The organism is Sinosporangium album (genome assembly GCF_900100605.1).
Lineage (GTDB): Bacteria > Actinomycetota > Actinomycetes > Streptosporangiales > Streptosporangiaceae > Sinosporangium > Sinosporangium album.
In genome coordinates this window covers 141,819-199,489 of the sequence record NZ_FNCN01000006.1, presented here as the reverse complement: position 1 = coordinate 199,489, position 57,671 = coordinate 141,819, and the positions used below count along the sequence as shown (strand labels likewise).

Annotated in this window: 42 protein-coding genes (2 of these 42 cut by a window edge); 24 read left to right on the top strand and 18 right to left on the bottom strand. The window is 69.4% G+C overall.

The window, feature by feature from the left end:
- On the bottom strand, nt 1-747 hold the 5' end (the start) of the coding sequence (locus tag BLQ73_RS34525; protein ID WP_218125672.1) for a helix-turn-helix domain-containing protein. It extends 747 nt beyond the left edge of the window; 747 of the gene's 1,494 nt are visible here — the first part of the coding sequence; it begins with the start codon at nt 745-747; its stop codon lies beyond the left edge, outside the window.
- Between the two features lie 458 nt (nt 748-1,205).
- On the bottom strand, nt 1,206-2,828 hold the full coding sequence (locus BLQ73_RS08565; RefSeq protein ID WP_093169831.1) for an LCP family protein: 1,623 nt from the start codon (nt 2,826-2,828) through the stop codon (nt 1,206-1,208).
- A 104-nt stretch (nt 2,829-2,932) separates the two neighbouring features.
- On the opposite strand from BLQ73_RS08565, the gene BLQ73_RS08560 reads away from it, so the two are divergent.
- The gene (locus BLQ73_RS08560; RefSeq protein ID WP_093169830.1) at nt 2,933-3,952 is read left to right on the top strand and encodes a glycosyltransferase family 2 protein; all 1,020 of its coding nucleotides are present in this window, start codon (nt 2,933-2,935) and stop codon (nt 3,950-3,952) included.
- Between the two features lie 25 nt (nt 3,953-3,977).
- Here the strand turns inward: BLQ73_RS08560 and BLQ73_RS08555 are convergent, their stop codons facing one another.
- A complete protein-coding gene (locus BLQ73_RS08555) occupies nt 3,978-5,429 on the bottom strand; it encodes a bifunctional cytidylyltransferase/SDR family oxidoreductase (protein ID WP_218125682.1) in 1,452 nt (483 codons plus the stop codon).
- A 199-nt stretch (nt 5,430-5,628) separates the two neighbouring features.
- On the opposite strand from BLQ73_RS08555, the gene BLQ73_RS34520 reads away from it, so the two are divergent.
- The 7 genes from BLQ73_RS34520 (at nt 5,629) to BLQ73_RS08520 (ending at nt 12,654) form a co-directional block, all read left to right on the top strand.
- A complete protein-coding gene (locus BLQ73_RS34520; RefSeq protein WP_093169828.1) occupies nt 5,629-7,095 on the top strand; it encodes a CDP-alcohol phosphatidyltransferase family protein in 1,467 nt (488 codons plus the stop codon).
- Nucleotides 7,092-7,715, top strand: coding sequence for a DUF5941 domain-containing protein (locus BLQ73_RS34515; protein ID WP_093169827.1), 624 nt, complete (start codon nt 7,092-7,094; stop codon nt 7,713-7,715). Before BLQ73_RS34520 ends, BLQ73_RS34515 begins: the two co-directional genes overlap by 4 nt.
- A 131-nt stretch (nt 7,716-7,846) precedes the next feature.
- Nucleotides 7,847-8,581 carry a phosphocholine cytidylyltransferase family protein gene (locus BLQ73_RS08540; protein WP_093169826.1) on the top strand — a complete coding sequence of 245 codons (735 nt, stop codon included), beginning with the start codon at nt 7,847-7,849 and terminating at the stop codon, nt 8,579-8,581.
- Nucleotides 8,582-8,654: 73 nt separating this feature from the next.
- Nucleotides 8,655-9,695, top strand: coding sequence for an iron-containing alcohol dehydrogenase family protein (locus BLQ73_RS08535; RefSeq protein ID WP_093169825.1), 1,041 nt, complete (start codon nt 8,655-8,657; stop codon nt 9,693-9,695).
- Nucleotides 9,673-10,440 (top strand): CDP-alcohol phosphatidyltransferase family protein, encoded by a 768-nt coding sequence (locus tag BLQ73_RS08530; protein WP_093169824.1) that lies wholly within the window; start codon nt 9,673-9,675, stop codon nt 10,438-10,440. The genes BLQ73_RS08535 and BLQ73_RS08530 overlap by 23 nt, the downstream gene beginning before the upstream one ends.
- A 178-nt stretch (nt 10,441-10,618) precedes the next feature.
- The gene (locus BLQ73_RS08525; protein ID WP_093169823.1) at nt 10,619-11,500 is read left to right on the top strand and encodes a glycosyltransferase family 2 protein; all 882 of its coding nucleotides are present in this window, start codon (nt 10,619-10,621) and stop codon (nt 11,498-11,500) included.
- A 65-nt stretch (nt 11,501-11,565) separates the two neighbouring features.
- A complete protein-coding gene (locus BLQ73_RS08520; RefSeq protein ID WP_218125671.1) occupies nt 11,566-12,654 on the top strand; it encodes a M20 family metallopeptidase in 1,089 nt (362 codons plus the stop codon).
- Between the two features lie 2 nt (nt 12,655-12,656).
- On the opposite strand, the gene BLQ73_RS08515 is transcribed toward BLQ73_RS08520, so the two are convergent.
- Nucleotides 12,657-13,403, bottom strand: a complete 747-nt coding sequence (locus BLQ73_RS08515) for an acetoacetate decarboxylase family protein (RefSeq protein ID WP_093169821.1) — start codon at nt 13,401-13,403, stop codon at nt 12,657-12,659.
- A gap of 642 nt (nt 13,404-14,045) precedes the next feature.
- On the opposite strand from BLQ73_RS08515, the gene BLQ73_RS08510 reads away from it, so the two are divergent.
- From BLQ73_RS08510 to BLQ73_RS08500, 3 genes are all read left to right on the top strand, one after another.
- Nucleotides 14,046-17,918: a carboxypeptidase regulatory-like domain-containing protein gene (locus BLQ73_RS08510; RefSeq protein WP_093169820.1), complete on the top strand. Its 3,873-nt coding sequence runs from the start codon at nt 14,046-14,048 to the stop codon at nt 17,916-17,918.
- A 123-nt stretch (nt 17,919-18,041) separates the two neighbouring features.
- Complete coding sequence (locus BLQ73_RS08505) at nt 18,042-21,695, top strand: S8 family serine peptidase (RefSeq protein WP_093169819.1); 3,654 nt, start codon at nt 18,042-18,044, stop codon at nt 21,693-21,695.
- Between the two features lie 29 nt (nt 21,696-21,724).
- The gene (locus tag BLQ73_RS08500; RefSeq protein WP_093169818.1) at nt 21,725-25,291 is read left to right on the top strand and encodes a S8 family serine peptidase; all 3,567 of its coding nucleotides are present in this window, start codon (nt 21,725-21,727) and stop codon (nt 25,289-25,291) included.
- A gap of 72 nt (nt 25,292-25,363) precedes the next feature.
- Here the strand turns inward: BLQ73_RS08500 and BLQ73_RS08495 are convergent, their stop codons facing one another.
- Entirely contained in the window at nt 25,364-26,125 is a 762-nt protein-coding gene (locus tag BLQ73_RS08495) for a carbonic anhydrase family protein (protein WP_093169817.1), read from the bottom strand.
- 305 nt (nt 26,126-26,430) lie between these two features.
- Here BLQ73_RS08495 and BLQ73_RS08490 point away from each other — a divergent pair, with 305 nt between their 5' ends.
- Together BLQ73_RS08490 and BLQ73_RS08485 are read left to right on the top strand one after the other, a co-directional pair.
- A complete protein-coding gene (locus BLQ73_RS08490) occupies nt 26,431-26,904 on the top strand; it encodes a sigma-70 family RNA polymerase sigma factor (RefSeq protein WP_093169816.1) in 474 nt (157 codons plus the stop codon).
- On the top strand, nt 26,901-27,860 hold the full coding sequence (locus tag BLQ73_RS08485) for a hypothetical protein (protein ID WP_093169815.1): 960 nt from the start codon (nt 26,901-26,903) through the stop codon (nt 27,858-27,860). Before BLQ73_RS08490 ends, BLQ73_RS08485 begins: the two co-directional genes overlap by 4 nt.
- Here BLQ73_RS08485 and BLQ73_RS08480 read toward each other — a convergent pair.
- The 5 genes from BLQ73_RS08480 to BLQ73_RS08460 all read right to left on the bottom strand — a co-directional run bounded on the left by BLQ73_RS08480 (nt 27,857) and on the right by BLQ73_RS08460 (nt 37,096).
- Nucleotides 27,857-28,867, bottom strand: a complete 1,011-nt coding sequence (locus BLQ73_RS08480) for a glycosyltransferase (protein WP_093169814.1) — start codon at nt 28,865-28,867, stop codon at nt 27,857-27,859. The genes BLQ73_RS08485 and BLQ73_RS08480 overlap by 4 nt on opposite strands.
- A gap of 170 nt (nt 28,868-29,037) precedes the next feature.
- Nucleotides 29,038-30,096, bottom strand: coding sequence for a methyltransferase (locus tag BLQ73_RS08475; protein ID WP_176955331.1), 1,059 nt, complete (start codon nt 30,094-30,096; stop codon nt 29,038-29,040).
- Nucleotides 30,097-30,365: 269 nt separating this feature from the next.
- The gene (locus BLQ73_RS08470; RefSeq protein ID WP_093169812.1) at nt 30,366-33,089 is read right to left on the bottom strand and encodes an acyltransferase family protein; all 2,724 of its coding nucleotides are present in this window, start codon (nt 33,087-33,089) and stop codon (nt 30,366-30,368) included.
- A gap of 351 nt (nt 33,090-33,440) precedes the next feature.
- Entirely contained in the window at nt 33,441-34,898 is a 1,458-nt protein-coding gene (locus BLQ73_RS08465; RefSeq protein WP_245690920.1) for an LCP family protein, read from the bottom strand.
- A 719-nt stretch (nt 34,899-35,617) separates the two neighbouring features.
- Nucleotides 35,618-37,096: a hypothetical protein gene (locus BLQ73_RS08460; RefSeq protein WP_245690900.1), complete on the bottom strand. Its 1,479-nt coding sequence runs from the start codon at nt 37,094-37,096 to the stop codon at nt 35,618-35,620.
- A 168-nt stretch (nt 37,097-37,264) separates the two neighbouring features.
- Between BLQ73_RS08460 and BLQ73_RS08455 the strand changes: the two genes are divergently transcribed.
- The 3 genes from BLQ73_RS08455 to BLQ73_RS08445 all read left to right on the top strand — a co-directional run bounded on the left by BLQ73_RS08455 (nt 37,265) and on the right by BLQ73_RS08445 (nt 41,744).
- Nucleotides 37,265-39,460 (top strand): hypothetical protein, encoded by a 2,196-nt coding sequence (locus BLQ73_RS08455; RefSeq protein WP_093169810.1) that lies wholly within the window; start codon nt 37,265-37,267, stop codon nt 39,458-39,460.
- A 281-nt stretch (nt 39,461-39,741) separates the two neighbouring features.
- Nucleotides 39,742-40,668 carry a glycosyltransferase family 2 protein gene (locus BLQ73_RS08450; RefSeq protein WP_093169809.1) on the top strand — a complete coding sequence of 309 codons (927 nt, stop codon included), beginning with the start codon at nt 39,742-39,744 and terminating at the stop codon, nt 40,666-40,668.
- The gene (locus BLQ73_RS08445; RefSeq protein WP_093169808.1) at nt 40,668-41,744 is read left to right on the top strand and encodes a glycosyltransferase family 4 protein; all 1,077 of its coding nucleotides are present in this window, start codon (nt 40,668-40,670) and stop codon (nt 41,742-41,744) included. Before BLQ73_RS08450 ends, BLQ73_RS08445 begins: the two co-directional genes overlap by 1 nt.
- A gap of 62 nt (nt 41,745-41,806) precedes the next feature.
- Here BLQ73_RS08445 and BLQ73_RS08440 read toward each other — a convergent pair whose 3' ends face one another.
- A complete protein-coding gene (locus tag BLQ73_RS08440; protein WP_093169807.1) occupies nt 41,807-42,772 on the bottom strand; it encodes a lysylphosphatidylglycerol synthase domain-containing protein in 966 nt (321 codons plus the stop codon).
- A gap of 67 nt (nt 42,773-42,839) precedes the next feature.
- On the opposite strand from BLQ73_RS08440, the gene BLQ73_RS08435 reads away from it, so the two are divergent.
- The 4 genes from BLQ73_RS08435 to manB all read left to right on the top strand — a co-directional run bounded on the left by BLQ73_RS08435 (nt 42,840) and on the right by manB (nt 47,187).
- Entirely contained in the window at nt 42,840-43,700 is an 861-nt protein-coding gene (locus tag BLQ73_RS08435) for a class I SAM-dependent methyltransferase (protein WP_245690899.1), read from the top strand.
- Nucleotides 43,697-44,734 (top strand): lysylphosphatidylglycerol synthase transmembrane domain-containing protein, encoded by a 1,038-nt coding sequence (locus tag BLQ73_RS08430; protein WP_245690898.1) that lies wholly within the window; start codon nt 43,697-43,699, stop codon nt 44,732-44,734. The genes BLQ73_RS08435 and BLQ73_RS08430 overlap by 4 nt, the downstream gene beginning before the upstream one ends.
- A gap of 248 nt (nt 44,735-44,982) precedes the next feature.
- Entirely contained in the window at nt 44,983-46,050 is a 1,068-nt protein-coding gene (locus tag BLQ73_RS08425) for a glycosyltransferase family 4 protein (RefSeq protein ID WP_245690897.1), read from the top strand.
- A gap of 18 nt (nt 46,051-46,068) precedes the next feature.
- Nucleotides 46,069-47,187 (top strand): mannose-1-phosphate guanylyltransferase, encoded by a 1,119-nt coding sequence (manB, locus tag BLQ73_RS08420; protein ID WP_245690896.1) that lies wholly within the window; start codon nt 46,069-46,071, stop codon nt 47,185-47,187.
- A 42-nt stretch (nt 47,188-47,229) separates the two neighbouring features.
- On the opposite strand, the gene BLQ73_RS08415 is transcribed toward manB, so the two are convergent.
- The 5 genes from BLQ73_RS08415 to BLQ73_RS08395 form a co-directional block, all read right to left on the bottom strand.
- The gene (locus BLQ73_RS08415) at nt 47,230-47,877 is read right to left on the bottom strand and encodes a DUF6082 family protein (protein ID WP_093169805.1); all 648 of its coding nucleotides are present in this window, start codon (nt 47,875-47,877) and stop codon (nt 47,230-47,232) included.
- Nucleotides 47,878-48,021: 144 nt separating this feature from the next.
- Nucleotides 48,022-48,615, bottom strand: a complete 594-nt coding sequence (locus BLQ73_RS08410) for a DUF6879 family protein (protein WP_093169804.1) — start codon at nt 48,613-48,615, stop codon at nt 48,022-48,024.
- A 3-nt stretch (nt 48,616-48,618) separates the two neighbouring features.
- On the bottom strand, nt 48,619-48,867 hold the full coding sequence (locus BLQ73_RS08405; protein ID WP_093169803.1) for a hypothetical protein: 249 nt from the start codon (nt 48,865-48,867) through the stop codon (nt 48,619-48,621).
- A gap of 593 nt (nt 48,868-49,460) precedes the next feature.
- The gene (locus BLQ73_RS08400) at nt 49,461-49,766 is read right to left on the bottom strand and encodes a hypothetical protein (RefSeq protein ID WP_093169802.1); all 306 of its coding nucleotides are present in this window, start codon (nt 49,764-49,766) and stop codon (nt 49,461-49,463) included.
- A 147-nt stretch (nt 49,767-49,913) separates the two neighbouring features.
- On the bottom strand, nt 49,914-50,216 hold the full coding sequence (locus BLQ73_RS08395; RefSeq protein WP_093169801.1) for a hypothetical protein: 303 nt from the start codon (nt 50,214-50,216) through the stop codon (nt 49,914-49,916).
- Between the two features lie 267 nt (nt 50,217-50,483).
- On the opposite strand from BLQ73_RS08395, the gene BLQ73_RS08390 reads away from it, so the two are divergent.
- The 3 genes from BLQ73_RS08390 to BLQ73_RS08380 all read left to right on the top strand — a co-directional run bounded on the left by BLQ73_RS08390 (nt 50,484) and on the right by BLQ73_RS08380 (nt 54,861).
- Nucleotides 50,484-51,386 carry a DNA-3-methyladenine glycosylase family protein gene (locus BLQ73_RS08390; RefSeq protein WP_245690895.1) on the top strand — a complete coding sequence of 301 codons (903 nt, stop codon included), beginning with the start codon at nt 50,484-50,486 and terminating at the stop codon, nt 51,384-51,386.
- A gap of 83 nt (nt 51,387-51,469) precedes the next feature.
- Entirely contained in the window at nt 51,470-52,171 is a 702-nt protein-coding gene (locus BLQ73_RS08385) for a Uma2 family endonuclease (protein WP_093169912.1), read from the top strand.
- 71 nt (nt 52,172-52,242) lie between these two features.
- A complete protein-coding gene (locus tag BLQ73_RS08380; RefSeq protein WP_093169799.1) occupies nt 52,243-54,861 on the top strand; it encodes a bifunctional FO biosynthesis protein CofGH in 2,619 nt (872 codons plus the stop codon).
- A 200-nt stretch (nt 54,862-55,061) separates the two neighbouring features.
- On the opposite strand, the gene BLQ73_RS08375 is transcribed toward BLQ73_RS08380, so the two are convergent.
- Nucleotides 55,062-56,339, bottom strand: a complete 1,278-nt coding sequence (locus BLQ73_RS08375; protein ID WP_093169798.1) for a coenzyme F420-0:L-glutamate ligase — start codon at nt 56,337-56,339, stop codon at nt 55,062-55,064.
- Nucleotides 56,336-57,274: a 2-phospho-L-lactate transferase gene (gene cofD, locus BLQ73_RS08370; RefSeq protein ID WP_093169797.1), complete on the bottom strand. Its 939-nt coding sequence runs from the start codon at nt 57,272-57,274 to the stop codon at nt 56,336-56,338. The genes BLQ73_RS08375 and cofD overlap by 4 nt, the downstream gene beginning before the upstream one ends.
- Nucleotides 57,275-57,555: 281 nt before the next feature.
- Here cofD and BLQ73_RS08365 point away from each other — a divergent pair, with 281 nt between their 5' ends.
- Nucleotides 57,556-57,671 carry the beginning of a hypothetical protein gene (locus BLQ73_RS08365; protein WP_143020177.1) on the top strand. 2,005 nt of this gene lie beyond the right edge of the window, so only the first 116 of its 2,121 coding nucleotides appear in the window; the start codon lies at nt 57,556-57,558; its stop codon lies beyond the right edge, outside the window.

Sequence of the window (57,671 nt, the reverse complement as noted above, 5' to 3'; positions counted from 1 at the left end):
GATGTCGTCCAGGAGGGCCTGCTGGTCGGCCAGGATCCGTTGGTAGATCTGGCCGCGTGGGATGGCCGCCAAGGTCGCCGGGGCGGTGTCGCCGGTCGAGGCGAACCCCTTGTCGGGGAGCTCCGCCACCGCCGAGGCCGGGTCCGTGAATGTTCCCAGGTCGTGGAACGTGGAGGTGGGGGACGGCCCGTTGCCCCTCGGGGAAGGCGCGGTGCAAGGAACGGCAGCTTCCGTTGATTTCGGCATATATCCGCGATGTTGGAGTGAGGCCCAGAAGCGATCGAGCGTCGCTTCGGTGGGGCTGCCGGGTGTGGGGGGAAACGGCGGCCGACGGGTGTCGGTCGTCAGTCCCGCCGTCGGCGTCGCCGGGCGATCGGCGGCGGTCCCGTCAAGTCTCCGCCGCGTTATCGGGGCCACAGGGGTCACCAGGGTCACCGGGGTCACCGGGGTCACCGGAGACTCGGAGTCGGGACGCTGCGGGGTAGATGTGGTGGGTGTGGGTGCGGCAGGAATGTCGCTTTCTCCGCATTTGGCCGCTTTGACGGGCGGCGGGGCGAGGGGTACGGCATTGCTCCCCGTGGCGGTGCCGTACCCCGTGTACGCGTTGCGGTGAATGGCCCGGAGGGCGTCTCTCCACGCCGTGGCCTTGGTGGTGTCGACGATGCGGATGTCCATGGGCAGAAGTCCTTCGCGGACCAGACGTTCGTAGAGCCTCACCGCTTCGCTTGGCATGAGTAACTCGAACATTTATCCCCCGTTCTGCCAGGGAGGTAGGTGCCTGGCACGGTTCAGTGGATATTGTTACTCTGAATGGTGATTAGGTCTATAGGTCCCCCGATGAAGTGGTAAGACGTTTGTCCGCTCTGTGTTCGTTTGGTGGGTCGGCGTCGTCAATGAAGTGGGGCGCGAATATTCACCCTGCGCCACCCGCCGGTCACCCGGTAATGTCCTTTAGAGGACATGTCCTCTAAAGGACGCATCTGCCGCTACATGCGGGGCATGAGAGCCGGGGTAATGTAAGGGTAACGTTTGACATTTCATCTAAATAGAGGAATTTCCCTGGGAGCGCGACCCTCGACGTGCGACCGGCGCGGCACGCATACCCATCACCCCGTGTACGGCGGAGCGTACGGCGGAGCCGCTCAACGCCATGCCCCCGCACGCGCCCGCGGCGGATCGGCGCCTCCCGCGCACGCCCCGCGACTTTATTGCTTGCAGATGTTCTGCGTGGCGGTCCGGGCCGTCGCCGTCGTGGTGGGGGTCGGGGTGGCCGGCGCCGCCGACGGGGTGCTGGAGGGAGGCGGGCCGGTCACGCTGACCTTCTCGACGGCGGGCTGGTCGCGGCCGATGATGACCTCGATGCCGTCGATGTCGACATCGCGGAGTTCCGAGCCGGGGAGGGAGGCGGCGACGGTGCGGGCGGCGTCGAGCTGGCCCGGGCCGTACCGGACGATGGTCTGAGTGTGGTCGCGGCGGGTGTCACCGGCCTTGTCGGGGATGAGGAACCCCGCCTGCACGAGGGCGGTGCGGGTGCGTGCGCCGAGGCCGGAGATGGGCGTGCCGTTGAGGACGCGCAGGGTGATGCGGCCGGGCGGGACGTTCAGCGCGGTCGGGGAAGGCGTCGGCGACGGCGAGGCGGTCGGCCCGGAGGACGGACCGGCGGAGGCCGACGGGCTCGCCGAGCCGGAGGGCGTGGCGCCGGGGACGAGCGGCTCGTCGGCGTTGATGCGCCGGAACAGGTCACGGGCGGCGGGCTTGTCCCACAGCACGGCGGACTCGCCGGTGGGGCTGCGGTAGTCGCTGTCGGCGATCGGCACCGTGGCGAAGGAGACGTCGTCGGTGGAGATGCTCCGGAGCTGGTCGGCGAGGCCGACGAGGTCGCCCGCCAGCTCGCGGTCGACCGTCAAGGTCTTCAGGGTCGAGTCGATGAACCCGGCGAGCTTGGCGGGGTTGGTGAGGGTGTCGCCGCTGAGCGCCTGCTTGAGCAGAGCGGACATGAACTGCTGCTGCCGGTCGATGCGGTCGAGGTCGGAACGCGCGGTGGCCCGCGTGCGGGCGAAGGCGAGGGCCTTGACACCGTCGAGCTGGTAGGTGCCGGGTGCGAGGTCGAGCGCGGTCTTCGGGTCGTTGATGGCGACCGGCGTGCAGACGGAGACGCCGCCGAGGGAGTCGACGACCTCGATGAAGCCGAGCACGTTGACCTCGACGTAGTGGTTGATGGTGAGCCCGGTGGCCTTCTCCACGGTGTCGACGGCGAGGTTGGCGCCGCCGAGCTGGTAGGCGGCGTTGATCTTGTGCTCGCCCTTGCCGGGGATGGTGGTCCAGGTGTCGCGGGGCAGGCTGACGACGGTCACCTTGGAGTGGTCCTCGGACAGGTGCACCACCATCATGGTGTCGGTGCGCTGCCCGGATTCACGGCCGAGCTTCAGCTGGTTCTGCTGCTTGCGGGTGAGGTTGTCGCGCTTGTCGACTCCGACGAGCAGGATGTTCATCGCGCCCTGGCTCTGCGAGCCCGCGACGCCCGCGTCCACCGAGCCGATCTGGCTCGCCGCGTAGTTCGGCAGCGCCCAGAGCACGGCGGAGCCGGCGAGGACCACGCTCGACATCGCGCCCGCCAGGATCAGGTTGCGCCGTCGCGCGCGTGCGCTCTTGCGCAGGGCGCGCATGCCTTGGGGCTGCTGCCCGCCCAGGCGCACGCCGCCGTAGCCGTCGCCCCCGACCTGGACGCCCGACTCCGGGAGAGGCTCCTCGCCGTCGCGTGAGGAGCCGGCCCCGCCCGAGGCCCCCTCGGAGGCCGGAGATCCCCCTCCGCCATGCGAGTCACGCATCCGGTGCCCCCCTCACCCTGAGACTCGTGGGCCTGTGAGACCGCGGGAGCCGAGGTCTTTCGGTTGCGATCCCCACCCGCTCGTACAGTAGCGTGAGCGGAGCCATGAAGCAGTTCCCCGACTCGCCCATGCCGACCCCGTCCGCCAAGACGCGCGTCTGGCCCCCGATCTCCGTCGTCATGCCGGTCCTCAACGAGGAACGCCACCTGCGCGAGGCCGTTCGCCAGGTGCTCGCGCAACGTTACGACGGGCCGATGGAGGTCGTGCTGGCCATCGGGCCGAGCCATGACCGCACCCAGGAGGTCGCCGACGCCATCGCGGCCGACGACCCGCGCGTGGTCGTGGTGCCCAACCCGACGGGCCGCACACCCAACGCCCTCAACGCCGCCATCCGGGCCTCCAGCAACGCCATCGTGGCCCGGGTCGACGGCCACGCGATGCTTCCGCCGGACTACCTCCAGGTGGCGGTCGAGACGCTGGAGCGCACCGGCGCCGACAACGTGGGCGGCATCATGGCGGCCGAGGGCGTCACGCCGTTCGAGCAGGCGGTGGCGAGGGCCATGACGAGCAGGATCGGGGTGGGCAACGCCCGCTTCCACACCGGAGGCGAGGAGGGGCCGGCCGACACGGTCTACCTCGGCGTCTTCCGCCGTGAGGCGCTCGCCCGCGTCGGGGGCTACGACGAGCACTTCCAGCGGGCCCAGGACTGGGAGATGAACCACCGCATCCGCCAGACCGGCGGCCTGGTGTGGTTCCAGCCGCGCATGCGCGTGACCTACCGGCCGCGGCCGAGCGTCAAGGCGCTGGCCAAGCAATACTTCCACTACGGACGGTGGCGGCGCGTCGTGGCCCGCACCCACGAGGGCACGATCAACCTGCGCTATCTCGCGCCGCCGCTCGCGGTGCTCGCCATCCTTCTCGGCCTTGCCGCCACGCCTCTCTTCTGGCCCGCCGCGCTGCTGCCGGGCGGTTATGTCGCCGCTGTGCTCGCCGGAACGGTGCTGACCGGGCGCGGCCTTCCCACGGGCGCGCTGGCGCGCCTGCCCGTCGTCTACATGACCATGCACATGTCGTGGGGCTGGGGCTTCCTGACCAGCCCGCCCCGCCTCAGCCGACCACGCTGACGTCGGCCCCGCTGACGCCCCGGCCTCAGCCGGCCCCGTCGACGTCCGCCCCGTCGACGTCCGCCCCGTCGACGCTCGCTCCGGCGACGACCTGGCCGGTGAGGCGCGTGGCGAGCACCTCCAGGGAGGTGCGCGCCACGTCGCCCGGCGCCGGGGCGCCGGACGGACGCCCAAGCGGCGAAGCGCCCCCGCCTTCGACGTCGACGCAGTTGACGCGCACGCCGTACTCGGCCCATTCGTCGGCGAGCGCCTGCGTGAGGCGCACCACCGCGGCCATGGACGACGCTTGGAGGCTCTGCTCCGCCCGCCCCCGCGCGTGCGGAGCGGCGGCGCAGAGCAGCAGATGCCCCCGGGTCTCCTTCAAGTGCGGGAACGCGGCCTTCGCGACGTTGACGGGGCCCAGCATGTTGACGCCCAGCGTCTCGGCGACCGTCGCGTCGGACGCCTCGGCCAGGCTGCCCCTGTACGGCACGGCCGCGGCGTTGACCACGCAGTCGATCCGACCTGTCTCCTTGGCCGCGTGCGCCAGCGCGTCCGCGACCGCCCGCGGGTCCTCCACGCGCACGCCGTACAGGCCGTGGGGGGCACCGTGGGGGTCACCGGGGGAGTCACGGCCGTGCGAGTCGTCCCGGCCGCGGGAGAACGCGAACACCTCCGCGCCGTATCCCCGCGCGAGGTCCGCGATCCGCGCGTCCACCCCGCGGCCGTCGCCGAACACCACGATGGTCCTGCCCGCGAGGGCATCCCGTACGGCCTGCGAGGAGGGGCGCGGAGCCCGGACGGGGAAGAGCTCGAACAGCTTCTCGGCGATGTGGATGTCGACCGGATGGGTCACCTTCATGTTGTGCTCGCTGCCCGGCACGATGTAGATCGGCACATCGGGGAGGTAGCGCAGCACCACGCCGCAGTCGTCGGTCGGCGGCCGTTTGTCGAAGTCGGGATCGGCGAAGGCCCGCTCATACGCTTCACGGATGACGGAGAGCCGGAAACACTGCGGTGTCTGCACCCGGCGCAGACGTGAACGCTCGGGGACGTCCTTGATGAGCTCGCCCCGCGGCCCCGGCTCGGCCACCAGGATCGTGTCGGAACTCGGGATCGCGACGTCCACCGCGGAGTAGGTCTTCAACGCCTCGACACACTCGGTGATGATGCGGGGTTCGAGCAGGGGACGCACGGCGTCGTGCAGCAGCACGTCGCACTCCTGCGGCCCGAGCGCCTGCAGCGCCCGCCACGTCGACTCCGTACGGCTGGCGCCGCCCTCGACGACCCGGCGCACCTTGCGGTAACCGCCCCGCTCTACCAGAGCTTCGACGTCCCCGGTGAAACCCGGAGCCATCAGCACAACGATTTCGTCGATCTCGGGAGCCGCATCGAAAAGTGCGAGTGTGTGTTCCAAGATAGGGCGACCGGCAATTTCGATGAGCTGTTTGGGGGTGCTCGATCCCACCCGTTGTCCCACTCCACCGGCCAGGATCACTCCGACGGTGCGCAGACGCGGTTCAGCTACGGCCAAGGTGAATCCTCAGAGATCGATGGTTGTGTCGCATGAACTACCCGATCGCGCGTGAAACGTCACCGCACACCCGTGATATCGGGTCAACATATCGCTACGCTGGGTGCGCACAGCTCCCCAGTCCGGACGGCGATCCCGCCCGAGTCCAAGGAGATAGAGCGACGTGCCCGAGTCCCCGAGCAGTGACCAATCCTCGACCGCGGCGCTCGTGCTCGCGACAACTCCCGGTGCGGAGTTGACGTGCGGGGACGGCACCCTGCTCCGACGTCTCACCGACCAACTCGCCACGCTTCCCGTGAGAGCCGTACACGTCGTCGCCCGAGCCCCGGCCGGCGGCGACTCGTGGTCGCCGAGCCTGGCCGACGACCTACGCAGCGTCGCCGACACCGCGAAGACGGCGAGCGGGCCGGTGCTGATAGTCGCCGGCGATCTCGTCGCGCACACCGGGGCCCTCGCCGTACTCCTGCGGCATCCCGCGCGCTCCACCGCGGCCCTGGTGGCCTTGGACCCCACCGCGCCCGGCCCGCTGCGGCCCGCCGTGCGCGTAGAAGGCGGGCACGTGGTGTCCGCCGGCAGTTCGTTCCACCGCGTCGAGGGGGGCAACGGCACGTTCCGAGGGGCGATCCAGGTGGGGGTCGCCGATCTCGGGGGGCTCGCCGCGGTCGCGACGGAGCTCGCGGAGTTCGTGGAGACCGGCAGGCTCGGCCCCGTGGGAGGGTCCGAGGTGGGAGACCTCCTGCTGGTCGGGCTGGTGCGGTCGGGGACACGCGTGCGGGCCGCCGCGGTCGGCGAGCTCCACGCCGACCGCGTCGTCAACCAGGGCTCCGCCGACCTCGCCCTCCAGCGCCTCGCCGAGGTCGACGAGCGCGCCGCGCGGCTCGCGGCCGCCGTCAAGACCGACGACGGCGTGTTCGCGACGTACGGCGTCAGCACGTGGTCCAGGCACCTCGTGAAACTGGCCGCCCTGATCGGCCTCACTCCCAACGCGGTCACCGGCTTCTCCGTCGGGCTCGCCTTCCTGGCCGCCGTGTGGTTCTCCGCGGGCTCGCGCGGGGCGCAGATCGCCGGGGCCCTGCTGCTGCTCGGCTCCTTCGTGCTCGACTGCGTCGACGGCCAGCTCGCACGCTACACGATGTCCTTCTCACCGCTCGGGGCCTGGCTCGACGCGACCTTCGACAGGGTGAAGGAATACGTGGTCTACGTGGGGCTCGCCGTCGGCTACGCCGGCGCCTCGATGGACTCCTCCCGCGGCGGGGTCTGGCTGCTCGCCGTGGCCGCCTTCATCCTGCAGATGCTCAGGCACATGATCGACTTCTCGTACGGCGGAGCCGTCGCGGACGCCGGATCCTGGGCCCGGCCGCCGACCTCCATCCTGGTGCCCGAGGACATCCCCGCACGCAGCGGCAGAGACGGCAACGCCATCGTGCGCCTCTCCGGGCGGCTGGAGCGCGACGGCCTCACCCGCAGGCTCAAGAAGGTCATCGTGCTGCCGATCGGCGAACGGATGCTGCTCATCGCCGTCACGGCGGCCTTCTTCAACGCCTACGTCACCTTCGCGGCCCTGCTCGTCTGGGGCGGCGCGGCGGCCCTCTACAGCCTCACGGGGCGGATCGCGAGGTCCCTGGCATGATCTCCGTGCACATGACTCCGGTGCCGCGCAGCTCCGTGGTGGCCTACCGCGACGACGGGGCGCTGTCCCAGGCCATGGGCACCCTGGTGGCCGGGCAACTGCCGCCGCTGCCGCCGGCGCTCGCCGGGGCCTTCGTGACCGGCATCCTGCTCGCCGTCGGCGTGGCGGGCAGCGACGGCCTCGCGGTCTTCGCGCCGGCGGTCGCGCTCCTGCTCGCCGGACCGGGCAGCTCCCACCGGCACGACGGCAGGCTCGACTGGCTCGTGCCGCCGATCCTCCGCCTCACCGAGTACGGCTTCATCGCCTCCGTCGGCTTCGCCCACGATGTGCCGCCGATTCTGATCCTGCTGCTGCTCGGCGCGATGGCCTTCCACCACTACGACATCGTCTATCGGGTTCGGCAGCACGTGTACCCGCCGTCCTGGCTCGCCACGTTCGGCCTTGGGTGGGAGGGGCGCATGCTGCTGGTCTCCCTCGGCGCCCTCGCCGGGTGGGTGACGGCGGTGTTCGTGCTGCTGGCGGTATACCTGTGGGGGCTGTTCGCCTGGGAAAGCACCACGTGCTGGCTCGCGGCACCCAGAACGGGTGTGGACGCGGCCGATCTGGGGGCGCACGATTAGGGCACTTCGCATTGTTTTTTGGGTCTTGACGTTCTGCGACGGCACGGGTTGACGGAGAGTGCATTACACGATCTGCACTCAAAGACAACTAACCTTTGGGGCCTGAACATCACTCGGATGAGGAGTGCACCTTGCTGGGAATGGTGCTGGCCGCCGGTGCCGGACGACGCCTGCGGCCCTACACCGACACGTTGCCGAAAGCGCTCGTGCCGGTCGACGGCGATACCACGATCATGGACATCTCGCTGCGCAACCTCGCGGCGGTCGATCTGCGGGACGTGGTGGTGATCGTCGGCTACGCGGCGGAAGCCGTACACGAACGCAAAGAGGCGCTGGAGCGCCGCCACGGCGTCAAACTCACCCTGGTGCACAACGACAAGGCCGAGGAGTGGAACAACGCCTACTCGCTGTGGTGCGCGCGTGACCACTTCGGTGAGGGCGCGCTCCTCGTCAACGGCGACACCGTGCACCCCGTGTCGGTCGAGGAGACCCTCCTGTCCGCCCCGGTGACCTCCGACGTGCTGCTCGCCGTCGACAACGTCAAGGTGCTGGCCGACGAGGAGATGAAGGTCACCCTCACCCCCGAGGGAGACCTCGCCCGCATCACCAAGCTCATGAACCCCGCGGAGGCCGCCGGGGAATACATAGGTGCGACCCTGATCAGACCAGGCGCCGCCGAGCGGCTCGCGGACGCGCTGAAGGCCACGTTCGAGCGTGACCCGCAGCTCTACTACGAGGACGGTTACGCCGAGATGGTGGCCCGGGGAGAGAAGATCTCGATCGCGCCCATCGGCAGGGTCGACTGGGTCGAGGTCGACAACCACGACGACCTCGCCAAGGCCAGGGAGATCGCGTGCCGCTACTAGCGCTACTGGTCGGCGGAGTCACCGGACCGGTGAACATGCCGGTGAAGGAGGTCGTGTGCCGATTCTAGCGAGGATGCTCCCCGCGCCTCTGATGATGGAGGTCAGAAGGGGCGCGGTCGCGCAACTCGGCTCGCTGCTCGCCGACAGCAGAGTCGCCACCTCGGGCAGGGTGGCCGTGGCGGTCGGCGCCGGGCAGGGCGATCACATTGCCAAGGTGATCGCGCCCTCCCTCGGCGAGGCCCAGGTGTTCCGCGTCCCCGACGGGTCCGTGGACGCCGCCGTCTCGCTCGGGGCCGACCTGCGCAAAGGCGCCTACGAGGCCGTCGTCGGCATCGGCGGCGGCAAGACCATCGACGCGACCAAATACGCGGCGTCGCTCGCGGGCATCCCCATGGTCGCCGTCGCCACCAACCTGTCCCACGACGGCATCTGCTCGCCGGTGGCCTCGCTCGTCCACGAGGGCGGCAAAGGGTCGTTCGGCGTGCCCATGCCCCTGGCGATCATGGTCGATCTCGACTTCGTCCACGACGCCCCCCCGGCCCTGGTCCGGTCCGGCGTCGGCGACGTGGTGAGCAACCTGTCGGCCATCGAGGACTGGCACCTGGGTGCGGCCGAACGCGGAGAACCCATCGACGGGCTGGCCTGCTCGATGGCCCGCACCGCCGCGGAGGCGGTCATCGGACGCGGCGACTCGATCGAGTCCGACGCGTTCCTGACCGTGCTGGCCGAGTCGCTCATCCTCTCCGGCGTGGCCATGGTCGTCGCGGGATCTTCACGTCCCACCAGCGGTGGCGACCATGAGATCCTTCATGCCGTGGATCAGCTATATCCAGGCACTTCCAACCATGGCGAACTCGCCGGCATCGGCGCGGCCTTCTGCTTCTTCCTCCGGCGGGACGAGCAGCGCTTCACCCAGGTGGTCGACTGCCTGCGCGGCCACTCCCTCCCGGTCACGCCGCGCGACGTGGGCCTTTCGGCCGAGCAGTTCACCACCGCCGTCATGCACGCCCCGGCGACCAGGCCCGGCCGCTACACCATCCTTGAACACCTGCGCCTTTCGGAGTCCGAGGTGCGTGATCGGGTTGAGGACTATGTCCGCGCCGTCGGTCGCTGAGATTCGCGCGGTCGCCCAGCCGCAGACGACGATGGACCGCCGCAGCGGCGAACACTGGGCCGGCCTGCTCTACATGCGCAAACTGTCCATCTACGTCACATGGGCGCTGGCCCGTACGCCGATCACGCCCAACCAGGCCACCGGCCTGATGATCGTGTCCGGCCTGCTGGCCGGGGTTGTGCTGGCCCTGCCCGGCCTCTGGGCGGCGCTCGGGGCGGCGCTGCTCATCCAGGTCTACCTCCTGCTCGACTGCTCCGACGGCGAGCTCGCCAGGTGGACCGGGCGCACCTCCATCACCGGCGTCTACCTCGACCGGGTCGGCCACTACTTCGCGGAGGCGGCCCTGCTGATCGGGCTCGGCTTCCGCGCGTCGGAGACCCTGCCCGACTGGTACACCGTGCTCGGCTTCGCCGCGGCCCTCGGCGCGATCCTCATCAAGGCCGAGACCGACCTCGTCGACGTGGCCCGAGCCCGGTCCGGGCTGATCGCGGCCACCGAGACGTCGGCCGAGCAGTTCCAGTCCCGAGGGCTGGGGACCGCCCGCAAGATCGCCGCCGCGTTCCGGTTCCACCGCGTCATCCAGGCGGTCGAGCTATCGCTCATCGTGGTGGTCGCCGCCCTCTGGGACCTCGCGACGGGAAGCCTCGCCGCCACCCGGCTGCTCACCGTGGCCTGCGCCGTCATCGCGGGACTCCAGCTCATTCTGCACCTCGTGAGCATTCTGGCGTCGCGGCGGCTCAAGTGAGAATTCCTCGGAACCCGCGGCCGCCCTCCGGCGAACAGCCGGTTTGGCGGGGGGCGGCTGCGGGTTCCGATACGCTAATCGGCAAGAAAATCCATCCCGGAATTGCCACATCAAGCAGACTTGGTGATCATGGAAGAATGCTTCGCAGGTCCTTTCGACGCGTCAGGACGATGACACGTTGAAGATCTCGTGCGTCATCCTCACCATGGGCAACCGGGTCGCCGAGCTGGACCGGGCGGTCGCCTCCGTCCTCGACCAGATCGACGGCGACGTCGAAGTGGTCATCGTCGGCAACGGTGCCGACGTTCCCGAACTCAACGCCTCGCCGGGCATCGGGAGCGCCGCCACCATCAAGATCGTGCGGCTCCAGCACAACACCGGCATCCCTGCCGGGCGCAACCGCGGTGTCGAGGAATGCTCCGGCGACATCGTCCTGTTCCTCGATGACGACGGGTGGTATGCCAGCCCCAGGGTCGCCGCCCACGTGCGCGACCGGTTCGCCAAAGAGCCCGACCTCGCCGTCATCTCCTTCCGCGTCATGGACCCCGACGGCGGCAACGGCCAACGCCGCCACGTGCCCCGCCTCCGCGCCGGCAACCCCGAACGCTCCTCACCCGTCACCACCTTCCTCGGTGGCGCGTGCGCCATCCGGCGCTCCGCCTACCTCCAGGTCGGCGGCCAACCGGAGAACTTCTTCTACGCCCACGAGGAGACCGACCTCGCCTGGCGGCTCCTCGGCGAGGGCTACCGCATCGAATACGACGCCCAAACCGTCATGTACCACCCCCAGGTGCCGCCTACCCGCCACGCGCAGTTCTTCCGGCTCAACGCCCGCAACCGCGTCTGGCTCGCCCGCCGCAACCTCCCCTGGCCCCTCGCCGCCGTCTACCTCCTCGACTGGATCGCCCTCACGCTGCTGCGTGAGCGCTCCCCCTCGTCCCTCAAAGCCTGGTTCCGCGGCTTCGGCGAAGGACTCCGCGAACCCGCCGGCGAACGCCGCCCCATGTCCTGGGCCACCGCCTGGCGCATGGCCAAACTCGGCCGCCCGCCGATCGTGTGACCCCCGCCGGTCCGCGGCATTCGCACAATGCCCCGGGCGCGGTGGTGGATGATGAGGGAATGGACGTGGACGCGTTTCTGACCTCGGTGGAGAAACTGCTCGCGATACCTTCGACCGCGGAACGCCCAGAGGAGCTGCGCCGGGCGCTGGATTTCGTGCTCGGCTACATCGGGTCGGCATTCACCGTTGAACATTTCACATCGAACGGCAGACCCAGTGCCCTGGTCTACGCGGGGGCGGCGCGACCTGAACGGTTCCGCGTGATACTCAACGGCCATCTCGACGTCGTCCCCGCGGCGCCCGAGCAGTTCGCGCCCCGGCGTGAAAGCGGGCGTCTCTACGCTCGGGGCGCGCAGGACATGAAGGTGTCGGCGTTGGTGATGGCCGACGTGTTCCGCGCGGTGGCGGGGCGTCTGCCGTACGCGGTGGGGCTGCAGCTCGTGACCGATGAGGAGGTCGGGGGATACGACGGGACGGCCCACCAGCTCGGCCTGGGGGTGGCGGGCGATTTCATCGTCATCGGAGAGCAGAGCGACCTGTGCCTGGTGACCGAGTCGAAAGGCATGGCCGTCGTCGACCTTCGGGCGGAGGGACGCAGCGCCCACAGCGCGTATCAGTGGTTCGGAGACAACGCCGCCGTCAAGCTGTGGCGCACCCTGGACCGGGTCATTGCGGCCTATCCGATCGCTGCGGAGGAGGTGTGGCGCACCACGGTCAACGTTTCCCGTGTCACAACGCCGAACACCGCCAGAAACCAGGTCCCCGACCGTGCGGAGGCGTGGCTGGATTTCCGGTTCACCCCTGAGGACGGAGATTTCAACGGGCGGACTCGGGAGGAACTCGCCGCCCACCTGTCGAAGTTCTGCGAGCCAGGTGTCACGCCGATCGTCGTTCAGGCCGATCCGCCGCACTATGCCGACCCGTCGAATCCCGACGTGCGGGCGCTTCAAGAGGCCGCCCGCAGGCAAGGGTATTCAGGGGATTTTCTCAGGAAGCATGGCGCGGCGGACGGCCGGTTCTATTATCAGCGGGGCATGGAGGCCGTCATTTTCGGTGTGACCGGAGCCGGTCAGCACGGCCCCGATGAATATGTGGACATCGCCTCGATCGCTTCCTACCATCGCGCGCTCGTCGAATTCCTTGAAAATCTCTAACGTCAGGGGAAGACGCGGACGGCGTCGTCGATGAGCATGGAGATGTGGCCGGCGGTGGCGGTGAAGAGGGGACGCCGGGGAAGGCCGAGTTCGCTGAGCTCTTTGGCGATGGGGTGGTTGCCGAGGCGGATGTGGGCGCCGCCGGGGCGGGCGCGGACGCCTCGGGCGAAGAGGCGCATGGTGACGCGGCGCGTGATGCCGTCGTGGTGGGTGTAGGTGTCGATCGGGGGCAAAACCACCGGCGGCGGGGTGGGTATGCCGGGGCGGATCAGGAGATCGAGGGCAAGTCTGCCGTTGGTGCGTAGGACGCAGCGTTTGTAGGGGGAGTTCAGGCGCAGGTCGATGTCGGCGAGTTCCTTCGGGTAGCCCCAGATCGAGCGGCCCGCTTCGAGGGTGAGGCTCTGGTCGACGGGGAGCCAGTGGACGAATGCGCCGGTGCCGTACGCGCGGATGTCGTCGAGACCGGCGGTGAGCCGCCTCCCGCCGGGCGCGCGGGGCGCCCCGGGAGGGCGTACGGCGAAGCAGACGCCGAACTCGTGGTAGGAGCCGAGGTCGCCGGCGGTGTGGTCGACGAACAGGAGGCTGCACAGGGCCTTGCCGGGGACCACTTCGGTGACGTCGAGGCCGGAGTAGGCGATGACAGCCCGCGCCGGGTCGGCGCGCACGAGATAGGAGGCGCTGTAGAGCGAGGCCGCGTGTACGCGCACCGGTGTCGTGATCGTGCGTCCTTGGATCTCATGCCGTGCCATGCCTCCAGTACATCAAGTGGGGGGACCGTACGCCACGGCTCCGGCATGTGGCCATTTCGTGTGTCGTGTCGTCCTATATAGCCGGGCGTTCCGCCGTTGGGGAGGGGCGGCTCGCGGGGCGTGGGGCCCATGGGGCAGGGGGTGGGCCTGGTGCCCCGCCATGTGCGCCGCCGTGCATCTCGCTGCGTGAGCCGCCGTGCACCCCGCCGTGTACCCCGCCGTGTGCGCCGACGCGGCCTGCGACGTCGCCATTGAAAGGCGCGGCCTTACGTATTCTCATTATCCCGTGCCGAATGAGCTGGGGCTTCTCCAGGGAATGGACGGACCCAATGGCGGTCGGCATATCACCGTAAACCGCTGGCGGTGGTGTCCACTGCGAAGGGCACCCGACGCCGATGCTACCCTTTGGCGGGAGTTCTTTATCTGTGAAGTGGGCGGCGAAATGGGCCCCATTTTCAACGGGATTCCCTCGCGCTCCGGAGTAATGTTTAGAACGCTCCCGCAACCTTAAATCTGCAATAAGCGTGATTTTCCAACGGTCCACAGGTTGAAATGCCGACTAGGATCGATCCACCATTCTCCGCATGGTTGACAGATCTTATTTTCCGATGTTCCGTCGCGCTTCGGCCTGAAGGAGATCGCGTGCCGCGCACCCCCCGGCGGTGGCGAACCATCCTTTTAGGAACCGTCACCGCATTCACCCTGCTCATCCCCCAGGGCGTGGCGAGCGCAGCCCCCGCTGCCGCCCCCGCCGCTCCCGGGAACGACAAAATCGACAGGAGCCTCCTGGCCGAGTTGAAGGCGGCCGAGAAGGCCGTTGCCAAGGCCGACAGCAAGGCCGACAGCAAGGCCGACACCAAGCCGAACGCCAAGGCCGGCGGTTCGCCCGGCCGTACGGCTGACGGCCGTATGGCTGACGGCCGCACGGCCGATGGCAAGACCGGTTTCCTGGTGCGGCTGAAAGGCGGCGCCGATCTCAACGCCGCCCGGGCCGCCACGACCCGGGCCGACAAGGGCGCGCAGGTCTACAAGGCCAAGACCGCTTTCGCCGCCTCGTCCCAAGCGGGGCTGCGCACACTGCTCGCGGCCCGCAAGGCGCGGTTCACGCCGCTGTGGATCGTGAACGCCGTCCATGTGACCGGCGACGCCGCACTCGCCGCCGAGATCGCCGCACTTCCCGAAGTGGAGCGGATCGAACCCGACATCGTCCTGGCGAACGGCCCGGTGAACGCCCCGGGGAAAAGCCCGGGGAAAAGCCCGGGGAACAGCGCGGCCGGCGTCGAGCCGGACGGCCCCAAGGGCGAGAGCCCGGCACGGGCGCAGGCCGCCGCCGCGGTGGCGTGGAACATCGAGCGGATCGGCGCCTCGCAGGTGTGGAGTGAGTTCAAGACCCGCGGCGAAGGCATCGTGGTGGGCAACATCGGCTCCGGCGTGCAGTTCGACCACCCGGCTCTCGCCGCGCAGTATCGCGGCAAGAGAGCCGACGGAGGCGTGGACCACAACTACAACTGGTTCGACGCCATGGGGACGTGTGAAGGCGCCCCGTGCGATGTGTGCACCATCTCACCGAGCTGCAATGGCTATGGTTTCGGCACCCCGCAGATGAGCCTGATGGTGGGCGGGAGCGTCGGCGACGACATCGGTGTCGCGCCGGAGGCGAAATGGATCACCGCCAGGGGCTGCGACGGAGGCTACTGCTATTTCAGCTCTCTGCTCGCGGCCGGGCAGTGGATGCTGGCCCCCACGGATCTCACCGGTGGGAATCCGCGGCCGGATCTCGCGCCCGACGTCATCACCAATTCGTGGGGCACCCCGGGGGACAGGTCCGGAGGAGTTCCGGGCTATCACCGCTGGTACAAGGAGATCGTCGACGCGTGGGTCGCGGCCGGCATTTTCCCCGCGCTGAACAACGGGCCTCGGAGCCAGGCGTGCAATTCCAGCTTCTCCCCGGGGCAGTACGCCAACGGCTACAGCGTGGGCACGTTCGACGCCAACAACGCGATCAACGCCGGCTCTGGTCGTGGGCCGGGGGAGAACGGGGAGATCAAGCCGAATATCGCCGCACCGGGCGTCAACGTGCGCACGGCGATCGCCGGCAACGGCTACCGGACGTGGACCGACCAGTCTTTCTCCGCGGCGCATGTGGCCGGCGCGGTCGCACTGATGTGGTCCGCGGTTCCCAGTCTCTACCGTGACGTGCCTGCTACCCGCGCGCTGCTCGACCGCACCGCGGTCGACGTGGACGACACGAGTTGCGGCGGGACTCCGGCGAAGAACAACGTGTGGGGTGAGGGGCGCCTCGACGTCTACGCGGCGCTGAAGGCGGCTCCCGCCGAGGCGGCCGGCGGCCTGACGGGCACCGTGACCGCCGGCGGGTCGCCGGTCGCCCTGGCGAGCGTCACGGTGGCCGGGGCGGGGAGCCGTACGGTTGTCACCGCCTCGGACGGCGGTTTCCGCATCCCGCGGCTGGCGGCGGGGGCCCGCCAGGTGACGGTGAGGAAGGCGGGGTACGGCGAAGCCGTCGCGACCGTCACCGTCACGGCCGGGCAGACGGCCGTGCATGACGTGACGCTGGCGCCTTCGGCGGCGCGCACGGTGTCGGGCACGGTGACCCTCGACGGCGTCCCCGAGGCGGGGGCGACGGTGCGCGTGTCCGGTGCGCCGGACAGCGCCGTCACCGGTGCCGACGGCCGCTACAGCCTGCCGCTGCCCGAGGGCGGCGGCCACGAGGTGAAGGTGACCTCGCCCGCCCCGAGCTGCGGCGGAGCCACGACCGCGGCCATCACCGCGCCCGCTACCACCGCGCCCGCTACCACCGGGCCCGTTGCCGCCGCGCCGGCCGCCGGTGCGGGCGACGTGGTGAAGGACATCGCCATGCAGCGCCGTACGGACTTCTTCGGCTATAGCTGCGTGAAGGGCGCACACCCCTATGCGGCGGGCACGGAGAAGCTCGCCACGCAGCCCGACACGCCCATTTCCGTCACGCTGCCGTTCGCCTTCCCGTTCTACAACGGCACCTACACCAAGGCGTCGATCTCGCCGGTGGGCTTCGTGAACTTCTTCTCCGCCGTCGATCCCCGATCCCGGGCCTTCAACTGGCGGCTACCCACCACCAACATCAACGATGCCGCGATCTTCCCGTTCTGGGATGACGTCGTGGTGGACGACCAGGCGGGCATCTACACCGCGACCACCGGCTTCATCCCCGACCGCACGTATGTCATCGAATGGCGCAACGTCACCTTCAAGAGTGATCCCACTAAGCGTGTGTCGTTCGCGGCGCTGCTGGGGGAGAACGGCTCGATCGGGTTCCGCTACCGTGGCGCGGCCGACGGGCCGGCCGGCGGGCTGACCGGCGGCGCCAGCGCCACCGTCGGCCTGGAGGGCACGAAGGCGGACAACGACGCCTTCCTCTACTCCTTCAACAAGCCCGTGCTCGCCGAGGGCCGGAGCCTGACCTTCGCCCCGACCCGGCACGGGCTGGTGCGCGGCACCGTGACCGACGCCAACGACGGGCGTCCGCTGGCCGGGGCCACCGTCAAGATCGGCGACGTGGCGGAGACGACCACGGGCGAGGACGGCACGTATGTCGCCTACGCGCCGCCCGGCGAGCATCGGATCACGGCGTCGAAAACGGACTACGGGACGGTCGGCAGGCAGGTGATCGTCGGCCTCGGCACCCGTATGGCCACGGACATCGGCCTGGTCACCGGCCGGGTGAGCGCCGACACGACGGCGGTGGAGCTGGTCGCGCCCGGAGGCGCGAACAGGAGCGCCACGGTCACCCTCACGAACCTGGGCACCGCGGCGACCGCGTACACCGTCGAGAGCGACGCCGCGCAGAGCTGGCTGACCGCCTCCCCGCGGAGCGGCGAACTCGCGCCCGGCGCGTCGGTCACCGTCACCGTCCACGGCAGCGGCGCGGGGCTTGCGCCCGGCTCGTTCCGCGCCGGGGAGCTGGTGGTGCGGTCCGCGAGCGCGGGCAACCCCCGGCTGTCCATCCCCGTGACCGTGGTGGTGCCCCAACATCAGATCGCCCTTGACGTCGGCGGAACCAAGGACATCACGGACGCCGCAGGCGACCGGTGGACCGCGGACCGCGCCTACACGCCGGGCGGCCACGGCTACATGGGAGCCGAGACCACGACACACACCTTCGAGGGGCCGATCCAGGGCACGACCGACCAGGAGCTGTTCAAGACCGCGCGTGAGGCGATGCTCGAATACCGCTTCGACAAGGTGCCGAACGGCGTCTACACCATCGAACTCGGCTTCGCCGACACCCGCGACACACGCCCCGGTCAGCGCGTTTTCGCCGTCACGGCCGAGGGGCGGCTCGTCGTCCCCGTCCTCGACCTCGCCCAGTCCGTCGGCGCTCACACGGCCACGACCCGCCGCTACACGGTGAAGGTCACCGACGGCCAGCTCAACCTGCGCTTCGTCGGGCAGCGCGGCAGCCCTCTCGTCAACGCCGTCCGCATCACCGAACGGCCTGACAAGACCGCTGCTCCGTAAGGCGAGCACTCCCTCAGTCGAGCGACGAAGACCGAGTAGTCGAGCGACGACCGTCCCGCCACCGCGCGGGACGGTCCGGGTCCCCGGGCGGACGGAGTCCCCCGGTTCAAAGGAGACCACCCCGTGTCACACACCTCCCGGCGATGGCGGACGGCTCTGATCGCGGCCGCCCTCGCCTTCCTCCTCCCGTACGGCACGGCCTACGGCGCGACGTCCGGCGCGACGTCCGGCGCTGCGTCCGGCACGGCCCAGGCCGCGCCGGAACCCGACAAGATCAGCAAAACCCTGGCCGCCGAACTGGTCAAGAGCTCGAACGCCACCTTCCTCGTCTATCTCAACGAGAGCGCCGATCTCAGCGCGGCGGCCAGGGCCACCACCAAGACCGGCAAGGCCGCACAGGTCCTCAAAGCCAAGACCGCGAGGGCCGAAACCTCCCAGGCGGGCCTGCGCGCCCTCCTCGCCTCGCGTAAGGCCGAGTTCACCCCGTATTGGATAGCCAACGCCGTCAAGGTCACCGGGGACGCCGATCTCGCCGCCGAGATCGCGAAACTCCCCGAAGTGCGGAGCGTCGAGCTCGACCGCACCATCCCCCTGCCCCCGCCGGCCAAGGGCACGACCACGCCGATGCCGACCGTGCCGATGCCGACCGTGCCGAAGCCGGTCACGCCGAAGGCGGCGGGCGCCGTCGAATGGAACGTCGAGCGCGTCGGCGCGCCGAAGGTCTGGAACGAGTACGGCGTCCGCGGCGAGGGCGTCGTCGTGGCGAACATCGACTCCGGCGTGCAGTTCGACCATCCCGCGCTCGCCGACCGGTACCGCGGCAAGAAGCCTGACGGCACCGTCGACCACAACCACAACTACTACGACTCCACCGGCGAATGCACCCCGGCGGTGCCGTGCACCAGCGGCTCCCACGGCACCCACACCATGGGCACCATGGTCGGTGGGTCCGCCGGGGACGCCGTCGGCGTCGCCCCCGGCGCCACCTGGATCGCGGTCAAAGCCTGCTCGGCCACGGACTGCGCGTCGAGTGCCCTGCTGGCCGCCGGACAGTGGGTGCTGGCGCCCACCGACGCGGCCGGGCGCAACCCCCGGCCCGACCTCGCGCCCGACGTCGTCAACAACTCGTGGGGCGGCCCGGCCGTCGACCCGTGGTTCAAGCCAGCCGTAGACGCGTGGGTCGCCGCCGGCATCTTCCCGGCCTTCTCCGGCGGCAACACCGGCCCCGGTTGCCAGAGCACCGGATCGCCGGGAGCCGACGCCCCTACCTACAGCGCGGGCGCGTTCGACGCGACCGACCGGATCGCCGACTTCTCCAGCCGAGGCTCCGGCGCGAACGGCGAGCTCAAGCCCAACATCGCCGCGCCCGGCGTCGACATCCGCTCCTCGGTGCCCGGCGGCGGCTACGAGCTCAACTCCGGCACCTCGATGGCGTCGCCGCACGTCGCGGCCACCGTGGCGCTGCTGTGGTCGGCCGCTCCGACGATGAAGGGCGACGTCGCGGCGACCCGGGCCCTGCTCGACCGCTCCGCCGCCGACCTCGACGACACGACCTGCGGCGGCACCGCCGCCAAGAACAACGTCTGGGGCGAGGGCCGTCTCGACGCCTACCAGGCGGTGCGCGCCGCGCCGATCGGACAGATCGGCGGGCTCAAGGGGACGGTCACCTCGGCCGGCGCCCCCCTCGACATGGCGACCGTCACCCTCGCCGGACCGCTGAACCGTACGGTCGTCACCGGCAAGGACGGCGCCTATGCCCTGCCCCGCCTGCCCGCGGGCGACTACCGCGTCACCGCCCGCAAGGTCGGGTACGGCGGAGCCACCGCGACCGTCGCCGTGGCCGCCGGCCGGACCGCCGTCCACGACGTGCCGCTCTCGGCCCAGCCCACCCACGCCGTGTCCGGAACCGTCACCACCGACGGCGGCCCCGAAGCGGGAGCCACGCTCACCGTGGCGGGCACCATGACGAGCGCGGTCACCGACGCGCAGGGCCGCTACCGGCTCGACCTGGAGAGCGGAGACCACACCCTGGAGGTCGCCCCGGGCACCGCCCGCTGCGCGGGCCCCGCCACCGTCGCGATCACTGTGAGCGCGGCGCTCACCAAAGACTCGGTGAGCGCGGCGCTCACCAAGGACATCGTCATGCCCCGCCGTACGGACACCTTCGGTTACGGCTGCGTCGGCGGCGCGGCGCCGTTCACCTCGGGCACGGACAAGCTGCCGTTCTCCGGGAGCGCGCCGGCTCCGATCCGCGTGGCGTTGCCGTTCGCGTTTCCCTTCTACGGAGACACCTACCGCGGCGGCTGGGTCGCGCCCAACGGTTTCCTGACCTTCCTGGAAACGGCGGGGGCGCGGGAGAACGTCCCCCTGCCGACCTCCGACTCGGTCAACGCGGCGATCTACCCCTTCTGGGATGACCTCAGGATCGACGCCCAGTCCGGTGTGTACACGGCCGCGATGGGCACCGCCCCCACCCGCACCTTCGTCGTCGAATGGCGCAACGTCTACCTGTTCCAGAACAACAGGCGGCTTTCGTTCTCCCTGCTCCTCGGGGAGAACGGGTCGATCAAGTTCCAGTATCGCGGCGTCGGCGACGCTCTCACCGCCGGAGAGATGGCCACGGTGGGTATCGAGGACGGCAGCGGCACGGACGCCTTCCTGTTCTCCTACAACACGCGTGCCCTCAGCGACGGTCAGAATCTGACCTTCACCACGGGACGCCACGGACTCCTCACCGGCGCCGTCACCGACGCCAACGACGGTCATCCGCTGGGCGGAGCCACCGTCACGGTGGGCGACGCGGCGAAGCCGGGCGCGGTGATGACCTTCACCACGGCCGACGACGGCACTTTCGTGGGCTATGTGCCGCCCGGCGACCACGGGGTCACCGTCGAGAGGGAGCACTACGGCTCCGTCGCCCAGACGGTCACGGTGACCGTCGGCGCGTGGACCCGCGCCGACGCGTCCCTGGTCACCGGCAGCGTCAGCGCCTCGGTGAGCGAGATCGACCTGACCCTGCCGGCGGGCTCCACCAAGAGCGCCGTGGTGACCCTCACCAACGTGGGCAGGTCCGCCGCCGCCTTCACCGCCGCGGCCGAACCCGGTCAACGCTGGCTGAGCGCCGCGCCCGCCACCGGCGAGATCGCTCCCGGCGGATCGGTCACGGTGACCGTCACCGTGGACAGTGCGGGACTGTATCCGGGCGCGTTCCGCCACGGAAAGCTGCTGGTGCGTTCGGCCAGCGGCAGGTCGCCGCAGGTGGAGATCCCCGTCACGATGGCGGTGCCCAGGCACCAGGTCGCCGTCGACGCGGGCGGCACCCGGGACATCACGGATGCCGCGGGTGACCGGTGGAGCGCGGACCGCGCCTACACCCCGGGCAGCTTCGGCTACATGGGAGCCAGGACCAGGGTCGTGACCACGGACACGCCGGTCAAGGACACCGCTGAGCAGGACCTGTTCTCACGTGCCCGCGAATCGATGGCGGAATACCGCTTCGACAAGGTGCCCGTCGGCGTCTACAGCGTCGAGCTCGGCTTCGCCGATCTGCGCGCGACACCTCCCGGAGGGAGGGTCTTCGACGTCCTGGCCGAAGGCCGACTCGCGGTGCCCGTGCTCGACCTGGCCCAGGAGGTCGGCGTGCAGACGGCCACCACCAGGCGCTACACGGTCAAGGTGACCGACGGGCAGCTCAATCTGCGCTTCGCCGTACGGACCGGCACACCGATCGTGAACGCCATCCGCATCACCGAACGGCCGGACAAGACCGCCCCCTAGCCGACTGACTCTCCCGTTGGAGACATTTCATGTCACGCTCTCCCCGACCACGGCGGTCGGTGCTGCTCGGCGCCCTCACCGCCCTCGCATTTCTCATCCCCACGGGTACGGCACAGGCCGCCGCGCCCGAACCCGCCCCCGGAAAGGTGGACACGGGCCTCTTCGCGAAACTGAAGACCGGCCGGACCTCCTTCCTCGTGGCCTTGAAGGAAGGCGCCGACCTCAGCGCGGCGGCCAAGGTCACCGGCAAGGCGGACAAGGCCGCGGAGGTCTTCAGAGCCAAGACGGCATACGCGGAAACCTCCCAGAAAGGCTTACGCGCCCTACTCACCTCCCGTAAGGCGGAGTTCACCCCGTTCTGGATCGCCAACGCGGTCAAGGTCGTCGGCGACGCCGACCTGGCCGCCGAGATCGCGAAGCTGCCCGAGGTGCAGCGCATCGAGCCCGACGGCGTCGTTCCCGTGCCTGAGCCGCCGAAGAGCGGCGGCACGGCGGCGAAGGGAACAAAAGGAACGAAGGGCGTCACAAAGCCGAAGGCGGCGGGCGCGGTCGAATGGAACGTCGACCGCGTCGGCGCGCCCAAGGTCTGGCAGGAGTTCGGCACCCGAGGCGAAGGCATCGTGGTGGCGAACGTCGACACCGGCGTGCAGTACGACCACCCCGCCTTGGCCGCGCAGTACCGCGGCAAGAAGGCGGACGGCACCGTCGACCACAACTACAACTGGTATGACTACAGCGGCCTGTGCCCCGGCGGAACGCCCTGCGACCTCAACGGCCACGGCACCCACAGCATGGGCACCATGGTGGGCGAGTCCGTCGGCGTCGCTCCCGGCGCGACGTGGATCTCGGTCAACGCGTGCCTGGGCGGCTGCTCGCACAGCTCCCTGCTGAGCGCCGGCCAGTGGCTGCTGGCCCCCACCGACCTGAAGGGGCAGAACCCCCGCCCCGACCTCGCGCCTCACGTGGTCAACAATTCCTGGACCGTCACCGAGATCAACGCCTGGTACAAGCCGGTGATCGACACCTGGACCGCGGCCGGTATCTTCCCCGTCTTCGCCAGCGGCAACGCCAACGCGACCTGCAACACCGCAGGGTCCCCCGGAGCCGACGTCGACGCCTACAGCGTGGGCGCCTTCGACATCAACAACGCGATCGCGAACTTCTCCAAGCGCGGCGCGGGCGAGAAAGGCGAGATCAAACCCAACATCGCCGCCCCGGGCGTCGACATCCGCTCCGCGCTGCCGGGGAACGGCTACGGCCTGAAATCCGGCACCTCGATGGCTTCGCCGCACGTCGCGGCCACCGTGGCGCTGCTGTGGGCGGCAGCGCCCGCGCTGAAGCGCGACGTCGCCGCGACCCGCGAGCTACTCGACCGGACGGCCGTCGACGTCGACGACAGGAGCTGCGGCGGCACCGCCGCCAAGAACAACGTCTGGGGCGAGGGCCGCCTCGACGCCCACCGGGCGTTGACCGACGCCCCCACCGGCCGCGTCGGCGGCCTCAGCGGCACGGTCACCTCGGGCACCTCGGGCACCTCGGGCGGCTCCCCGGTCGCGCAGGTGGCGCTCACCGTCGCCGGGCCACTGAACCGCAAGCTCGTCACCGGCAAGGACGGAACCTACAGCCTGCCCCACCTTAAAGTCGGCACCTACCGGGTGACCGCACGCGGCCTCGGGTACGGCGAAGCCACCGCGACCGTCACCGTGTCCGACGGCCGGACGGCCCGCCACGATATCGCGCTGACCGCGCTGCCGACGCACCCCGTCTCGGGAACGGTCACCATCGACGGCGGCCCCGAAGCGGGCGTCACGATCGGCGTGGCCGGCACCGAGACGACGGTGGTCACCGACGCTGCGGGACGCTACAGCCTCCCGATGCCCGCCGGAGACCACACCCTGGAGGCCACCCCGCCGCGCACCCGCTGCGCGGGCGCCACGGCCGAGACCGTCACGGTGAACGCGGCGACGACCAAGGACATCGCGATGCCCCGCCGTACCGACGCGTTCGGCTACAGCTGCGTCGTCGGCAAGGAGCCCTACGTCCCCGGCACCCGCAAGGTGGACTTCACCCAGGTGCCGGTGCCCTCGGTGGCGTTGCCGTTCCCCGTCATGCACTACGGCAAGACCTACACGGGCGTCAGGGTGTCCCGGGGAGGCTGGCTCAGTTTCCTCGACGACTGGGGTTCGCAAGAGAACCGGCAGGTTCCCATGTACAGCCCGACAAACGCGGCGATCTACCCGTTCTGGGATGACATCGCAGTCGAGGGGGCATCGGGCGTCTACACCGCCACCGTCGGTACGGCGCCGCGCCGGTCTTTCGTCGTCGAATGGCGTGACGTGACCTTCGTCCAGGACCGGAGCGTCAAGATCTCCTTCGCCGCCGTCCTCGGTGAGGACGGCTCGATCGGCTTCCGCTACCGCGGGGTGAGCGGCGTGCTCTCGTCGGGGGACAGCGCCACGATCGGCATCGAGGACCACGGCGGCCTCGACGGATTCCAGTATTCCTACAACAGGCCCTCCCTGACGGACGGCCAGAGCATCACCTTCACCGCCGGCCGCCACGGGGTGCTCGCCGGCACCGTCACCGACACCAACGACGGCAGGCCCCTGGCCGGCGCCACGGTGAAGATCGGCGACGGGGAGACCTCCACCACGGCCGAGGACGGCACCTTCGTCGCCCAGGTCCCCGTCGGCGACCACCAGGTCACCGTCTCCAAGGAGCACTACGGCCCCGTCACCCAGCCCGTCACGGTGGCCGCCGGCACCCGCACGGCCATGGACGCCTCCCTGATCACGGGCAGGGTGAGCGCCTCGGTGAGCGAACTCGACCTGGTGATGCCCGCCGAGTCCAGCAGGACCGACACGGTCATCCTCACCAACCTGGGCGGCTCCGCCACCTCCTACACCTTGGCCCTCGAACCCGCCCAAAGCTGGTTGAGCGCGACGCCTGCCACCGGCGACATCGCCCCGGGCGCGTCCGTCACGGTGACCGTCACCGCGCGCAGCACCGGCACCGGCCCCGGCATTGTCCGCGCCGGGAAGCTGCTGGTGCGCTCGGCCAGCGGCAGGGACCCGCAGATCGCGATCCCCGTCACCATGGTCGTGCCCAAGCTCCGCATCGCCCTCGACGCGGGCGGCACCCGCGAGGTCGTCGACTCCACCGGCGAACAGTGGGCCGCCGACCGCGCCTACACCGCGGGCGGCCACGGCTATGCGGGCACCCGCACCCGCGTCTCCACGACGGGCAGGACCATCAAGGGCACCGCCGACCAGGAACTGTTCAGGCGTGGACGCGAATCGATGTCGGAATACCGTTTCGACAACCTTCCCCAAGGGGTCTACACCGTCGAACTCGGTTTCGCCGAAACCCGCAACATGCGCCCGGAGCGTCGGGTCGTCGACGTCTACGTCGAAGACGAACTCGCCGTGCCCGCCCTCGACCTGGCACAGGAAGTCGGTGTGCGCGCCGCGACCATCCGCCAGTACACCGTGAAAGTCATCGACGGGCAACTCAATGTGACCTTCCTCGCGCGGAGCGGCTCCCCCCTTGTCAATTCCATTCGAGTTTCGGAAAGGCCAGACAAGGCGGCCCCATAGGCATGTGATCGGATAGGGAAACGACGGTATCCCGCCCGGCCTTCGCGGCCGGGCGGGATATTTTATGGGGTGTTACGGATATTGCGTGATAACCGGGGTGTCGGCGGTGTGCGGCTTGGAGTTGTGGTTGGTGAGCCCCGACCAAATGCCCCGGAGGGCGTTCCAGGTGCTGGTCTGCACTGTCATCGTGTCCTTGAAGACGACCCACTGGACGGGCTGGAGATACGGGCCGCCCAGAGGCGTCGTCAGCGACCCCACATAACGCCAGGAGCGGTCGACGTCGGTGGGGAGAAGCCCTCTGAGGCTGACGCCCGTGCGGTTCGCCGAGCCCCCGCACTCGGTCGGCGGGGAGCTGGTGATGAGCTTGTCGTGCTCAGAGCCCGTAGCGCCGCCGTCCGTGAGGTGCACCGCCAGCACGAGGTAGTCGCCGGCGGCGTTCTTGTGCACGAGGTGCGCCTCCGCGCCGCGGTTCGCGCCGGACACCTCGTGCTCGGCCGTGGCGTGGTAGTGGATCTCCTGGAACACATAGTCGACGCCGTCGAACTGAATGGACTTATCCCAGGTTGCGGTGCCGTTCGCCTTCCCGTGAATGTCCTCGTCGGCCTGGCGGGCAGTGCAAGAACCCTTGCTCTTGTATTCCATGGTGACGGTCTGAGTGGCGATGTTGTAGCTGGGCGCCAAATCCCGGGTGTCGGGCGTCGAGGACACCGTGACGATATCGATCGGGCTTTCGGCCGGCGTTGACGCCGTCGCACCGCTGACGGGCGCGAGTGAGGCGGATACGGCCATTGTGATGAGAGCGGCTCCCAAGAGACGCGTACGGCGGAATTTCATTCTTTGCCCTCCCAGTTTGTGCGACGCCAATCCGGCCAGGCGGAACAGTGGGGATTTGCTGATTGCCGGAATCGGCTGATCGGCTAATTGCACGATATTTCGTGCGGTAACTGGGTTCTAGGCTTTATGGCTGGTCAAATTAGGACATGTCCTATTGGGGACGTTGTCCTCTGGGGGACATGTCCGCGCATGGACATTGCGACGCTCCCGTCGCCTCAGCCGCGACCTCCGCCGCATAGGCCATGTGACCTTTTCGCGTGCGGTGTCGTCTTATGTGAGGTGACTATCCAACCGCCGCGGAGGCGATCATCGGCGACGACATCGAGGGACTGTACCGCGAACACTGGCGGCTGGTCTGCGGCTACCTCCTCCGCAGGACTGCTGATCCGCACCTCGCCGAGGACCTCGCCCAGGAGACCTTCGTCAAGGCGACCCGCGCCCTACTGGGCCGTCGGGGTGGCTCACCTGCCGCGTGGCTGCTCAGTATCGCCCGCAACACGCTCGTCGACCACATGCGGCGCAGCCGTACGGAACTGCCACTCCCGAAGGCGGAGGAACTCGGAGCCTTCCCACAGGAGCAGCGGGAATCGGCCCTCGACGTCCGGCGCGTCCTCGCGCGCATGCCGGACGGCCCACGCCGACTGCTTGAGCTTTTCTACTTCGACGGATTCTCCTTAGCGGAGATCGCCGCCATGACCGGCCGCTCACCCCAGTCCGTCAAAACCGCCCTGTGGCGCGCCCGCGCCACCTTCGCAGAGAAGTACGGAGCACCCGTATGAGCAATGACCACGACATGGAGGCGGACGAGCTGCCTCCGATTCCCGAGTTCGACGCCAAACGCACACGCCGTGCCGTACGGCGAGGCATCCTGCGCACGGCGATCGTGGTGGTGGCGCTTCTCGTCCTGGTGCCCGCAGCCGTGGTGACCGGCTCTTCCCTCCTCCAGATGCGCGGTGACAGGGGCCTGCGCATGCTGGACGTGGCGGGTACGGCACTGCGGGTCGCCTATCCGGGATTGCACATCGAGGTCGGGGAGTGCTGCGACACGGACGTCACATCGATGTCCTTCACCGTGACGCTGTCGCCGAGGCGGGCGATGGGCGCGTTTTTCACCGGGAGAGGCTTCGGCGGCGTCACCCGGACCATAGAACAGGACTTCTTCGGCCGTCTGAGTCCGGTGCCGCTCGACGCGGGCAGCATGGGCACAACGCTCAACCAGGCGCTCAGTTATATCGGCCGGGACATCAACCCCAAGGAGGAGATGAGGCGGGTCTTGAAGAACCTGCCGAAATCCCTGAACGGGCTGGCCGTGGTCGAGTTCACCCGGCCGCTGACCTCCCAAGAGCTCTCCGCCTTCGCAAAGAAGCATGACGCCTGCGCCGGACAGGTCGTCTACGAACGCGCCCCAGGATCAACCCCCATCACCTGGAGCGAGGACTACCGCACGATTGCGTACCCCAACGACGGTTTCGGAGAGGGCGGTGCCATGTGCAGCGAGAGATCCGAGGAGGTGCTCAAGGATTTCCGCTTCTGGGTGGAGAAACGCACTGACCACGACGCCGTGAACATCGGCCGCGTGGGCCTGAAGTTCGAACGGCTGCGCAAAGCCGCGAAGGAGGGACTGGCCTACGGTTTCGTCGCGTCCCATGCCGTGGAACGGCTCGCGTCGATGCTGGAGGACCCGGCGGTGCGGACGATCCGCCTCGCCGATGCCCAGTTCGACCTGAACCGCTAGGCGAAGAGCTCAGCCGCCATGGCGGTGTGCGGCCGGGGAGCGGCCCACCCTTCCAGCCGCCGGACGAGCGGGGCCGGGTCCCACCGGTGGCCGCGGAGGGCCTCGGCGTGGCCGGCCCGGCCCATGGCCGTACGCCGTTCCGGGTCGGCCCGCAGGTCGAGGACGGCGCGCAGCGCGGCGTCCACGTCGCCGAACGGGACCGTGAGGCCGCAGCCGGAACGTTCCAGCACCTCGTCGATGGCGGGTAGCGGCGTGGCGACCACGGGGATGCCGCCCGCCATGTATTCGATGATGTGCGTCGGAAGCGACCGCCGTACCGGGTGGACGTCACGCGTCAACGACAGCCCGGCGAGTGACCCGCGGGCCATGCGCATGGCGTGGGGGTGGCTCACATGGCCATACCAGTCGAGGACGCCTTCACGCTGGGCGTCACGCAGGGCCGGCCGTACCGGGGGGTCGGCCGGCCCGATGAGGTCGAGCCTCAGTCCGCGTGAGGTCAGCGCCCGGCCGAGCTCGATGAGCTCCAGCGCGCCGCGTTCCACGGAGAGCCGCCCGACATGGACGACGCGGCGGTCACCGGGAACCGGAGGCGGACCGGCGGGGACCACGACGCCGTCCGGGATGACGCGATGGCGGCGGGCGAAACGCTCGTTCAGGGTGGGTTCGCTCAGGATGATGTGGATGCGCTGCTCCATGCGGCTCGCGGTCCACCGGTCGAACCACGAGGGGGTGGGGTGTTCGTGAACGTCCCACACGGTCGCGGGCCGCTGCCGGGGCAGGCACCGCAGCAGTTCGGCGTCGTGCACGATGAGCATGTCGGCGTCGCCCACCGCCCGTTTCAACGCGCTCCGCGCGTGCCGCAACGCCCGCGTACGGCGGGAGCCCACGGCACGCGGCACGTCCACGGCCCGTATTCCGGCGGGCGGGGTGACGTTGCAGTGGGTGAACGGCGCGATGTAGGTGATGTCGTGACCAGCGTTGAGAAGCGCCTGGATCTGCCGGTGCATGATCCGGGTGTCCTCAGGATGGTGAATGATTGTCCCGATACAGAACCGCACAGTCGCGAGCCTGCGACGCCAGGTCGACCACTCTGCGTGACCTGTGTGAACTTTCGGTGAAGTCCCGCGGAACAGCCGGTGCCGCCTCCGGGTCACGCCTGTCCCGGAGGCGGGCCGGATCAGGCGTCCTGCGGTTGCGGCTTCCCCCGAATGATCTGGAATCCCGTGCCGGGGCAGGAGACGATGCCCTCCAGCCGGAAACCGGCGCTGGACAGCAGGGCTTCGAATTCGGATGCCGTGCGTTCCTTGCCTCCGGTCATCACCAGCATGTTGAGGTCGCTCATCAGGAGCGCCGGCGCCTCCGACCAGGCGGCGGGGTCGTCGGCGACGACCGGCTCCACGACGAGGAGGGTGGAGTCCGGCCGCATCGCCTCCCTGCAAGTGGAGAGGATCAGGCGGGACTTCTCATCGTCCCAGTCGTGGATGATGCTTTTGAGCATGTAGGCGTCGTGCCCCTGGGGAACGGAGACGAAGAAATCCCCGGCGGTGAGAGTGACCCGGTCGCGCACGCCCGCGGCCTGCAGCACCGCCTCGGCCTCGCCGAGGCCCTTCTCCGAGTCCAGGAGCTCGCCGCGCAGCGACGGATTGGCCTGGAGGCACGCGGCGAGGAGAGCGCCGTTGCCGCCGCCGACATCGACGATGCTCGTGAACGACGAGAGGTCGGCGCCCGCGGCGATGCCGGGCCCGTCGAGCCTGGTGAAACCGGTCATCGCCGAGTTGAACACCTGCGAGCGCTCCGGGTGCTCGGCGAGATAGGGGAAGAACGATTTCCCCAGCACCTGGTCGACGGTGGGGTCGCCGGTCTTGACCGCCGTATCGAGCTCTGCCCAGGAGAGCCACTGCTCGCGCCCGGCGAAGAACCGGACGATGTCCCGGAGCGAGTTCGGGTGGTCCGAGGCCAGCAGGGCGCCGGCGGGAGCGAGGGTGAACGTGCCGTCGCCATGGGCCTCGACGAGGCGCAGCACCGCGGCCAGGCGCAGGAGGCGGTAGGTCGAGGGGGCATCGCAGTCGGTCGCTGCGGCGACCTCCTCGGCGCTGCGGGGTTTGTCGCCCAGGTGGTCTGCGAAGCCGAGGGAGGCGAAAGCCTGCATGGCCTGAGCACCGAAGAAGCCGAACAGCAGCCGGAGGACGTACGTCTGGTCGTCGGTGGCCAGGCGGGTTGTGGGGGAATCGGTCATCTCATCTCCTTGTCGCCAAGCTGGGGGCACCATGGTCAACCATCGAATGGTGGAAGTGAGGCTAACCTAACCAGTTGTCCGGCGTCCAAGACATGAGGTCACAGTGATCCGGAGGTTCCGGGGCGAGATCGGCGGTTCCTGTACGCGGTTCCTGTACGCGGTTCCTGTACGCGGTTCCTGTACGAGGACGCTTCCGACGAGCCCGCCTGCCAGGTTCGGGCCCGTCGGAAGCGTGTCGTCCCCCGTAGGGGTGGATCAGCGGGAGTGGATCAGCGGGAAGGCCGCCGGTAGAGCCAGACGAGGCGGGGTTCGAGCAGCCACTTGAAAGCGGTGCGGGTGATCGGCAGACAGAGAATGACGGCCAGTAGAAGTGAGGCGGTGGAGATCGCGATGACACCGAGCGGTCCGTGCAGCCAGGGCAGGTTGAGCAGGCCGGTCTCCTTGCCGATCATCACGGGGATGCCGTGCAGCAGGTAGGCGTAGAGCGTGCGCGTGCCGAGATCGGTGTACCACGTCTCGCCGCGGGGCGCGAGCGCCAGCACTGCGAAGGACAGCGCCATCGACCCGATGAGCAGGGCCGCGCGCATCCCGAGGCCGGGCAGCCAGGTGAGCCCGAGATCCTCGAAGCCGTACTTGAAATACATGGGCCTGACCGACATGTGCGGCGCGGCGAGGATCGCGACGCCCGCCCCGCCGACCAGCGTCACCGCGGCGAGGATCTTGACCCAGCCCCGGTTGAGCATCTCGAAGTGCTTCGGCTGGAGCAGGAGGCCGAGCACGAAGAACGGCAGCAGCCCGAAGAACCGGTCCATGCTGAAATCGCCGGAGATCGCGGAGAAGCCCGCCAGCATATAGATCACCACCGACACCAGGAACGGATAGCGCATGCGCTTCCACACCGGTGTCGAAAGCCGCCAGAGCAGCAGGGCCAAGAGATACCAGTTCAGCCAGGCCGGGTCCATGATCGTCAAGCTCCACTTCTGCCCGGTGGCGAGACGGAGCAGGGCATAGCCGACTTCAACGATCACATAGGGGATCAGGAATGTGTCGACCAGTTTGTTGGTCTTCGCATTCGAGTTCCAGAAATTCCTACTCAAATAACCGCTGATCATGACGAAAAGCGGCATGTGGAAGGCAAAAATGAAAATATAGGCGGATTTCCCGGAGTGCGCGTCAAGGGTCGGCACGAGGGCGTGGCCCGCCACCACCAGCCAAATCAGGATGAACTTCACGTTGTCGAGGTACGGCTCGCGCTTCCTCGGCGCGCGCGCCCCCTGGGCGGGGGCGGCGGCAGCCGTACGTGCGCGAATGCCGGTCTCGGTCACCGCGGTCAGGATCGCGCCGCCCCGAGGAGGCATCCCCGTGCGTTCGGGAATCTGCACCGATGTGGTGCGCTCCGGCGGTGCCGACTCGACGCCGGGGGGGACGCCGGGGGGAATGCTGTGGGGGACGCCTTGGGGACGGGTCGCGTGCAGGCCCATGTGCTGCGTGTCGACGCCGTGGGGGTTCGTCATGTGGCGGTCGGTCGGCCGGGGCAGTGGGACGCCCCCGGGCGACAGGTGGTCCACGTGGTCGGTGGGCCCGGGCCACTGCCCCCCGGGAGTGTGCGGCTGCGGTGGCGTGCCGCCATGCGGCCCCTGGCCGAACGGGTCGGTGCCGCCGCCGTGGCCGGACCCGGTCCTGCCGAAGGGGTCGGTGCCGGCGGGCGGGTTCGGCCGAGCGAAGGGGTCGGTGACGCCGGGGAAGGAAGCCTGGCCGAAGTGGTCGGTGCCGCCGGGTGGGGCGATTCGGCCGAAGTGGTCGGTGCCATCGGGTGGGGCGATTCGGCCGAAGTGGTCGGTACCGCTCAGGGCGGAAGGCGGGCCGACTGGATCGATGTTGCCGGTCTGGGGGATCTGACCGAGGGGGTCGGTGCCGTCGGTCCTGGGCGTCTGACCGAACGGCTCGATGCCCGCGCTGCGGGAGACGCCGGTCCTGCCGAACGCATCCGTGCCGCCGAACGCGTCCGTCCTGCCGAACGCATCTGTGCCGCCGAACGGGTCCGTGCCGCCGAATACATCTGTGCCGCTGAATGTGTCAGTGCTGCCGGAAGGCGCCGGTCGGCCGAAGGGGTCGGTGCCGGCGGGCGGGTTCGGCCGGCCGAAGGAGTCGGTGCCGACGGGAAGGCCGCTGAGGGGGTCGGCGCCGCCCGGCTGGGAGGGTCGGCCCAGCGGATCGGTGCCGCCGCGCGGGGAGACGGGGCCGAGCGGGTCGTGGCCGTCTCCCGGGAAGGACGCGCGGCCGAAGGCGTCCGTGCCGCTCCAGGGGGCGGCGCGGCCGTGCGGGTCGGTGCCGCCGCGCGCGGAGAAGTGGTCGAACGGGTCGGCGCCGCTTGAGGTGGCTGTGCCGTACGGGTCGGTGCTCTGAGGAGGCGCGGGCGGTGCGGGCGGCGCACCGAGCGGATCGTGTGTGCCCGGGGCGGGTGCCTTATCCCAGGCCTTGTCCCAGTAGGTGCCGCCGGTTGTGGACGGGGCATCCTGCTCCCATGCGGCGGGCCGGCGAGGCGCGGGACGCTCGTACGGCGAAGCCAGCGGATCGCGCGTCTGCCCGCCGAGGCTGTCGCCGGGGGACGGCTCCGCGTAGGGCGAGTCGGCGTAAGGCCGGCCGCTTGGCTGCGGCGGCGCGAAGTGCCCGAGTGGGTCGGTGCCCGGGTCGCGTTGCGTCTCCCGGGCGTGTCCCGGCGGTGGGCCGTGCGCCCCTGACTGTGGATATGCCGGAGATGGGCCGGGCCCCCCTGACTGCGGGGATCCCGCCGATGGGCTGTGCCCCTGCGACTGCGCGAGGCCCTCGTAGGGGCGGCTGCCGTATGCGGGATAGCCCCAGGCCGTGATCTCGGCCTCATCCTCGTCGTCGGAGAAGGAGGCGGCGGCGTCTCCGCCGCTCGGGCGGGTGTGCCCGCCTCGGTCGCCCGGCCAGGAGTCGGATGCGGGGCCGTGCTGAGGTGGCGGACGCACGTCGCTTCGCCGTTCGGGAGGCTCTGCCGGGGCATGCCCGGGAGCTGCTGGAACATCGGAGTCTGGGTCGGTGTCGCGCGGGGCCGGCACATTGAACGGGGAACGGATGTCACTCACGGGAGGAACACTCAGCTATCTGTTAGCGGACGGAAGGCAGAGTCGCGCCTGGGTGGTGCGTGCGCTGCCAGATGATGTCGAGTGGACCGGCAGGCCCCGTGCCGCCGACCCATCCACAGTAACCGCCTCTGCGACCACTGTCGCGTAAGGGCCGCACGAACACGAAGTTGCATGGCGAATGTCGGGTTCACCTGTGGTGTCGAGTGGACGGAAGGGGAAGGGCTGCCGATGCGCTCATTGGCAGATGTTGGTCTTGGCGTTGACCACCGAGCCCTTGACGCTTTCCGGGATCTTCACCGGCACCTTCACACCCTGCCAGTCGTCCCCGATGACGAGCTGGATGATCGGGCTTCCGGGGGTGACCGCGGAGGACGGGGTGCCCGACGGCGCCGCGGTCGGCGGGGCGGTGTAAGCGGAGAGGTTGGGGCTCTGCAGCTTGCCGGCCTCGGGGGTGACCTTGTTCTGCATCTTCGCGGCCAGCGGGGAGGCGTAGTCGGGGCCCTGCGCGGCCCGTTCGGCGTAGAGCACCCGGCTCTTGGGCGCCGAGACCCCGTTCTCCAGGGGCGCGTTGCCCACATGGGTGACCACGAAGCCCTGGGCCGACAGCGCGTCGGCGACCTCTTTGGCCTTGCCGTACGTGGTCGTGCCGTTGAGCACCTGCACCCTGATCTGGGCGGGCTTGATGGCCGGCTTGGCGGAGGCGCTTGAGCTCGACTTGGGCTTCGCGGAAGGGGTGACCTCGATGTCGCTGCGGATCATGGCGAACAGATCGTCGGCGTCGGGTTTCTTCCACTGCACGTGGTTCTCGTTGGCGGGGTACGGCTCCCACGGCACGGTGATCGACTGCAGTTTGTTGGCGGTCAGGGCCTGGGCGCTTCCCGCGATCTCGACGAGACGCGGCACGGTGAGATTGCTGTCCATCTCCACGGATTTGGTCGCCGCGTTGAGGAAGTCGAGCAGCTGCGCGGGGTTGGTGAAGAGGTCCATGCTCGTGGCCTTCTTCATCACCTGTGTGAGGAACACCTGCTGCCGCTTGATGCGGTCGGTGTCGCTGCCGTTGCCGAGGTTCTTGCGGATCCGCACGTATGCCAGGGCCTCCTCGCCCATTACCACATGCCTGCCCGCCGGCTTCTTGAACTTGGCTGCCTTGTCGTCGACGTCCTTCGGCAGACAGATCTCGATGCCCTTGAGGGCGTCGATGATGCCCTTGAAGCCGGCGAAGTCCACCTTCACGTAGTGGTTGATGTGGATCTGGGTCAGGGATTCGATGGTCCTGATCGTGCAGGCGATGCCTCCGTCGTTGAAGGCAGAGTTGATCATGCGCAGGCCGGCGGCGACCACCGCTTTGGTCTGGGGATTCCTGCACTCCGGGATCTGGACCATCGAGTCGCGCGGGAAGCTCACCAGGGTCGCTTTGTCCCGGTTGGGGGAGACGTGGAGAAGGATGATGGTGTCGGTGCGCTCGCCGAGATTCTGGCTCTTTGGGCCGTATTTCTTGTTGGCGGCGCCGACCCGGGTGTCCGAGCCGACGAGCAGCACATTGAGCGCGCCCGTCTCCGGCGGGCGGTTGGCGCCGAGTTCGTCTTCGATGTCCTTGCGTGCGATGTTGCCTTCGAGGTCGAGGTAGACCTTGTAGGCCCCGAGGGTGACGGCCACGAGCACGACGGTCAGTGCGATGCTGACCCAGGCCATCACGCGCCTCTTCTTACCGTCCGCGGGGCCGCCCGCGCCGCGCCTGCCGCCCGTCGGCCCGCCGGGAGGCTTTCCCGGGGCATCGCCGGGGGAGCCGCCGGGCGCTCCGGGAGGTGGTCCCGCGGGAGGCATTCCCGGGCCGGTGCCCGGGGCGGGGTTCGCATGGCGCGACCCCCTGCGGCCGGTGCCCGGGGGAGCGGTAGCGGCGTGCGCGTTCTCGGCGGGAGCGACTCCTCGGCGTCCGCCGCCCCTCACGCCCGGTGCCGCGGGCGGTGCGGGGCCTGCCGCCGCGCGGGGGTCTGCGGGGTCCGGCGCGGGGGCGTGCCTGCGGCCGCGCGCCGGCGGCGCGACGCCCATGAATCCCGTCTCCGGCGGTGCGGAACCCCTGCGTAGGGGGTCTGCGGGGCCGTCGTCGCCGCGCCCGGGTTGTTGGGATGCCGTCCGGGGATTGTTCTGAGCGGCACGCCGACGCTCGCTCATCCCCACCCCCCGCCTCGTGGTCCTGCGAACCCGGCGGGCATGTGCCGCACGCGAGTTCGTTCGATCGTTCGTCGCGCCAGAAGACTAGGTCACCGGCATGAGAGCCGGTGCCATGATCGGCCGAGAAGGACCGTGATCTCGTTGGCCCCCTGCCCGGATGATCCAGGGCCACAGCATACAGAACCGGACATTGCGAGGAATGTTCTTAAACGTCTATTTGCATTCTTCTCAGGATGCCCTCAGGTGGAGGGTTTCCGACCTGGGACGATCCGCCCGCGTACGGCGAGTGCCGCGGCCAGCGCGGCCAAAGGTACGGCGGGCAGCACGTAGCGGTAGTCGAATTCCGCGGTCAGCGCAGGTATGACCAGCAGAGTCCAGGCCGTCGCCCAGGGAAGGAGCACGGCCGGGTCGAGGGGGTGGCCGGGCGTGCGGCGCATCATCCGACCTGCGGCGATCGCAGGGGGAACGAGCAGAATGACGAGAAGCCCCGCTCCTGGCATCCACACCATGTCCTGGTATTTCCTCATCCACCCCGCATAGGGCTCCACCACCTCCGTCCCGATCGGACCGCGCTCGTACTGCTCGGCGAACCGCGCCCCGACCACCGCCGCCTCCCGCGTGGGGGGAGGCGGGGACACCGCGGGAAATTCGTAGAGGTCGTAAATCTCCTGGTCCGGGTATACGTGACGGGTCACGGTGAAGGTCCGCGACAGCTCCGACAGCGTCGAGACCACATAATCCAGCGGCTGGGTGCGGATCGCCAACATCGCGAACCGGCCCGCGAGGTCGTCGGTCTCCTTGGTGAACGTGATGCCCGGCAATTGGACCAGCGGCGAGTCCCGCCGCCAGATGTAGTCCTGCGACGGCGGGCGCTCCGCCGGGGGACGCGCATCACAGAGCACGCTGAGATCCTGCGGGGGCTTCATGAGGCCGCAGTCGGCGAACGCCATCGTCCGGGCATAGAGGAACACCCCGTTCGCCCCGACCAGCCCGACCCGCTGGTAAGTCGCGTAGAACCATCCGCCGTAGGCGAGCACCGGCACCGCCGCCGCGACCAGCATCACCCCCGCCGCCGCGAACCGCCGACGCGCGAACAGCCACGCGGCGACCACCGCCACCAGCGGCAACCCCACCGTGCGGGTCAGCGTGGCAGCCGCGAGCAGCAGGCCGATCGCGCAGGCCGTACGCCACGTGACGCGCTGCCGCAGGCACAGGCAGACCGCGCCGAGCACCAGGACGGTGAAAAGCGAGTCCGAGACGAGCAGGTGCTCCAACTCGACCTGGTAGGCGTCCAGCAGCACCGGAACCGAGGCGAGCGCCGAAGCCCAGGCCGGAGCGCCGAGCCGCCGCGCCACCACGTAGACGAGCACCCCCGCGGTGAGTCCGAGCAGATGCTGCACGGCGGTGACCACGGCGAAGGCGTGGAACGGCTCCAGCAGCTTCAGGAACATCGAATAGCCCGCGGGCCGCACGAGATCGGGGCGGGGGCGCAGCGCCGTGATCACGTAGGTGTAGGAGTCGGGGAACCACAGGGCGGGGCGATAGCCCAGCACCGCGACGACCCGCACCACCAGTCCGGCCGCCAAAACCGCGGCGAACCACCGGTGCCGCTTCAGCAGGGCGTGCCACACCCGCCCGCGCCACGCCCGAGGGGACGTGTCGCGGCGCGCGGAGACCGCCCCGGGCGGCGGTCGCTCCGCGCTGATCCCCTCGGCCACGTCGCCCCCGTCCTCCGCTGGTGATGGCCCGATTCGGCTGGCCGTACGTTACCCGCTCGCACCGGAGGTGACGGGACCGGCCGCGCGCCCCCGCGGCGACCCGATCGACCGCGGCCGAGCCGTATGGACGGGGAAAGGCACGGGAAACGAGTAGGCTCCCCACCACCGATGAGCGCCAGGATCGATCACACGCGATGGCCGTCGGCGGGCCGGGTGCTCGCCGTGGTCACGGTGCTGCCGGTCCTGCTGCTCGCGGCCTGGCTCCTGGCGGGCGTGCCGCTGCTGCTGCTCGGCTGGTTCCGTCCGCTGCCCACGGTCCTCCTGGCCGCCGCCGTGCTCTGCGGGCTCGCCGCCGTCGCGCTGCGCCGCCTGCCCGAGTGGGTCGACGCCACGGCGGGGCAAGCACTCGGCGTGGTGGGCGTCGCCGCGGCCTCGGGGGTGTTCAACGCGCTGTTCCACACCGAGCAGCTCGCGGTGCGGCGCGACCCGGCCACCTACGCGCAATACACCGTCTGGGTGGCCGAGCATGGATCGCTTCCCATCCCCGCCCACTTAGGCGCCTTCGGTGGGCCCGACCCGGCGTTGGAATTCGTGACGATCGGCTTCTACGGCATGGACGGGGCGATCGTCCCGCAGTTCATGCCCGGAGCGCCGATCGTCTACGCGGCGGGCCACTGGCTCGGCGGCGCCATCGGCATGCTGCTGACGCCGCCCGCGATCGGCGCGTTGGCCGTGCTCACCGTCGCCGGCCTCGCCGCACGGCTCGTCGGGGCGGCGTGGGCTCCCCTGGCCGCCGCGGTGTTCGCGGTCTGCATGCCCATCCTCTACACCTCCCGCACCACGTTCAGCGAGATCCCGTCGCTGATCCTGCTGCTCGGAGCCCTCGCCCTCCTCCTCGACGCCCACGCCCGCACCATCCACGCCGGCACCGCCCACGCCGGCACCGCCCACGCCCGCACCACCGCCGCCGGTACGGCGCCCGCCTCCCGTCCCCTGACGCGCGCCCGTCTCGGCGCGGCACTCGCCGGGCTCATCTTCGGGCTGGCCGTGTCCGTCCGCATCGACGGCCTGCGCGACCTGCTGCCCGTGCTCGTCTTCGCCGGGCTGCTGATCGCCCTCCGGCGGATGCGCCGCGCCGCGCCCGCCCTCGCAGGCACGGAGCCCGGACGGCTCCAGCGGGGGCTCATGGCCGGCTGGCCGGAATTCGGCTGGCCGCTGCTCGGCGGGCTCGCCGTCGGCCTGGCGCTGCTGTCGGGGCCGGCGGCATACGTGCTGTCCAGGCCGTATCTCGAATACCTCTCCGGTGCCCTGGTGCCCCTGCTGGCGATCTGCGCCGCCGTCCTGGTGCTCACCGCCGCAGGCGCCCTGGCCGGGCCGTATCTCGCCAGGCCGTACATCACCGGGCGAAGGAGGCTTCCCCGGCGGCTCCCCGACATGGCCGCGGTCGCGGTGGCGCTGCTCATGGCCGCCTTCGCCGTACGCCCCTTCGTGTCGACGGTCAGGCGGGTGCCGACGAACCCCGCCGACGCGCTCAACGCCGGTTTCATCTCCCAAGTGCAGGAGAACAACGGCCTGGCGGTCGATCCCACCCGGCTCTACTACGAAGACTCGCTGTATTGGGTGTTCTGGTACATCGGCGTGCCCACCGTCGCCTTCGCCACCATCGCCGCCGCACTCCTCGTGCGGCGCATGCTGCGCGGTGGCGAAGCCGCCTGGCTGCTGCCGCTCGCGGTCATCGGCTGGACCACCGTCACCACGCTCATCCGCCCCGACATCACCCCCGACCACCCGTGGGCGGCCAGGCGCCTCGTGCCCGTCGTGCTCCCCGGCCTGATCGTGCTGGGCGTCTGGGGGTTGCGCTGGGCCAAGGAGAAGGCCAGGCGCAAAGGGTACGGCTCGCGCCCCCAGACGTATGTCGCCGCCGTCGGCGCCCTGCTCATGCTCGTCCCCACCGCCGTCACCTCCATCGGCACGGCGTTCACCCCCATCGAACGCGGGGAACTCGCCGCCGTCGAGGGGCTCTGCCGCCGTATCCCGCCCGACGCCTCCGTCCTCATCGTCGACCGCGCCACCGCCGACCGCTTCACCCAGGTCGTCCGCGGCATGTGCGGCGTCCCCACCGCCAAGGTCGACCTCCCGCCCGACCCCGTCGCCGCCTCCGCCGACCTCGGCCGACTCCTCGACCGCATCCGCAGCGCCGGCCGCCGCCCCGTCCTCCTCGGCGCCGAAGAGCGCCAGGTGCAGCCGTACGGCACCGCCCACAAGGTCCTCGACCTCAAGACCCGCCAGGACGAACGCTCCCTCGTCGACCCGCCCAACGCCACATGGTCGTTCTCCATGACCGTCTGGATGTCCACTCCCTGACCCGCCCCGGCCGCTGCTCGGCCTCCCTCGTCGATGAACAGCGCTCACTCCAACTCTGTGGATCGGGCGCTTGCGGAGAGGCTCTAAGCGGATTCGTCTCTGTCCAGAACTTCCGCCGAAGATGTCCTGTGGGAGGGCTACTTCCTCCTTCTCCACGACATGTGTGACGCATGCGGTATTGGTAGTGGGGTTGACCAGGGGAGTTGACGCTGAGTAGCCGCGTCGAGCGTGGTTATGCGTCCGGGGCACAGCTTTGACGAGTATCCTCGCCGGTCGTGAGCATGCCCCCGACCTCCAACCCTGGACCCGCAGTGGACGACAGCCCTTACGTCACGATCGTTCTGCCGTGCTACAACGAGCAGGATCACGTCATCGAGGAGATCGAGCGCATCACCGCCGCGATGAACGAAAGCGGCTATAGCTATGAGCTGCTGGCCATCGACGACCACTCCAGCGACGGGACGCTGGCCAGATTGCGGGAGGCCGAGCCGAGATTTCCCCGCATGAAGGTCGTGGCGTTCCACCGCAACGGCGGGTCGGGCACGGTGCGGAGGATCGGGTCGCAGGAGGCGCGCGGCGAGATCGTCGTCTGGACCGACGCCGACATGACCTACCCGAACGAGCGCATCCCTGAGCTGGTGCAGATCCTGGAGAAGGATCCGAGCATCGATCAGGTTGTGGGGGCGCGCACCAGCGAGCAGGGGTCGCACAAGTTCCTCAGGGTCCCGGCGAAGTGGTTCATCAGGAAGGTCGCGGAGCGCCTGGCCGGTCAGGAGATTCCCGACCTCAACTCCGGGCTGCGGGCGTTTCGCAAGTCGGTGGCGCGGCCCTATCTGCGGCTGCTGCCTCCGGGGTTCTCCTGCGTCACGACGATCACGCTGGCGTTCCTGTCCAACCAGCACGACGTCTACTACCTGCCGATCGACTACAGCAAGCGCGCCGGCACGTCGAAGTTCAGCTTCGTGTCGGACGCCTACCGCTACATCCTGCAGGTGCTCCGCATGGTCATGTACTTCAACCCGCTCAAGGTGCTGATGCCTCCGGCGTTGACGCTGATCGTCGTGGCCGTCGTGAAGGGCCTGGTCTGGGATATGATCCGGAATCCGTTCTACCTGGCGCAGAACACCGTCGTGATGTTCACCACCGGCATGATCATCGGGTCGCTCGCCCTCTTGGCGGACCTCATCGTGCGATCCAGGGGCAATTGATGCGCATCGCGATCGTCGGCCCGACATATCCCTACAAAGGCGGCGGGGCCCAGCACACGACCGAGCTCGCCCACCGGCTCGCCGCCCGCGGGCACGAGGTGGTCATCGAGTCCTGGAAGGCGCAATACCCCTCCTTCCTCTATCCCGGACAGCAGACGATCAGCGCGCCGGAGGGCACGCCGTTCCCCCACACCAATCGGCGGCTCGACTGGCGCAGGCCCGACGGCTGGGTGCGCCGGGGCCGCGCGGCACGGTCGGCCGACCTCGTCGTGCTCACCGTGCTCAGCCCGGTGCAGGTCCCGCCCTACCTCGGCATCCTGTACGGCATAGCCCAAAAGGCCCCGGTCCTCGCCCTCTGCCACAACGTGCTGCCGCATGAGCGCAAGCCGTACGACGTGCCGCTGGTGAAGGCGCTGCTGCGCCGCGTCGACCGGGTCCTCGCGCACTCCGACGCGCAGGGCGCGCTGGCCCGCGAGCTGACGCCCGCGCCCGTGGCCGTGGCGGGGCTGCCGCCGCACCTGCCGGTGACGGCCGCGGGGCGGCCGGGGAGTGAGGCGGTGCGCCGCAGGCTGCTGTTCTTCGGCATGGTGAGGCCGTACAAGGGGCTTGACCTGCTGCTGCGCGCGCTCGCTGCGACGCCCGGCGTGCGGCTCACGGTCGCCGGGGAGTTCTGGGGCGGGCTGGACGACACGACGGCGCTCGTGCGCGAACTCGGCCTCGGCGACCGGGTGGAGCTGCGGCCGGGCTACGTGGCGGCCGAGGATGTGCCCGCCTTGTTCGCGGAGGCGGACGCGCTGGTGCTGCCGTACCGCTCGGCGACGGCCAGCCAGAACGTCTGGCTGGGGCACGAGCACGGCGTCCCCGTGATCGCGACCACCGTGGGCGGCCTCGCCGACCACGTCACCGACGGGGTAGACGGCCTGCTGGTGGAGCCGGGCTCGCCGGAGGCGCTGGCCGGGGCGCTGGCGCGCTTCTACGCGCCGGGCGAGCCGGAACGGCTCCGCGCCGGAGTGAAGGCCGTGGACCCCGACCCGCACTGGGCGACATATCTCGACACCCTGCTTGGCACCCGATAGGCCACCACCCGACCGGTGCCCGCCGGACCGGTAGCCGCTAGATCGGCCTGCCGCGGGGCTTCTCAGGTGGTCACGCCCGCCTCGGGCATCGGCTCGCCCTCGCGCAGGGGGGTGGCGTGGGCGCGGCGGCCGAGCATGAACCCGACACCGGCCCAGATCAGGTCGCAGAGGGTGACGACCAGCCGCGTCACCACGGCGGCCACGAGCGCGCCGGCGGCGCCGATGATCGGGGTCAGGGCGAGGACCATAGCCCCTTCCCTGACGCCGATGCCCGCCGGGGCCACCACGAACAGCAGCCCGGTGGCCCAGGCGATCGCATAAGCGCCCGCCGATACCAGCAGCAGCGTCCACGGATCGGTGCCCGGCGACAGATCCGAGGTGATCAGCCACACCTGCACGCCGTAGATCATCCAGGCCGCTATCGAGCAGGCCGCCGCGACGAGTACGGCGGAGCCCGGCAGGACCCGCTCCAGCGGCTCCCTGCGGGCGATCCGCATGGCCAGGTTGAGCCCCCAAGTGAGCACGCGCGGATGCATGCAGACCACGATGACGGGGATCAGCGCCACGAGATACCACGCCTGGCGGATGACCTCCTGCGCGGTCAGCGGCAGCGTCGCGGCCGCCAGGGTGAGCGCGCAGCCGAGCGAGATCACCAGGGACAGGGAGGTGCCGGCGAAGGTGCGCCTCGGCGGGCAGCCGTGGTCGCGGCCGAGCTCCATCATGGCGGCATACGCCCACACCGTGCCAGGGACGTATTTGCCCAGCTGACCGACGAACATCACCCTCGCGGCCAGGCCGTAGGCCAGCGGCGAGCCGAGCCCCGCCACGACGACGCGCCACGCCACGAGCATCAGGCCCTGCCCGAGCAGCACCGCGGCGAACGCCCCGGCGATCGACCACCACGACAGGCGGGCGAGGGCCTCGGTCGTCTGATCCCAGTCTCTGGCCAGGCCGTATCCGAGGAAGGCCAGGGCGGTCAGCGCGAGGAGGACGCGGAGCGTACGGCTGGCGCGCAGACGGCTGAGCATCCGACAAGACTACGCGCCGGCCCTACCGGGCTGTGGCGGACACGCGCCGCCGGTACTGTTGGGCGGCGTGGGAGTCGCAAAGGAACGCGTCGCGCAGCTCGAATACTCCGAGTTCCAGGGGGCGATGCTCGACGAGGCCAAACGCCGCCGCAAGGCCGCCAAGATCATTGCGGTGCTGGGTCACTTCCTGGGCAGCGGCTCCACGGGTCCCGGAGGCAGGCCCCTTGAGGGGCTGACGGTCGCCGACATCGGATGCTCGGCCGGGTTCATCGCCGACGAGCTCGCCGAGGCGGGCGCCGAGCACACGTTCGGCGTCGACATCGACGTGCCGGGGCTGCGCAGAGCGGCGGGCCGGTTCGGCCACCGGGTCGAGTTCGTGTGCGCCGACGGCACCGCGCTGCCGTTTCCCGACGGGTCGGTGGACGTGCTGGTGTTCAACCACATCTACGAGCACGTCGTCGACCCCGACGCGGTCGTCGCGGAGATGCGCCGGGTCCTCTCCGACACCGGCGTCCTCTATCTCGGGCTCGGCAACCGGCTCGGGGTGATGGAGCCGCACTACAAGCTGCCGTTCCTGTCCTATCTGCCGCCGGCGCTCGCCGACCGCTATGTGCGGGCCTTCGGCCGGGCGGACCACTATTACGAGCGTTTCCGCACCCGGCGCGGCCTGCGCAGGATGATGCGCGCCTTCCACGTGTGGGACTACACCTTCCCGGTGCTCGCCACGCCCGGCCGCTTCGCGGGCGCGGAGCTGTTCCCCGGGGTGGTCGGCAGGCTGGCCGGTGCCGTCCTGGCCTGGGTGCCGAGGGACGTGCTGCGCCTTCTCCTGCCGGTGGTGCCCACTTATCTCTGGGTCGCCACGAAAACGCCGATGATGCCGCGTGGTGCGCGGTTGCCCCAGCCGCCCGAGCGGGTCCGCCCGCTGTGAGCGAGAAGCGCCCGGCGGCCCCCGAGGGCACGGCCTCCCCTCCGGCGGAGTCCGGAGGCGGCGGGCGCGGGGGAGTGGCCAAGGCGGTCCGGGTGGCCTTCCTGGTGGTCGCGCTCGGGCTCGGCGCGTGGGCCGTCGCCGGCCAGTGGGACGCGGTGGCGGCGGCGTTCGCCCGCCTGACGTGGTGGTCGCCGCTGCTGTCGCTGGTCGCGGTCGTGGGGGCGCTCGCCTGCGGCATGATGGTGTGGCGCGCGCTGCTGGCCGACCTGGGGTCGCCGCTCCCGCTGCGCTCAGCGGCCAAGATCTTCTTTATCGGCCAGCTCGGAAAATACATCCCGGGTTCGGTGTGGCCGATGCTCGCCCAGATGGAGATGGGCCGCGATCACGGCGTGCCGAGGTCGCGCAGCGCCGCGGCCTTCTTCCTCGCCTTCCCCGTGCAGCTCGGCACCGGCCTGGTGATCGCCGCCGTCACCCTCCTCGCCTCCGTGCCGCGCGCGCTCGGGCCTTACGCGTGGGCGCTGCTGCTGATTCCCGTCTTCGCGGTCGCCCTCGAACCCCGCGTCGTCAACGCGATCATCTCCTTCGGCCTGCGCAGGCTCCGGCGCGACCCCCTTCCGCGCCCTCTCACGCGCCGCGGCATGCTCACCGCGCTGTTGTGGGCCGCTCTCGGCTGGGTGATGTACGGCATGCACCTCGCGGCCGTCCTCGCCGACTTCGCCGAGGGGGTGGAGCCCGTCCGGCTCGCCGTCTTCGCCGTCGGCGCCTTCGCCCTCTCCTGGTGCCTCGGCATCATGACCTTCGTGGTGCCGGCGGGGGCCGGCGTGCGGGAGGTCGCGATGGTCGCCGTCCTCGTGCCGCTGCTGGGCCAGGGCGCCGCGTCGGCCTCGGCGCAGGGCACCGCCATCGCCGTCGCCCTGGTCTCCCGCGTGGTCATCGTGGCGGGTGACCTGGTGTGCGCGGCGGCGGGCGGGTTCGCCGCCCGTCGAACGGCCGTCGGCCGGGCGGGCCCTTCGCACGGACGTCTCAAAGCCTGAGCAAAGCGCGAGCATGAAATGCAGGAATGCTTCCGTATATGGATTGGAAGTCCTCTTTGTGGGAGAGAGGAGCGCATGTCAAGCTCAGGAAAATGCCCTGTGATTTAGCCCACGATTCGCAGAGTGCGGCAATAGAGTAAACGGGGGGACGGCGGTCGAATCCGCCGTACGGATCTTGAGGGGAGAGATCCATTGTGATGCCTCGCGTGCTCGTCGATGCCGCTGCCGTACCTGCGGATCGTGGCGCTTTGACGAGATATGTGGACGGATTGATCAGCGCGCTGGACCGGGCGGGGGTCGACTTGGCGGTCGCGTGCCAGCGCGCCGACACCGAGAGATACGGCCATCTCGCGCCGTCGGCCCGGGTGGTGGCGGGCCCGGTGTCCATCGCCCACAGGGCCAGCAGGCTCGCCTGGGAGCAGAACGCGCTGCCGATCCTCGCCAAGCGGGTCGGCGCCAAGGTCATCCACGCGCCTTACTACTCCATGCCGATCGCGGCGGGCGTGCCCACCGTGGCCACCGTGCACGATGTGTCGTGGTTCACCGAGCCCGCGCACCACAGCCAGGACAAGGCGTCCTTCTTCCGCTCCGCCACGCGCACCGCGATCCGGCACGCCGCCCGGGTCATCGTGCCGTCCAAGGCGACCCGGGACGAGCTGGTCAGGGTGCTCTCCGCCGACTCCACCCGGCTGGACGTCGCCTATCACGGCGTGGACACCGAGCGATTCCGCCGACCGCGCGCCGACGAGATCCGCAGGGTCTCCGCGCGCCTCGGACTGCGGGCTCAGCCGTACGTCGCGTTCCTCGGCGCGCTCGAACCCCGCAAGAACGTGCCCAACCTCATCCGCGGATTTGTGCGTGCGGTGGAGAACCTCCCGAACCCGCCCGCTCTTGTGCTCGCCGGCGGAGTGCACGACGACGAGGTCGACGCCGCCGTCGGCGAAGTGCCCGCCAGCATCCGAGTGGTGCGCCCGGGATATCTCGCCTTCGCCGACCTGCCCGGCTTCCTCGGCGGGGCGCTCGTCGCCGCCTTCCCATCCCGGGGCGAGGGGTTCGGCATGGCGGTGCTGGAGGCCATGGCGTGCGGGGCGCCCGTACTCACCACCCACCGTACGGCCCTGCCCGAGGTCGGCGGGGACGCCGTCGCCTACACCGAGCCCGACGTCGACGGCATCGCCCGCGGGCTTGAAACCCTGCTGACCTCCCCCGATCAGCGTGAACAGCTGGCCTCCGCCGCTCGGGCCCGCGCCGGGGAGTTCACGTGGGAGGCGTCGGCGGAGGCGCACATGGTGTCGTACCAACGGGCGATCGAATAGTGCGTTAGCCTCTCGGGGGTGACGCAGAGCGATGTGCGCGCCCCCGCGCCCCACCCGTCAGGCGAGCTCCAGGCGATCCTGCTCGTGGGAGGGCAGGGCACCAGGCTTCGCCCCCTGACCATCAACACGCCGAAGCCGCTCCTCCCCACCGCCGGGGTGCCGTTCCTCGCCCACCAGCTCGCCCGCGCCCGCTCCTACGGAGTCACCCGGGTCGTGTTCGCCACCTCCTACCGCGCGGCCATGTTCGAAGAGGTCTTCAGCGACGGGTCGGCGTTCGGCCTCACCCTTGTCTATGTGACCGAGGACAGCCCCCTCGGCACCGGCGGCGCCATCCGCAACGCCGCCGCCGGGCTCACCTGCGGCCCGGACGACCCCGTGCTCGTGCTCAACGGCGACGTCCTGTCCGGCCACGACCTCGCCGACCAGGTGCGCCTCCACGTCGAACGCCGCGCCGCCGTCACCCTCCACCTCACCGAGGTCGACGACCCCACCGCCTTCGGCTGTGTGCCCACCGACGACGCCGGCCGCGTCACCGCCTTCCTGGAGAAGACCCCCGACCCGGTCACCAATCGGATCAACGCCGGCTGCTACGTCTTCACCCGCTCCGTGATCGACACCATCCCCGCCGGCGAGGTCGTGTCCGTCGAGCGGCAGACCTTCCCCGGCCTCATCGACGCCGGAGCCCTCGTCCTCGGCTACGCCGACCACTCCTACTGGCTCGACGTCGGCACGCCCGCCGCCTTCGTCCAAGGCTCACGCGACCTCGTGCTCGGCCGCCTCGCCTCGCCCGCCCTGCCCGGCCCGCCCGGCGACCACCTCGCCCTGCCCGGAAGCGACGTCTCCCCGCAGGCCAAGGTCGAAGGCGGCACCGTCGTCGGCGCCCGCGCCGCCGTCGCCGCCGGCGCCCATGTCAGCGGCAGCGTGCTCGGCGACGACAGCAGCGTCGCCGCCGGCGCCGTCGTCGCCGACTCCGTCGTCGGCACCGGCGCCCGCATCGCCGAAGGCGCCATCGTCCGAGGCGCCGTCATCGGCGACCACGCCGTCGTCGGCCCCCGCAACGAACTCGCCCCCGGCACCCGCCTCTGGCCCGGCATCACCCTCCCCGACTGCGCCATCCGCACCTCCAGCGAGCTCTGACGCCTTCCACCCCACACGTACGACAGGGAGCCTCCGCGCCCTCTAGACCGTTCGATAAACCGACTCCACGGTCTCGAAAAAGCTCCAGGTGCTGGTCTCCTTCGGAGTCACCTTGGCCCTGGTCTTACGGGCATGGGTCCAGAATCGGTAGATGATCTCGCTTTCGAAGAGGTGGCGGAAAACAGCCTCGACGTCATCGCGGCCGAAAACGCCTTGCTCGTAGAGCATTTCCTGGTGGGCGACGATGAGATTGGCATAGAGGTACTGCTGTTCTTCCTCAATGGTGGCATCCGGCCAACGCGGCCACACGGGTGTGAGATGGGGGTGCTCGATGCTCAGCTTGAGAATTTCGACGTGTAGTGCTCGGATACCTGCATCGGCGGCTTTCTTGAGTTCTTGTCTGGTGTGCTGTAGCTCTTCGCGTTGGTAGGCGAGCTCTTCTCGCTGCCCGGCGAGGTCCTTGCGTTGAATGGCCAATGTCACGATCATTCCGAAGAGCGTAAGGGCCGAGAACAGAGCGCTGACCGCACCGAAGGATTCACCTATGGATCCTCGCTGCTCCAGGGTCCTCGGAGCCGCGTCGAACAGCGTGCCGAGTGCGATGGGGGATATCAGCCAGACAAGAACAAGTAGAGTTGCCGCCGAGATCCAGAGCATAGCCCGTGGTAGCAGGGAGGTCTGCTTCTTCATGGGATGCCCCTGTAGTCGGGTCATTTCTCATCGGTGCCCTGTCTTGAGGGCGAGGATGATCACACTGCCAAGCCGGTTTGGCAGTGTGATCACATTCTCTGGCTGTCGTGGTGCCTGGGTGGACTCGGAAGTCTCACAGCAGTCTCACAGCGGAGTGAGTCGCTCTCTGAAAGCCTCATACGTAGTGCCGCGCTTGCGGAGTGAGTCGTGGAGATCAGCCATCCAGGCCAGGTAGTCGCGATCACGCACTAGCGCACCCCCGAGCAGAAGTCCCTCGGAGGAGAACTTCTCTACCAGGGCTCGGCTCTCATCGAAGAGGATGAAGTCCTGGAGACTTTCCTGAGATTCGATGTCTTCGATATCGGATCTATCAACGAGAAAGATCTGCTCTCCGAGTTCGGAGCTGATCCGGTAGTGGTCAAGCTCGAATCGGATATATGGCGTCAGCGGGTATTCGAGGACATGTACGCGGATGAATGACACGCCTCTGTCCTCGAGTGGCCGCAGGACGCCTGCCTGCTCTGCCCGATTGGCCTCCGCCAGCGCTTGGGCGCGCTTCTCATATCCGGCTATCCAGGCCTCCCAGCTTGGATTGCCGGGCTCCAGGTAATTCTGCCGACTTTCCAGCTTTCTGATCGCATGGCGGGTGGACGACTGGGCTATCTGAAATTCCAGCCGCCACTCCGAGCGTGTCAGGGTGCGTTCGATGACATCCTCGGGGAGGGGAAATTGGATCACGTGCTAGTACTCCGGAATCTGTGGTTTGGCTAATATCAGGGTCTCGCGTGGGATTATGATGATCCGCTCATCGCTATGGCAGTTGGCGTCGTGCGGCAGATTTCCGATCAGATCGTTGTGTCCGTCGAAGCCGATGATCGCGAAGTCGCCCGAATCCAGCTCCCATATGTCGGGGCACGAGCTCTGGCCGGTAGAACCCCCTCCTTGCGGGCGATCGTGCGGGTGCGGGCCGATGCGGCGCATGAATTTCATGATTCACTCCGGCGGATGGGGGTTCGGCAAGATTCTTGATACTCTTTATATATAGTTATCCCAGGACTTTCCAGTGAGTTATAGTCCCCTGGAAGGGTACAGTTGCCACACCTGTGAGATACGGCCTCCTCACACTGGTGTACTAAATGGTTCTGAAAGTATCGTATCCGGATCTTGTGGCAATACTTGATAGAGGACCGTCCTGGTTTGTGGGGATAGGGGCTGGAGGGTATGGCTGGCAAATATGCTTTTCTGGAGTTTGCTGGGCTGATCCAGCGTAGTGGGGTCAGGGTGGCGGATGTGAGATTATATAATTCTGTGGAAGGGTGCAAAGCTTACCGAAGAACGCATCTCATTGGCGTCGGATCGATTCGGGTAAATCTATTGTCGAGGCCGGTTGGCTTTCTAGGGCGACTGGTGTCGCTGACCGGTTGGTCTTTTGAAGGCTCGGCGTTCGACGGCGGGGCTGGTCGCAGATCCGGCCGCTCATGGGAAAGGAAAAACGACGCCCGCGGCCTTGAGCTGAGGCGGGGGCGCCGAAAGGGGAAGGCCGAGGGGCGGGGTCCCTCGGCCTTGTCGGGCGAACCGGGAGGTCAGCGCTTCAGGATGGTCACGTGGCGGATGGTGCCGAGCACGTTGATGGTGGAGCTGCTGCCGACGTCGGCCCACGGGCCTTCGATGACGCCGATGCCGATCCACGGGTTCGCGTGGACGAAGGCGACCACGACGCGGTGCTGGCCGGTGCCGGTGGCGCAGTAACTGGTGGCGCTGGAGGGGCCGTTCTGGGTCGTGGAGCACTGCTCAGGGATGGCGTGGGCCGTGCCCGCCATGCCCGCGAGGGCGCCGGCGGTGAGCAGGGTGGCGGCGGAGAACATTCCTGCCCACTTCTTGAGCTTCATGCAGCTATACCTCCATTGAGCATTCTTTGTGTTACAGGCCGCGTTCGAGCGCGACATTTGTGAAATGCCGGGCGAAGTTTCTGTTCGTGGGTTCGAAAATGGGGACGGACAGCCGTTAGGCGGAGAACCCCGCATAGTGGGAGCAGGTCAGCGCCGGAGCACCCACCAGCCGAGGGGGGTGCCCGGGACGGAGACGGTCGACGTTCTGCCGGGGGGTTCCCATGGCCCCTGGATGGACATGGGGCCGACCATTGGGTTGACGTGCCGGAAGTAGACGTAGATGGCGTGTTCGCCGGTTCCGGCCGTGCAGTTGCTGGAGACGGTGTGGCCGTTGATGGAGGGGGTGCAGCTCTCCGGTACGGCGTGGGCGGCCGAAGCCGTTCCCGCCAGGACGGCCGCGGTGAGCAGCACGGTGGCGGAGAACGTGCCCGTGAGCTTCCTGAGGGGCATGTCCGATTCCTTCTGTGGAAGTGGAACGGTCCTATCAGATGGCTCAAACCTCGAAATGCGACGCCTCGGGATGTCGTCGGGCGGCGGACAGCAGTCCTTCCCCCGGGCGATTCCCGATTTGCTTAGGAAAGTTTCCTAACCAAAAACATACCTGTCTGCGGGAATGAGTCAAGACCCGTCTCAGCGGTTGATCCGGGAACGCTGCGCCCCGGCCCGCGGAGCGCCCTGTCGGTCGGGGCATCCGGCGCCGCGGTGCAGGATGGAAAGGTGGTGGAACGGGTGTGGCGGCCGGGGACGGCTCTGGACATCGCGCTGACCATGTCGCCGCACCGGCATGGCGGCGGCGATCCGACGTGGCGGCGCGAGGCGGATGGTGCGGTGTGGCGCACGTCGCGCACGCCGGCGGGTCCGGGCACGATGCGGGTATCGGTCAGTGCGGCGGAGGGCGCCGTGGAGGGCCGGGCCTGGGGCCCCGGGGCCGAATGGATGTTGGACACGCTCCCCGCGCTGCTCGGGGTCGACGACGACAGATCCGGCTTCACGCCGCGGCACGGCGTGCTGATCGAGGCCGATCGACGCCACGCCGGGCTCAGGATCGGGCGCTCCCAGCGTGCCTTCGAGGCCCTCGTGCCCGCCGTGCTCGAACAGAAGGTCGTCGGCCGCGAAGCCTGGCGGGCATGGCGTTGGCTGCTGGCGAAGTACGGCGAACGCGCACCCGGCCCCGGCGACGAACAGCTCCGGGTCTTCCCTCCGCCCGAGGTGTGGAGGTCCATCCCCAGTTGGGACTGGCACCGGGCTGGCGTCGAGGGGGTGCGGGCCAAGGCGATCGTCAACGCGGCCCTGCACGCGGACAAGCTCGAAGCCGCCCCGGATTCGGCGGAGACCGACCGGCTGCTCCGGCTTCTGCCCGGAATCGGGGTCTGGACGTCGGCGGAGACCCGCCAGCGCGCCCTCGGCGACCCGGACGCGGTGTCCGTCGGCGACTACCACCTGCCCTCGGTGGTCGGCTGGGCGCTGACGGGGGAGAAGACCGACGACGCGGGGATGCTCCGGTTGCTCATGCCGTACGCGGGCCACCGCTACCGGGTGACGAGGCTGCTGGCGCTGAGCGGCAACCGGCCGCCCGCCCGCGGGCCGCGCATGGCCGTCCGCGACTATCGGTCGTTCTAGCTGCGGTTTTCCAGCACCGGGACGGATCTTCCTGGAATACTTTCCGTGTTCATGTGAATGCGAGGAGGTGTGCCGTGGTTGTGATGACCTCGAAGAAGCGCAGATCGAGGTCCCGTCGTCCCGGCCCCCCGACCGGTGAGACCCGCCCGGTTTCCACGCGTTCCACGCGCTCGCACAGGCGTGGTCACGCCAAGCTCGAAGTCCGTGCCGACGGGGAGTTCACCGAGCCTCCGAGCACCCCGCGTGAGCTGTTCGACGCCCTACCCCCACTGCCCGGTCTGAGGACCGAGATCATCGACGGGAGTCTCATCGTGAGCGCTGTGGACACCCCCGAGCACGGCCGCATGGCCATGCGCCTCTATCGCCTCCTTCTTGAAGAGATCGAGAAGAACGACTGGGATGGCTTCACCGGCAACGTCGATGTCTGTATCGAAGGTCCTCGGGATCCGGTCGAGCCGGACTTCGTCCTGGCTCCCGCCGACTGTCCCCGCTGGGGTGAGCGCGAGCTGCTGTCCTCGGGGCTGATCATGGCGGCTGAGGTCGTCTCTCCGGGCAGCGTCGAGCAGGACCGGGTGGCCAAGCCCCGCATCTACGCGGGGGGCGGGGTGCCGATGATGCTGCTGATCGATCTGGTGGCCTCGCCTCCGGCCGTGACGGTGTTCAGCGATCCTCGCGAGGGCGTCTACCAGGCGGTCGGCAAGGTGCCCATGGGGACCTCGCTCTACCTTCCCCATCCGATCGACCTGGACGTGGACACGGCGGTCTTCCTGCCGCAGCCTGTATAGGCGTCGTTACCTCTGATTCGGGGGTGGAACCTGATGAATATGGCCCAAAACCGGCCACGTAATGTCGCCGTATGAACGACCATCAGCCCTCAGTCAGCGACAGCGCTGTGCGGCGGGCCCTGGCCAGGGCCCGTGACGGCAAGGCGCTCGACGTCAGCGAAGCGACTGTTCTTCTCCATGCCCGGGGCGATCATCTGCAGGCCCTGCTCGGGCATGCGGCCAGGGTGAGGGACGCGGGTCTTGAGGCCGTAGGCCGTACCGGGATCATCACCTACAGTCGGAAAGTCTTCATCCCCCTGACTCGGCTGTGCAGGGACCGGTGTCATTACTGCACGTTCGCCACCGCGCCGCACAAGCTGCCGAGCGAGTTCTTGAGCCCGGACGAGGTGCTCGACATCGCCAGGCGGGGAGCGGCGATGGGGTGCAAGGAGGCGCTGTTCACGCTGGGCGACCGGCCTGAGGACCGGTGGCGGCAGGCCCGGGAGTGGTTGGACGCGCACGGATACGATGACACGCTGTCGTATGTCCGTGCCATGGCGATCCGGGTGCTTGAGGAGACCGGGTTGCTGCCGCACCTCAACCCCGGTGTGATGACCTGGCGGGATTTCCAGAGGCTCAAGCCGGTGTCGCCGTCGATGGGCATGATGCTGGAGACCACCTCGACCCGGCTGTTCACGGAGAAGGGCCAGGCGCATTATGGTTCGCCGGATAAGGACCCTGCCGTACGGCTGCGCGCGCTTGAGGATGCCGGGCGGTCGAATGTGCCGTTCACAACGGGCATCCTGATCGGCATCGGGGAGACCATCCAGGACCGCGCCGAGTCGATTTTCGCCATCCGCAAGGTGGCCAGGGAATACGGCGGCATTCAGGAGGTCATCGTCCAGAACTTCCGCGCCAAGCCGGACACGGCGATGCGGGGCATGCCCGACGCGGACCTGTCGGAGCTGGCCGCGACCATCGCGGTGGCCCGTCTGGTGCTCGGCCCGAAGATGCGAGTGCAGGCTCCGCCCAACCTCATCGGCGACGAGTTCGCCCTGATGCTGCGGGCCGGCATCGACGACTGGGGCGGCGTGTCGCCGTTGACGCCCGATCACGTGAACCCCGAGAGTCCCTGGCCGCACATCGACGCGCTGACCGAGCGTACGGCGGAAGCCGGCTTCACGCTGCGCGAACGCCTGACCATCTACCCCGAGTACGTGCTCGCGGGCGAGCCGTGGCTCGATCCGAGGGTGACGGCGCATGTGCGGGCACTGGCCGATCCGGCGACCGGCCTGGCCAAGGAGGACGCGGTGATCGTGGGCCGCCCGTGGCAGGAGCCGGACGGCGGATTCGCGGCGGCGGGCAGGGTCGACCTGCACGTCGAGGTGGACACCGACGGCCGCACGAACGACAGGCGCGATGACTTCGACCACGTCTACGGTGATTGGGACGCGCTGCGGGAACGCCTGGGAGGGAACGGTCCCGCGCTTTTGACCGGAGACGTCGGGGAGGCGCTGCGCCAGGCGGAGCGCGATCCGGCAGCCCTGTCCGAGGAGCAGGCACTGACGCTGCTGTCGGCGGCGGGCGACGAGCAGGGTAGGGGAGCCGACGACGCCGCGCTGGCGGAGCTGTCCCGTATCGCGGACGGGCTGCGTCGGGAGGCGGTCGGCGACGACGTGACCTACGTCGTCAACCGCAACATCAACTTCACCAACGTCTGCTACACCGGCTGCCGGTTCTGCGCGTTCGCGCAGCGGCGCACGGACGCCGACGCCTACACGCTCTCGCTGGACCAGGTGGCCGACCGCGCCGAGGAGGCGTGGGCGGCGGGCGCGACGGAGGTGTGCATGCAGGGCGGCATCCACCCGGACCTCCCGGGGACCGCCTACTTCGACATCGCCAAGGCCGTTAAGGCCAGATGTCCGGACATGCACGTACACGCGTTCTCCCCGATGGAGGTCGTGAACGGCGCCAGCCGTACCAACCTCTCGATCAAGGACTGGCTGGTCGGCGCCAAGGAAGCGGGGGTGGACTCGCTGCCGGGCACGGCGGCCGAGATCCTCGACGACGATGTGCGCTGGGTCCTCACCAAGGGCAAACTGCCCGCCAAGGAGTGGATCGAGGTCATCACCACCGCGCACGAGGTGGGCATTCCGACGACTTCGACCATGATGTACGGCCACGTGGACAACCATCTGCACTGGGTGCGGCACATCCGGTTGATCCGCGACCTTCAGCGGCGCAGCGGCGGGTTCTCGGAGTTCGTGCTGCTGCCGTTCGTGCACCACAGCGCGCCGATCTACCTCGCGGGCATCGCCCGTCCCGGCCCCACGGCCAGGGAGAACCTCGCGGTGCACGCGCTCGCGCGCGTCCTCCTGCACGGCGCGATCGACAACATCCAGTGCTCGTGGGTGAAACTCCAGGACGACCTGTGCCGCCAGGTGCTCGCGGCCGGGGTCAACGACCTCGGAGGCACGCTCATGGAGGAGACGATCAGCCGTATGGCCGGTTCCGAGAACGGGTCGTACAAAACCATCACTGAGATCGCCGCGATGGTCGCCCCGACCGGACGCCCCCTGCGGCAGCGCACCACCGAGTACGGCGAGCCCAGCGCCGAGCGCAGGGCCGCGGCGGCGGCGAGCGACGGCGTGTGCGGGAGCGTACGGCGCAACGCCGTACCGATCACGTTGACGACGCGCGCGCAGGCGTAACCTTCGCGCCAGGCGGTCATGCCAGGCGGTCATGGAGGCCGTCCGGGTTCCCGGCCTCGGGGAACCCGGACTCAAACGGCCGAGCGCCTCAGCGCACCTGCCTCAGCGCACCTGCCTCAGCGCACATGCCTCAGCGCACGCGGATCAGTGCACGCGGATCAGCGCACATGCCTCAGTGCACACGGATCAGTGCACACGGATCAGCGCACCACGATGAAGTCTTCCGCGCTGCGCGGCGCGCGCTCGCGCGGGGGAGCGGCCGGATGGCCGATGGCCACCGCGCCCATGGGGTCCCACTCGGGCGGCAGCCCCAGCACATCCCGCACGGTGTCCCGGCAGAACATCGTCGACGACACCCACGCCGACCCGAGCCCTTCGACCGCGAGCTGAACCAGGAGGTTCTGCACGCCCGCGCCCGTCGCGACCACGAACATCTCGCGCTCGGCGCCGTTGCGCCGTTCGTCGCGGTAGGTGTGCGATCCCTCCATCACCAGGCATGGCACCGCGAGGTACGGCGCCCGCCTCAGCACCTCGCCCCGCTTGACGCGGCGCGCGATGGACTCCTCATTGAACCCGTCGCCGCGCAGGTCCTCGATCCAGGCCGCGAGCATGGCGTCGAGCAGCTTCTCCCGCGACTCGGCGGATTCCAGCAGGACGAAACGCCACGGAGTCGTGTGGTGCGGTGCCGGGGCCGCGATGGCCGCGTCCACGGCACGCCGTACGGCGGCGCCGTCGACGGGTTCGCCGGAGAACTCCCGGATGGTACGGCGGGCGAAGACGACGTCGCGGGAGCCGTACCGGAACATGTCCTCGTCGGGGGAGCGCAGCAGCGCGCGTGCGCCGGGGCCGTCGTCGGCGGTGACCAGGTCGGCCAGGCCGCGCACGATCGCGACCGGCACGCCGGACAGCTTGCCTTTGACGAGTTCGCCCGCGGAGGCGATCTCGTCGGCGAGCGCGGTGATGGTGGCCGACAGCGCGTTGCCGTGTTCATCGGTCTTGCCGCGGAAGTCCGCCAAGACCGCGACCCCGGCGGCGCCGATGGCGACGTCGGTGAGGCCCTCGCGCCACGGGCGGCCGAAGGTGTCGGAGACGATGACGCCGACGTCCACCCTGAGGCGCGCCCGCAGAGCCGCACGGAGCGCGCGGGCGGAGGCGTCGGGGTCCTCGGGGAGGAGGAGCACCGTGCCGGATTCGGTGTTGGAGGCGTCGACCCCGGCCGCGGCCATCACGAAGCCGTGGCGGGTCTGCGAGATCACCGTGTCGCCGCGGCGGGCGACGACCCGGACCGTCTCCTCGGCGATCGCCTCGGCGCGGCTGCCGGCCCGGCGCACCCGCCCCTCGGCCTTGCTGAGGATCTTGGAGGTGACGACGAGGATGTCGCCGTCCGCCAGGTCCGGTACGGCGGAGCCGACGATCGCGGCCAGGTCGTCGCCCGGTGCGATCTCGGGCAGTCCGTGAACAGGGAGGATCGCGATCATCGTGAGATCTCTCCGGCGAGGTCGAGGGCGGCGCGGGCCAAGGCGGCGGTCGCTTCGGGGTCGCTCATGAGCAGGGGGCGGGCGCGCACCTCGACGCCGTCCAGGCTGACGTCGCCGTCCTCCTCGGCGACCAGCCAGCCGTCCACGAGCGGCGCGCCGTACAGCTCCAGGACGGCCTGGGCCGTCGTCGGCACCCCGATCGCGGTGAGGCAGGCGTCGGCCATGCCGCGGACAGGCGCGTTGCCGATGATGGGGGAGACACCGACGACGACCTTGGTCTCCAACGCCTGGCGGATGCCCTGGATCTGGAGGATCGTGCCGATGCTCACCACAGGGTTGGACGGGGGCAGGATCACGACGTCGGCGCTGTGGATCGCCTCCAGCACGCCGGGGGCGGGCTTGGCCTCGGCGGCGCCGACCAGGGCGATGTCCCGGGCGGGGACCGAGGCGCGCAGCCGTACCCACCATTCCTGGAAGTGGATCGCGCGGCGTCCGTGCTCGTCCTCGACCACGACGTGGGTCTCGGCGCGGTCGTCGCTCATCGGCAGGAGCCGTACACCGGGCTGCCAGCGCGCGCACAGGGCCTCGGTGACCTGGGTGAGGGAGTAGCCCGCGTTGAGCATCTGGGTGCGGACGATGTGGGTGGCGAAGTCGCGGTCGCCGAGTCCGAACCACTGCGGCTCCATGCCGTAGGCGGCCAGTTCCTCCTTGACGATGTGCGTTTCGTCGGCCCGGCCCCACCCCTGGTTCTCGTCGATGCCGCCGCCCAGTGTGTACATGATCGTGTCGAGGTCGGGGCAGACCCGCAGCCCGAACAGCGTGATGTCATCTCCGGTGTTGCCGATGACCGTGATCTCGGCGTCGGGCGTGGCGGCGAGGAGGCCACGGAGGAAGCGGGCGCCGCCGATTCCTCCGGCGAGGGACACAATGCGCATGTCGCACAGTGTCCCATCCCGCATTCCGACTTACCGTCGAGGTGGGGGGCGTGGGGGCGGGGGTGTCGCGCGGCGGCCGGGAGGAGGCAGAAGTGCCACATGCGTCGGATAAATACGGTGATAGCGATTCGATGGATTGCTCAGGCGATGGGGTGCTTCAAGGTCATTAGCCGCACTTGTGAGGTCTTGTTAGTAATGAGGATGTTCTTGGGTCGCCCGACATCGAAGTCGGCTATGTGCTTAACTCAGCGTCGGCCATAAGGAGCTCAGTGGGGGTTGTCGTGATCAGAGTCGACGCAGGCCGGCTGCGTGAACCGGCGGCGTGGCTGATGCTGGCCGCAGCCGCCGCCCAGGTTGTCACGTCCGTCTTCGGGCTTCTCTTCGGTGAAGGCATCTC

Bases quoted from the DNA above. Each gene is read 5' to 3' on its own strand.
- BLQ73_RS08565 (WP_093169831.1), bottom strand. From the start codon at position 2,828: ATGCGTGACTCGCATGGCGGAGGGGGATCTCCGGCCTCCGAGGGGGCC.
- BLQ73_RS08560 (WP_093169830.1), top strand. From the start codon at position 2,933: ATGAAGCAGTTCCCCGACTCGCCCATGCCGACCCCGTCCGCCAAGACG.
- BLQ73_RS34515 (WP_093169827.1), top strand. From the start codon at position 7,092: ATGATCTCCGTGCACATGACTCCGGTGCCGCGCAGCTCCGTGGTGGCC.
- BLQ73_RS08535 (WP_093169825.1), top strand. From the start codon at position 8,655: ATGCTCCCCGCGCCTCTGATGATGGAGGTCAGAAGGGGCGCGGTCGCG.
- BLQ73_RS08530 (WP_093169824.1), top strand. From the start codon at position 9,673: ATGTCCGCGCCGTCGGTCGCTGAGATTCGCGCGGTCGCCCAGCCGCAG.
- BLQ73_RS08515 (WP_093169821.1), bottom strand. From the start codon at position 13,403: ATGGCACGGCATGAGATCCAAGGACGCACGATCACGACACCGGTGCGC.
- BLQ73_RS08500 (WP_093169818.1), top strand. From the start codon at position 21,725: ATGTCACGCTCTCCCCGACCACGGCGGTCGGTGCTGCTCGGCGCCCTC.
- BLQ73_RS08495 (WP_093169817.1), bottom strand. From the start codon at position 26,125: ATGAAATTCCGCCGTACGCGTCTCTTGGGAGCCGCTCTCATCACAATG.
- BLQ73_RS08485 (WP_093169815.1), top strand. From the start codon at position 26,901: ATGAGCAATGACCACGACATGGAGGCGGACGAGCTGCCTCCGATTCCC.
- BLQ73_RS08480 (WP_093169814.1), bottom strand. From the start codon at position 28,867: ATGCACCGGCAGATCCAGGCGCTTCTCAACGCTGGTCACGACATCACC.
- BLQ73_RS08475 (WP_176955331.1), bottom strand. From the start codon at position 30,096: ATGACCGATTCCCCCACAACCCGCCTGGCCACCGACGACCAGACGTAC.
- BLQ73_RS08465 (WP_245690920.1), bottom strand. From the start codon at position 34,898: ATGGCCTGGGTCAGCATCGCACTGACCGTCGTGCTCGTGGCCGTCACC.
- BLQ73_RS08455 (WP_093169810.1), top strand. From the start codon at position 37,265: ATGAGCGCCAGGATCGATCACACGCGATGGCCGTCGGCGGGCCGGGTG.
- BLQ73_RS08450 (WP_093169809.1), top strand. From the start codon at position 39,742: ATGCCCCCGACCTCCAACCCTGGACCCGCAGTGGACGACAGCCCTTAC.
- BLQ73_RS08445 (WP_093169808.1), top strand. From the start codon at position 40,668: ATGCGCATCGCGATCGTCGGCCCGACATATCCCTACAAAGGCGGCGGG.
- BLQ73_RS08440 (WP_093169807.1), bottom strand. From the start codon at position 42,772: ATGCTCAGCCGTCTGCGCGCCAGCCGTACGCTCCGCGTCCTCCTCGCG.
- BLQ73_RS08415 (WP_093169805.1), bottom strand. From the start codon at position 47,877: ATGAAGAAGCAGACCTCCCTGCTACCACGGGCTATGCTCTGGATCTCG.
- BLQ73_RS08405 (WP_093169803.1), bottom strand. From the start codon at position 48,867: ATGAAATTCATGCGCCGCATCGGCCCGCACCCGCACGATCGCCCGCAA.
- BLQ73_RS08400 (WP_093169802.1), bottom strand. From the start codon at position 49,766: ATGAAGCTCAAGAAGTGGGCAGGAATGTTCTCCGCCGCCACCCTGCTC.
- BLQ73_RS08395 (WP_093169801.1), bottom strand. From the start codon at position 50,216: ATGCCCCTCAGGAAGCTCACGGGCACGTTCTCCGCCACCGTGCTGCTC.
- BLQ73_RS08385 (WP_093169912.1), top strand. From the start codon at position 51,470: ATGACCTCGAAGAAGCGCAGATCGAGGTCCCGTCGTCCCGGCCCCCCG.
- BLQ73_RS08380 (WP_093169799.1), top strand. From the start codon at position 52,243: ATGAACGACCATCAGCCCTCAGTCAGCGACAGCGCTGTGCGGCGGGCC.
- BLQ73_RS08375 (WP_093169798.1), bottom strand. From the start codon at position 56,339: ATGATCGCGATCCTCCCTGTTCACGGACTGCCCGAGATCGCACCGGGC.
- cofD (WP_093169797.1), bottom strand. From the start codon at position 57,274: ATGCGCATTGTGTCCCTCGCCGGAGGAATCGGCGGCGCCCGCTTCCTC.